43 protein-coding genes and 1 riboswitch (2 of these 44 running past the window's edge) are annotated in these 57,671 nt (G+C 30.2%); of the genes, 42 read left to right on the top strand and 1 reads right to left on the bottom strand.

Annotated features, from left to right (window positions below; translation table 11 throughout):
• From PZA12_RS20700 to PZA12_RS20620, 17 genes are all read left to right on the top strand, one after another.
• Positions 1-420 carry the final stretch of a PLP-dependent aminotransferase family protein gene (locus PZA12_RS20700; protein ID WP_103697528.1) on the top strand. It extends 1,017 nt beyond the left edge of the window, so only the last 420 of its 1,437 coding nucleotides appear in the window; its start codon lies beyond the left edge, outside the window; its stop codon occupies positions 418-420.
• A 394-nt stretch (positions 421-814) separates the two neighbouring features.
• Positions 815-1,462 (top strand): YigZ family protein, encoded by a 648-nt coding sequence (locus tag PZA12_RS20695; protein WP_077841744.1) that lies wholly within the window; start codon positions 815-817, stop codon positions 1,460-1,462.
• 869 nt (positions 1,463-2,331) lie between these two features.
• Positions 2,332-3,069: a YebC/PmpR family DNA-binding transcriptional regulator gene (locus PZA12_RS20690; protein WP_103697527.1), complete on the top strand. Its 738-nt coding sequence runs from the start codon at positions 2,332-2,334 to the stop codon at positions 3,067-3,069.
• A 564-nt stretch (positions 3,070-3,633) separates the two neighbouring features.
• A riboswitch (cyclic di-GMP riboswitch) is annotated at positions 3,634-3,716 on the top strand.
• A gap of 240 nt (positions 3,717-3,956) precedes the next feature.
• The gene (locus PZA12_RS20685) at positions 3,957-4,709 is read left to right on the top strand and encodes a prepilin peptidase (RefSeq protein WP_103697526.1); all 753 of its coding nucleotides are present in this window, start codon (positions 3,957-3,959) and stop codon (positions 4,707-4,709) included.
• 114 nt (positions 4,710-4,823) lie between these two features.
• The gene (locus PZA12_RS20680) at positions 4,824-6,509 is read left to right on the top strand and encodes a GspE/PulE family protein (protein WP_103697525.1); all 1,686 of its coding nucleotides are present in this window, start codon (positions 4,824-4,826) and stop codon (positions 6,507-6,509) included.
• A 40-nt stretch (positions 6,510-6,549) separates the two neighbouring features.
• Positions 6,550-7,752, top strand: coding sequence for a type II secretion system F family protein (locus PZA12_RS20675; RefSeq protein ID WP_103697524.1), 1,203 nt, complete (start codon positions 6,550-6,552; stop codon positions 7,750-7,752).
• Between the two features lie 75 nt (positions 7,753-7,827).
• Positions 7,828-8,244, top strand: a complete 417-nt coding sequence (locus tag PZA12_RS20670) for a prepilin-type N-terminal cleavage/methylation domain-containing protein (RefSeq protein WP_103697523.1) — start codon at positions 7,828-7,830, stop codon at positions 8,242-8,244.
• A gap of 103 nt (positions 8,245-8,347) precedes the next feature.
• A complete protein-coding gene (pilM, locus tag PZA12_RS20665; protein WP_103697522.1) occupies positions 8,348-9,502 on the top strand; it encodes a type IV pilus assembly protein PilM in 1,155 nt (384 codons plus the stop codon).
• Positions 9,503-9,517: 15 nt separating this feature from the next.
• Positions 9,518-10,075, top strand: coding sequence for a PilN domain-containing protein (locus PZA12_RS20660; protein WP_103697521.1), 558 nt, complete (start codon positions 9,518-9,520; stop codon positions 10,073-10,075).
• A gap of 1 nt (position 10,076) precedes the next feature.
• Positions 10,077-11,387 carry a pilus assembly protein PilO gene (locus tag PZA12_RS20655; protein ID WP_103697520.1) on the top strand — a complete coding sequence of 437 codons (1,311 nt, stop codon included), beginning with the start codon at positions 10,077-10,079 and terminating at the stop codon, positions 11,385-11,387.
• Between the two features lie 9 nt (positions 11,388-11,396).
• Positions 11,397-12,350, top strand: coding sequence for a type IV pilus modification PilV family protein (locus PZA12_RS20650; RefSeq protein ID WP_103697519.1), 954 nt, complete (start codon positions 11,397-11,399; stop codon positions 12,348-12,350).
• Positions 12,351-12,363: 13 nt separating this feature from the next.
• Entirely contained in the window at positions 12,364-14,748 is a 2,385-nt protein-coding gene (locus PZA12_RS20645) for a pilus assembly PilX N-terminal domain-containing protein (RefSeq protein WP_103697518.1), read from the top strand.
• 27 nt (positions 14,749-14,775) lie between these two features.
• A complete protein-coding gene (locus PZA12_RS20640; RefSeq protein WP_103697517.1) occupies positions 14,776-15,318 on the top strand; it encodes a type II secretion system protein in 543 nt (180 codons plus the stop codon).
• Between the two features lie 58 nt (positions 15,319-15,376).
• A complete protein-coding gene (locus PZA12_RS20635) occupies positions 15,377-18,631 on the top strand; it encodes a VWA domain-containing protein (RefSeq protein WP_103697516.1) in 3,255 nt (1,084 codons plus the stop codon).
• 173 nt (positions 18,632-18,804) lie between these two features.
• Positions 18,805-20,250: an O-antigen ligase family protein gene (locus PZA12_RS20630; protein ID WP_103697515.1), complete on the top strand. Its 1,446-nt coding sequence runs from the start codon at positions 18,805-18,807 to the stop codon at positions 20,248-20,250.
• An 80-nt stretch (positions 20,251-20,330) separates the two neighbouring features.
• Positions 20,331-20,984, top strand: a complete 654-nt coding sequence (locus PZA12_RS20625) for a DedA family protein (protein ID WP_103697514.1) — start codon at positions 20,331-20,333, stop codon at positions 20,982-20,984.
• 212 nt (positions 20,985-21,196) lie between these two features.
• A complete protein-coding gene (locus tag PZA12_RS20620; RefSeq protein ID WP_103697513.1) occupies positions 21,197-21,853 on the top strand; it encodes a LysM peptidoglycan-binding domain-containing protein in 657 nt (218 codons plus the stop codon).
• Positions 21,854-22,231: 378 nt separating this feature from the next.
• Here PZA12_RS20620 and PZA12_RS20615 read toward each other — a convergent pair whose 3' ends face one another.
• Complete coding sequence (locus tag PZA12_RS20615; protein ID WP_077840154.1) at positions 22,232-23,545, bottom strand: aspartate kinase; 1,314 nt, start codon at positions 23,543-23,545, stop codon at positions 22,232-22,234.
• Between the two features lie 1,256 nt (positions 23,546-24,801).
• Here PZA12_RS20615 and glnA point away from each other — a divergent pair.
• The 25 genes from glnA to PZA12_RS20490 all read left to right on the top strand — a co-directional run.
• Positions 24,802-26,133, top strand: coding sequence for a type I glutamate--ammonia ligase (glnA, locus tag PZA12_RS20610; RefSeq protein WP_077840717.1), 1,332 nt, complete (start codon positions 24,802-24,804; stop codon positions 26,131-26,133).
• A 41-nt stretch (positions 26,134-26,174) separates the two neighbouring features.
• Positions 26,175-26,735 carry an ANTAR domain-containing response regulator gene (locus PZA12_RS20605; protein WP_012060362.1) on the top strand — a complete coding sequence of 187 codons (561 nt, stop codon included), beginning with the start codon at positions 26,175-26,177 and terminating at the stop codon, positions 26,733-26,735.
• Positions 26,736-26,907: 172 nt separating this feature from the next.
• Positions 26,908-31,485 (top strand): glutamate synthase large subunit, encoded by a 4,578-nt coding sequence (gltB, locus tag PZA12_RS20600; RefSeq protein WP_078114595.1) that lies wholly within the window; start codon positions 26,908-26,910, stop codon positions 31,483-31,485.
• Between the two features lie 13 nt (positions 31,486-31,498).
• On the top strand, positions 31,499-32,971 hold the full coding sequence (locus PZA12_RS20595; RefSeq protein ID WP_078114596.1) for a glutamate synthase subunit beta: 1,473 nt from the start codon (positions 31,499-31,501) through the stop codon (positions 32,969-32,971).
• A 505-nt stretch (positions 32,972-33,476) separates the two neighbouring features.
• Complete coding sequence (locus tag PZA12_RS20590) at positions 33,477-34,394, top strand: CPBP family intramembrane glutamic endopeptidase (protein ID WP_078114597.1); 918 nt, start codon at positions 33,477-33,479, stop codon at positions 34,392-34,394.
• Between the two features lie 205 nt (positions 34,395-34,599).
• On the top strand, positions 34,600-34,890 hold the full coding sequence (locus tag PZA12_RS20585; RefSeq protein WP_012060358.1) for a hypothetical protein: 291 nt from the start codon (positions 34,600-34,602) through the stop codon (positions 34,888-34,890).
• A 309-nt stretch (positions 34,891-35,199) separates the two neighbouring features.
• On the top strand, positions 35,200-35,988 hold the full coding sequence (locus PZA12_RS20580; RefSeq protein WP_423221171.1) for a phage replisome organizer N-terminal domain-containing protein: 789 nt from the start codon (positions 35,200-35,202) through the stop codon (positions 35,986-35,988).
• 317 nt (positions 35,989-36,305) lie between these two features.
• Positions 36,306-37,514: an NADP-dependent isocitrate dehydrogenase gene (locus PZA12_RS20575; protein ID WP_078114599.1), complete on the top strand. Its 1,209-nt coding sequence runs from the start codon at positions 36,306-36,308 to the stop codon at positions 37,512-37,514.
• Positions 37,515-38,323: 809 nt separating this feature from the next.
• Positions 38,324-38,533 (top strand): FeoA family protein, encoded by a 210-nt coding sequence (locus PZA12_RS20570; RefSeq protein WP_012060355.1) that lies wholly within the window; start codon positions 38,324-38,326, stop codon positions 38,531-38,533.
• Positions 38,534-38,546: 13 nt separating this feature from the next.
• Positions 38,547-38,768 (top strand): FeoA family protein, encoded by a 222-nt coding sequence (locus PZA12_RS20565; RefSeq protein ID WP_012060354.1) that lies wholly within the window; start codon positions 38,547-38,549, stop codon positions 38,766-38,768.
• A gap of 74 nt (positions 38,769-38,842) precedes the next feature.
• The gene (gene feoB, locus PZA12_RS20560; protein WP_078114600.1) at positions 38,843-40,993 is read left to right on the top strand and encodes a ferrous iron transport protein B; all 2,151 of its coding nucleotides are present in this window, start codon (positions 38,843-38,845) and stop codon (positions 40,991-40,993) included.
• A 63-nt stretch (positions 40,994-41,056) separates the two neighbouring features.
• Positions 41,057-41,221: a FeoB-associated Cys-rich membrane protein gene (locus tag PZA12_RS20555; protein ID WP_077845291.1), complete on the top strand. Its 165-nt coding sequence runs from the start codon at positions 41,057-41,059 to the stop codon at positions 41,219-41,221.
• Between the two features lie 461 nt (positions 41,222-41,682).
• Positions 41,683-42,732, top strand: a complete 1,050-nt coding sequence (locus tag PZA12_RS20550; protein ID WP_078114601.1) for a sulfate ABC transporter substrate-binding protein — start codon at positions 41,683-41,685, stop codon at positions 42,730-42,732.
• Between the two features lie 552 nt (positions 42,733-43,284).
• Entirely contained in the window at positions 43,285-44,328 is a 1,044-nt protein-coding gene (locus tag PZA12_RS20545; RefSeq protein WP_078114602.1) for a sulfate ABC transporter substrate-binding protein, read from the top strand.
• A gap of 197 nt (positions 44,329-44,525) precedes the next feature.
• Positions 44,526-45,350, top strand: coding sequence for a sulfate ABC transporter permease subunit CysT (gene cysT / locus PZA12_RS20540; protein WP_078114603.1), 825 nt, complete (start codon positions 44,526-44,528; stop codon positions 45,348-45,350).
• A 27-nt stretch (positions 45,351-45,377) separates the two neighbouring features.
• On the top strand, positions 45,378-46,193 hold the full coding sequence (gene cysW, locus PZA12_RS20535; RefSeq protein WP_171773054.1) for a sulfate ABC transporter permease subunit CysW: 816 nt from the start codon (positions 45,378-45,380) through the stop codon (positions 46,191-46,193).
• Positions 46,194-46,198: 5 nt separating this feature from the next.
• Positions 46,199-47,263, top strand: coding sequence for a sulfate/molybdate ABC transporter ATP-binding protein (locus PZA12_RS20530; RefSeq protein ID WP_012060347.1), 1,065 nt, complete (start codon positions 46,199-46,201; stop codon positions 47,261-47,263).
• Positions 47,264-47,399: 136 nt separating this feature from the next.
• Positions 47,400-49,106: an adenylyl-sulfate reductase subunit alpha gene (locus PZA12_RS20525; RefSeq protein ID WP_078114605.1), complete on the top strand. Its 1,707-nt coding sequence runs from the start codon at positions 47,400-47,402 to the stop codon at positions 49,104-49,106.
• Entirely contained in the window at positions 49,090-49,407 is a 318-nt protein-coding gene (locus tag PZA12_RS20520) for a 4Fe-4S dicluster domain-containing protein (protein WP_065418791.1), read from the top strand. The genes PZA12_RS20525 and PZA12_RS20520 overlap by 17 nt, the downstream gene beginning before the upstream one ends.
• A 68-nt stretch (positions 49,408-49,475) precedes the next feature.
• Positions 49,476-50,375, top strand: a complete 900-nt coding sequence (cysD, locus tag PZA12_RS20515) for a sulfate adenylyltransferase subunit CysD (protein WP_023973163.1) — start codon at positions 49,476-49,478, stop codon at positions 50,373-50,375.
• Position 50,376: 1 nt separating this feature from the next.
• Positions 50,377-52,065: a sulfate adenylyltransferase subunit 1 gene (locus PZA12_RS20510; RefSeq protein ID WP_078114606.1), complete on the top strand. Its 1,689-nt coding sequence runs from the start codon at positions 50,377-50,379 to the stop codon at positions 52,063-52,065.
• 258 nt (positions 52,066-52,323) lie between these two features.
• Positions 52,324-53,370 (top strand): HD-GYP domain-containing protein, encoded by a 1,047-nt coding sequence (locus PZA12_RS20505; protein ID WP_077840267.1) that lies wholly within the window; start codon positions 52,324-52,326, stop codon positions 53,368-53,370.
• Between the two features lie 821 nt (positions 53,371-54,191).
• Entirely contained in the window at positions 54,192-54,617 is a 426-nt protein-coding gene (locus PZA12_RS20500; RefSeq protein WP_171772488.1) for a chemotaxis protein CheW, read from the top strand.
• A gap of 13 nt (positions 54,618-54,630) precedes the next feature.
• On the top strand, positions 54,631-56,784 hold the full coding sequence (locus PZA12_RS20495; protein ID WP_103699175.1) for a chemotaxis protein CheA: 2,154 nt from the start codon (positions 54,631-54,633) through the stop codon (positions 56,782-56,784).
• Positions 56,785-56,821: 37 nt separating this feature from the next.
• A protein-coding gene (locus PZA12_RS20490) for a methyl-accepting chemotaxis protein (RefSeq protein ID WP_206490909.1) crosses the window boundary here: on the top strand, positions 56,822-57,671 show its 5' portion. Its footprint extends 3,572 nt past the window's final position; 850 of the gene's 4,422 nt are visible here — the first part of the coding sequence; its start codon is at positions 56,822-56,824; the stop codon falls past the right edge of the window.

Raw genomic sequence — 57,671 nt, 5'->3', positions numbered from 1 at the left:
ACAGATATAACTACTTCAAGTTTAATGCAGAGGGCTCTGGAATTATATATTTCGAGTAATAAGTGGAAAAAGAATATTAAAAATCTAAATGATGAATATATAAAAAGGTATACGCATTTAAAAACAATTCTAGATAGTGAATTTAAAGATATGTTAACCTACAATGATCCAAAAGGTGGATTAAATTTTTATATAACTTTAAAAGATGAATTTAAGATTAATACTAAAGAACTTTTTATAAAACTTAAAAAGAAAAATATATATATTACTCCAGGGGCTATGTTCTTTACATCACAAAATGATGGACAAGATTCTTTTAGGATAGCCTTTTATCAAACCGATAAGGAAAAGATTGAGAAAGGTATGAAAATACTTAAGGAAGAATTAATTTTGGCTAAGGAACTTAGAGTTGAGAAGTGAAATTACTTAGGGAGATATTTTTACTAATAATTTTATCTGATGTTTAACCACTGTAACACTCCAATCTTCTATTAAAGTGGTAGATAAAAGTGGCACAATCCGAGATAAGTTTAACTAACCTTTAATGGCAGATTTACCATCAAGGTGCACATAAAAAACTCTCTCTGAAGCTAGGTTTCACTTTATGCTAATATTCTTAAGAATTTTAGAATATATATTTTAAACAATATTAGAATATATATTCTGTACAATATATATTCTTAAGAATATGCAGTAAAAATGCAGCATAGGAAGGTATTATAATATTCTAATTATTTAAGTATGTATAAAATTGTTTTAAATCAATATGCGTACTATATATTCTGATTTGAGATTGAAAAGGAGCTAGATTGATATGTCGTACATTACAGTAAAAGACTTTGGTGAAGATAGATTTGAAGAAAAGAAGTCAGAGTTTATTGGTTATGCAAAAAGGGTGGAAAATGAAGAGGAAGCTAAAGCTTTTATAAATGAGATAAAGAATATGCACAAGCAAGCAAGGCATAATTGCTCAGCATATATAATCGGAAAAGACATGAATATTCAAAGGTACTCAGATGATGGCGAACCACAGGGAACAGCAGGAATACCAATTCTTGAAGTGATGAAAAAAAGTAGAGTGACAGATTGTGCAGTAGTTGTTACGAGATATTTTGGGGGAATACTTTTAGGGGCAGGTGGTTTAACTAGAGCTTATACAAAAGGTGCCAGCATCGCAATAAAATCAGCTGGTGTAGTGGAAAAGGTTGAAGGACTGAAACTAAGTTTTGAAATGGAATATGATCTTTTTGGAAAAGTTCAATATACATGCGGTCAAAATTCTTGGCATATAGAAGATACTGAATACAGCGATAAAGTGATTGTTAATATATTAGCTGAAAAGTTAATGGCTGAAGATATAGAAAACGAGATTGTAGAAGTTACTAACGGAAAAGTAATAGTTAGAAAAAGTGAAGAGGACATATATTTTAAAGAAGGAAATAGATTATACTTGAAAATATAATTAGAGTACTCTAGGATTATGGTTCGTTGCTTATAGATATCCAACTTTAAAACTAGACTTATGTGGTAACTTGCCGAAATCATAAATATTTTGATTCCGAAAAGCTATGAAAATATCGCTGAAGGTTCTAAGCGGCAGGTTGTATCCACTTTAGCATGTTCCAACTTTCAGTTTGACAAGCTAAAATGGAACAACCTACAGCTAAGAACCTTTAACAGCTCATTTTCAAATGTTTTCTCCACAAATATATTTATGATTTCTAGCTAAAGATAATCATTTATATACAGTAAATATGGAAATATGTTCACAGAATAAGTCTAATTAATAATTGGAATGTCTATAGTTACGTATTTAAAGCTCAGCGAAACACTTCGTAAAAGAATGAGAATACAAGCTGATTATAAAATTTATTATTCATAATTAACTACTTCTGGAGATTTTTATTTCAAAGTAAAAATTTAGTTCTAACAATAAATTTTTTATAACATGAAACTTAGATTTAGGCATATTACAATGAACTAAGTCATTAATCAGATAGAGTAAAAGGATGGAGATTCAATTGCAATGTAAATTTTATATTTTAATAAATATTATAGAGAATTATTTGGTAATAGGATAATTGTGAACTTATGTAAAATGTGGTATAATAGCTGTTGGATTTTGTATTTTAAAGAAAAAATCATTAATTAAATGAATAACTTGTAATAAGAATCGTTACAAATAGATATTATATATATTGTTAACATGAAGCTATATTCAAAACTTAGTAAATCAAGTGTTAAAATAAGATCAAGGTATAGGGACTTAATTGCAATATATATTTATAAAAACATAGATAATTATTACGAATAAAGTAAGGAGGAAAACATATGTCAGGACACTCAAAGTGGCATAACATTCAAGCAAAAAAGGGCAAGACAGATGCAAAAAGAGGTAAGATTTTTACTAAGATAGGTAAAGAAATTGTGATGGCTGTTAAAAATGGTGGAGCTAATCAAGATACAAATGCAAAATTAAGAGATGTAGTTGCAAAAGCCAAGGCAGCAAACATGCCTAATGATACTATTTCAAAAGCAATTAAAAAGGCATCTGGTGAATTATCAGCAGTTAATTATGAAAATATAGTTTATGAAGGTTATGGACCTAGTGGAGTAGCTGTAATAGTTGAAACTCTTACTGATAATAAAAATAGATCTGCTGGAAATGTAAGAAGTGCATTTACAAAAGGCGGCGGAAACATGGGTACATCAGGTTGTGTATCATTTATGTTCCAAGAAAAAGGTGAAATTGTCATTGAAAAAGAAGATAAAGATGAAGATGAATTAATGATGATTGCCTTAGATGCTGGTGCAGAAGATTTCGCATCAGAAGAAGAAGTATTTGTAGTAACAACTGCACCTGAAGAGTTCGGAACAGTTAGAGAAGCATTAGAAGCACAAGGTATTGAATTCTTAGAAGCTTCAGTTAAGATGATTCCAGATACATACACAGCAATAGATGAAGCTGATGCTAAGAAATTCCAAAAGATGTTAGACTTACTTGATGACGATGACGACGTTCAAGAGGTGTACCACAACGCTGAATTCCCTGAGGGATGGGATGAATAAGCTGTTTTAGGCGCTTTTAAATTATAAAAAGCTCTGGATGATATACTTATTAAATAATAACACTTTCAATATTGATATACATAGTTAATTGATATTGGAGGTGTTTTTTTTGTTACTTGTAGATTTATTAATTGTAAAAGGAAAGGATAGCTTATTGTACCAGCCAAGCTATCACTAGTTGGTTATTATATTTTTTAAAATAAAATGATAAATAATTAATAAGAAATTATGTTGTAAATTCAATTGCCTAATTCTTTTTTGATTGCAAACTAAGATCTTCTGGTGTAGATATATAAAACATGATTAACAATATTATTCAATAGTTGTAAATTTTTTGTAAACATGGTATTATGGAATGGAAATATAGAGGGCAATTAGCTTAAATCCTTATATGAAGAGTGATAAAAAATCTAGAACTATCCAGTAAATAATTATTACTATTTTTAGAAGAAAAGTTTTAAACAAGATAGACCAAATAATGATCATTATGGTATAATTACTACGGCATATATTAGCTGTATTTAATATGTTATGTAAGAAATAAAAGAAAAAGCAAGTATATTTTGTTATAAGGAAACTTTGAACCATATATTTTAACTGGGCACTTTATATATGGTGAGTTAGTAGTGCAACCGACCTTTATATTTATAAAGGCCGGTTTTTATATTTTTTAAGATTATTTGTAATACATTTACAAATAAGGAGATAATATATTAAAGAGAGACTTTGGTTAATTATGATTAAAATTTAAAGAAAGAAAATTTTATTATTTTAATATAATTTTTATTAAATATTTTTGAAAAAATAAGAATAAGATACAAATTTATACACAACAACGTTTACAAAAAAGTTAAATAATATTAAAATATACAATGAGAGGTGATTTTTTGGATTATACATTAATATGTATTTTAGGACTAGTTATAGGTAGTTTTTTAAATGTTTGTATTTATAGAATTCCTATAGAAAAATCAATTGCTTTTCCGCCGTCTCATTGTACAACCTGTAAACATAACTTAAATCCACTAGATCTAGTACCTGTATTTAGCTATATATTTCTTAGAGGAAAATGTAGGTATTGTGGTGAAAAAATATCTATAAGATATCCTCTTATAGAAATCTTAAATGGATTGCTGTATTTAATTGTATACGCAAAGTTTGGATTAGATCTGATTACCATAAAATATTGTATTTTGGTATCTCTTTTAATCGTAATTAGCGCTATAGATTTTGACACGCAGTTTGTATTTACAAGTACTACGATTTTTGGAGGAATAGTTGGCATTTTATTTATATTATTACAATATGCTTTATATAAGAATAATGTTCTAGATTTAATTCTAGGAGGAATACTAGGAGCAATAATAATAGGATTAATAGTGTTTTTAACAAGGGGAATGGGTGAAGGTGATATTGAAATTGCGACTGTGTGTGGATTATTCCTGGGAGTTAAAGGAATTTTATTAGGCTTATTTCTAGCAATTGTATTAGGTGGAATAATAGGAATAATTGTTTTAATATTAAAATTAAAGAAAGCAAAAGAAAAGATAGCGTTTGGTCCTTTTATAGCAATAGGAAGTTTGATTTCAATGCTCTACGGAGCAGAAATATTAAAAGTTTATTGGAATTTGTTGTTGTAAAGATATACTTTTTTACAATAACTTTACTTGTGAAAATCATATAGCAAACTTATACTAATTATAAGGTGCTATGCCGCATTTTATACATAATTCATAGGAAAGGTGAGACTCAGAATGGCAACTGAAAAAAGAAGACTAGGTAACATTCTTGTAAATGCGGGAAAAATTACAGGATATCAATTGCAAGAAGCATTAAAGTCTCAAAGGACACTAGGGAAGAAGCTAGGGGAAATACTACTTGATAGTAAGATTATAACTGAAGAAGATATAATAGAAGCAATAGAACAGCAGACAGGAATTAAAAAAGTAGATTTAAATACAATAAATTTTGATAAAAAAGCTATAAGTATAATTCCTAAAAATTTATGTGATAAATATAATCTGATACCATTCGGATTTGAAAATAATAAAATTAAGGTTACTTTATCTGATCCATTAAATATATATGCAATAGATGACGTTGCAATATCTACTGGGTTCGAAATAGAATCATACATATCTAAAAAGGATGACATAAAAAAGTTTATAGAAATATATTATAGCAGTCAGCAGGTTAGCTTGGCAGCTCAACAACTTTCAAAAGAAAGTTCTGAAGCAAAGAATTTAAAAGTTAATATAGATGAAATGGATACTGTTAAGAATGCTCCGGTTGTAAAAATGGTAGAGTACTTATTTAAGAATTCAATAGAACTAAATACATCAGATATCCATATAGAACCATTTGAAAATGAAGTGAGAATACGATATAGAATAGATGGCAAATTACAGACTGTAAATGTTATTAACATAGAAAGCTTAGGTCCGCTAGTAACAAGAATAAAAATACTTGCAGGATTAAATATAGCAGAAAAAAGAATACCACAAGATGGAAGAATAATGACGAGTGTAGGAGGAAAAGAAGTAGATCTTAGAGTTTCAATACTTCCAGTAGTTAATGGGGAAAAAATAGTTATAAGAATCCTTAACAAATCTATGGGGAATATAGGCAGAGATAAACTAGGAATGAGTAATGAAAATCTAGAGAAGATGGATAGAATTATTTCAAATCCACATGGAATAGTATTAGTTACAGGACCTACAGGAAGTGGTAAATCTACAACCTTGTATACAATTTTAAGTGAATTAAACAATGATCAAATAAATATAATTACTGTAGAAGATCCAGTTGAATATACGCTAAATGGAGTAAATCAAGTGAGTGTAAATAATAAAGCCGGATTAACTTTTGCAAGTGGACTTAGAAGTATATTAAGGCAAGATCCAGACATAATTATGATTGGTGAAATTAGAGATAACGAAACAGCAGAGATTGCTACTAAAGCGGCTATAACAGGTCACTTAGTTTTAAGCACACTTCATACAAACGATGCTCCGTCATCTATAATAAGGCTTGTTGATATGGGAATAAAACCATATTTAGTTGCTACGTCAGTAGTTGGAATAGTAGCTCAGAGATTAGTTAGAAAAGTATGTATGAATTGTAATGCTCCATATGAAGCTACGGAATATGAAAAAGAAATCCTTGGAATTGATAAGGACAAGCAAATAATTTTAAATAAAGGTAGAGGATGCGGATATTGCAATAACACAGGGTATGTTGGAAGAACTGGTGTGTATGAGGTGATGGAAATTACAAGAGAACATAGAGAAGCTATTAATCTAGGAAAAGATTCAGATATACTTAGGGATATATCAATAAAAAATGGAATGAATACATTAGTTGCTGAATGCAGGAAGTTAGTAATAGACGGTATAACGACAATGGATGAGCTTGCAACAATAACGATGACTAAGGAATAGACAGATATTTATTCATACTAATTTTTTGGGGGGGATAGAAGTGGCCAATTTTAAATACAGAGCAATGAATGCAGATGGAGAAAAAATTGAAGGTATGCGTGAAGCAGATTCTAAGGGAGAAGTAATAGATTTTATATCCTCAAATGGATATTATCCTTTAATGGTAGAAGAAGTAATCGAAAGCAGTAAAATAGAGCTGAACTTCAATGATAAAGTTAAGATTAAAGACATCTCAATTTTTTGTAGGCAATTTTATACTATGCTAGATGCTGGAGTACCTATATTAACTTGTTTAAATATATTATCTAAACAAACCCAGAAGAAAAAATTAAAGGAAGCAATTGTAGAAATTGAACAAGAAGTTCAAAAAGGTGGAGTTTTGTCTGAAGCAATGAAGAAGCAAAAAAAGATATTTCCAGAACTTTTAGTTGGTTTGGTTGAAGCTGGTGAAGCTAGTGGTACACTAACTAGTATAATGCAAAGAATGGCGACGCATTACGAGAAGGAAAATAAAATAAATAATAAAGTTAAGAATGCTATGATTTATCCAATTATATTGAGCTTAGTAGCAGTAGTGGCAGTTGTGTTTATACTAACTTATGTTATGCCAACATTTAAAGGTATATTTGAACAAACGGGAACAGTATTGCCATGGTCGACAAGGCTTATACTTGGCAGCGGAGATTTCCTGAAAGAAAATTTTATATGGATTATAGTTTTTATAATATTAAGTTTTGTTGGTATAAAATATTATTTTAATACAGAAAATGGTTCAATTACTTTAAGTAGAATAAAACTTAAACTTCCAATAATAAAAAAGTTTACTGAGATGGTTATAGTATCTAGGTTTACAAGAACTTTATCTACACTATTAGCTAGCGGATTATCTCTAATAAACGCAATAGATATTGTATCGCAGGTTGTGGAAAATAGAATAGCAGAAAAGGCGTTGAAAAAGGTTAAAGAAAGAGTAGTTAAAGGTGAGGAATTAAATACTTCAATGAGGGAGTCGGGTATATTTCCAGAAATGCTTTATTCAATGATAAAAATTGGAGAAGAAACAGGATCTATTGATGAAATTTTAAATAAAACAGCAGATTTTTATGATGAGGAATTGGAAACTACAATACAGGCAACAGTTGCTTTAATGGAACCAATATTAATAGTAGTAATGGGACTTGTCATTGGATTTATTATAATGTCAGTAATGCTTCCAATGTATGATAGTTATACTAAAATTTAAAAAGTTAAAATGATGCACGTGAAAAACACAGTGCATTATAAAATATAAATTATATAAAAATTAGGAGGAATTAATATGACTAGTTTATCAATCAGAAAAATGAATGAACTATCAAAGAAAAAGAAGAAAGGATTTACATTAGTAGAATTAATTATCGTTATTGCCATTATTGCAATATTAGCAGCAATTGCTATCCCTAAGTTTGGACAAATTACTAGAAATGCAAATATGAAGGCGGATATAGCTACAGCTAAAAATCTTCATGGTATAGCAGCACAATTGATTGCAGAAGGTGGAGATGTAACTGATGCTAATATTGATTCTAGTATTGCTGCTAAACTTGATGGTTCGCCTGCAGCATTGCCTAACACTAAGTTAGATAATAGTGTAGCTTTTCAAGTTAGATATACTCCAGGAACTGGTGATATAGTGGTAACTGCAGGAGGTGGAGATGAAATATATCCAACTCCATCTGGTGATTATGCATCTTAATAAGAATAAAACTATATGAGCTTATTAAAAAAGTGTAAAGCTAAAATAAGCTTTACACTTTACTCTATACACTTAAATATATGAGGGAAATGGGTGGGGGAAAATGGATTTAAGTACGATTAAAGAATTAATGAGTGTTGATATTAAAGATATTAAAACTAAACTATCAAAAAATAGTAGAAGTAATAAAAAGAAATATTTTAAGAAATCAGAAAAAAAGAGAAAAGTGGTGGCTTTTGATATTGGGAATAAAACTACTAAGATAGTTGAAGGAATTTATTATAAGGAGAATTTAACTATTAATAAATTTATAGAGATTGCTACACCTAAGGGAGTAATTTTGGATGGAGCAATAGTTAATCAAGACGCCCTTATTTCTAAGTTGAAGCAAGTTTTATCGGAAAATTCCATAACTGCTAAAGAAGGAATATGTACCAATAATTCTACTTCAATTATAAATAGAGAACTTACAATACCACAGGTAGAGAATGATGAAATTGAAACTGTAGTTAGGTATGAGATTCAACAATACTTACCTATAAATTTAGACGACTATGTTCTTCAAATTAATATTTTAGGTGAAGAAGAATTTCAAGACAATAAAAAGCTAAGTGTTCGTGCTATAGCATATCCTGAAAAAATGGCTAGGGGATATTATGAGCTTTTAGAAGCGTTAAATTTAAAGCCATATGCATTAGATGTTAATTATAATGCATTAAACAAGTTAATTAATTATATAGATGCTATTAATGAATATGAATATAATTCTAAAGAATCAGTTGTTTTTATAGATATGGGAGCAACGAGTCTTGATGTTAACATATATAATGAAGGAATCTTGCAATTTACAAGAATAATAAAGACAGGTGGGACTGATCTTAACGAAATATTAGTTGAAGTGCTGAATCTTTCAGAAGATGAGATTGAACAATACAAAGAGAGAAATATAAATCTAAAAGAAGATAGGCTTGATACCCAAAATAAAGTCATAGTAAACGAAATTGATGACTGGATTGATAAAATAGAAAAAGTAATACAATTTTATAAAAATAAAAATATGGGAATTGGTGTAGATAAGGTATTTATTTATGGAGGTACATCTAAGATTAAAGGATTGTGCAAATATATGACTTCGAAGCTATCAATAAAGGTAGTAAGGATTAAGAGCATACCTAAAATAAACTTTAATACTACTAATGTGGCATATGAATCTATCGACAATTTTATTAATGCAATAGGTTCAATAATAAGATTGTAGAGGAGAGATTAAGAAGTGAGAGATATAAACTTTTTTAGTTATTATCAGGGAAAAAATCAAGAAAAAAAGGATGAAAAAATATACTTTTATATAGCTTACGGAATATTAACTTTAGTAATTTTAGTAACAGTTATCATAAATTCAGTTAAAATTTTTACTCTAAATAGTCAAATAAAAAGTTATACTGAAAAATTAAATAATACAGACATACAAGCACAACTAAAAGAAGCTGATGAAGTAAACGGTAAAATAGAGGTTTTGAGTAAATATGAAAGTAGAGTGTCGGATGTTTCTAATTCCATTGTGAAGAATGATATTGTAACAGATGATTTATTAAATGATATATCTAGTACTATTCCAAGTGATGTTTCATTTAAGAGTTTTAAAATAGAAGGCTATGATTTAACAATAAGTGGAGTTTCACATACTAGGGAAGCTATTAGTGAATTTGAGCATAATTTAAAAGATGTATCTAAAATAAAAAGTGTTCATATAATAAACATAAATTATGGAAGTGCAGTAGGTGAAGATTATTCCTTTGATATTACTTGTGTGTTAAAGGAGGTTAAATAATATGAAAATAAGTAAAAGAGAGAAGCTAATGCTACTTATCTTAGGTTTTTTCGCAATAGGAATTTTATATTACCAATTTGGTTATACAGCACTTAGTAAGGCGGTAGAAGAAAAAACTAAGGCTAAAAATCAAGTTGAAGAAAAGTATAATAAGGCTATGCAAACTATAAATTCTATAGAACTCCAAAAAAGTAAGGTAAAAGTATTAAATGCTAAGATAACAAGTGAAGCTAATCCATTGTATCCTACAATAAGTCAAGAGCATATAATATTAGAACTAGACAAGTTGCTAAAAGATAGCGGATTAGAAGGTGGAATGACATTTGAAACAGTAGAAGTTAAAGAAGTAGAATCAATAAAAGGATCACAAAAAGATAAAGAATTACCAGAAAGCTCTTTGCAAAAAGATGCAGATGAATATAACCATAAATATGGGGAAGAAAAAGACGAAAAGAATAATGTAAACAAAGAAGATAATAATAAAGATTCTGATTCAAATAATGGAACTTTAACAAATTCTGATAATAATGTTTCGAATATAAATAATAATAGTAACTCAAATTCTACAAAAGATAAAAAACAAATCGATTCAAATACCGTAGCTCAACTCAAAATTAATTTGAGTTTTAATGGCAGTTATGATGCGGTAATCAAATTTTTGAATTCTCTTGGGGAATATAATAGAAAAATACCTGTTAGTAATATTAGCATAAATGAAAAAAGTTTAGAAGAAGTAACAGGGTCATTAAGTATGACTATATACTCTATTCCTAAGATAGATGAAGATATAGAGAGCTATTTAAAGTGGAATTTAAATAATACCTATGGAAAGTCACAACCTTTTAATATAGGAAGTGCCGCTGGAACCGGAATAAAATCAAATACTGATAGTAGTGATTTTATGGTTGGAGTAAGGTCATCTACTTCAGAATTACCAACAGTTATGATAGGCAAGGCTAATGATGAATTGAGAACTACGTATGCTTATGGTGATGATAATAGTGAATTAAGTGCGGAAATGGTACTGACCCAAAAAGATGATAAATATTATTATAAATATAAAACAAACATTGATAAAATCCCTGTAAATTATAATGACTTAGGTAATGAATTTGTACCAAATAGCGAAAATATAGTTTTAGGTATATCAAGTGAAAGTAGAGTCACATCAAATGATAAATCTGGACTAAAATTAAAGATAATTAATAATACAGATAAACTTGTACAAGTAGATATAAGCGGAGATGATATAAGTGATCCAAGAGTTTCGATTGATGGAGATGGTAAAAATATAAGTGTCAATCAAAAGTAGGTGAAATTTATGAGAGAGAAACCTAAAAAACATGGCGGATTTACCCTAGTAGAAATGATAATAAGTTTTGCATTACTTGCAATATTAATGACTCCAATTTATTCGATGATAATATCAACGATGAATCATAATAAAAGTGGAGAAATAAAACAAACTGCTTCGCTTCAAGGGCAAGAGATATTTGAAGAAATTAAAAGTCAATCTATATCTCCAGTTATGGATGGTAGCGGGAACACTACAGGAATCAAGATTGGCGGTACAGTAATTCCAACTTCAATAAACCCTGAAAGCGGTAAACGTGAAGCAGTAAAAGATATTGGAAATGGCTATAAGGCTAAAGTTACAATAACAAAGAATAATTCAATAAATCTTGATAAAACAGTAACGTCAATTGCAACAAGTAATTTTAGTGTTAATTTAAGTGGCCCTACTACACTTGGAACTTTAACAGTTGGATTAAATAGTGGAAAAGAAGGAATATTACATTATACTGATTCAGAAGATGTTTTAAATTTAGTAGTAAATACTAAGACTGAAGGAAATAAAAAGTTAATAGTAATTAAAGATAAGGATAATAATGTAATTAAAGATAAAGATGGTAATGAACTTTCTAGCGAATTAGAAGTAAGTGATGAGGAGAAAGATAATCAAATAAAGTTAACTTTAAATTTTGATAATTACAAAGTTTCAAGAGAGACAGACCCGGCAAAGTTAAGAAGTGTTAGAGTAAGTGTATATAATCAAGACGACGTTCCGTTAAATATATGTTTGCAAAAATCAATGGACTTAGATGTAAGTGTAGATACTAAAATGGGGAATGTTAGAACATTTGATAATCGTACAAGTAGTTCTAATAGACTAGGAGAATTGTATGATATAGATGTTGTAATAACTCAAACAACAAATGGTGAAACCAAGGTTATTTTTACTGGTAAGACTAGTCAGAATATAAATATTAATTAGGAGGTGATAAAATATGATGAGAAAAAAAAGAGGATCAAGTTTAGTTTCTGTAGCAATTCTATCATTTCTTTTAATTACAGTAGGAACAGCCATGGTATCTATGACTGTTGGTGATTATAAAATGAGGATGACAGAGAGTACCAGAATAAAAAATTTATATTCATCAGAATCAGGTTTGGATGTAGCTTATGATATACTTGTAAAAACTTTTGACGCAGCAGCCACTTATGGAGTTAACAAAGTAGAAATTTTTAAGTTAAGTGATGATTTTATTATAAATGTTGCAAAAGATTTAAAAGATCAAGTAGCCAGCTTAAAGAATGATATAAAAGATATAAGAAACGGTAATTCGGGTAGTAAAGAAGAGCAAATAAAAGAAAAAAATAAACAAATAGATTCGTTAAATAAACAAATTAAAATAGAAGAAGATGCAGCAATTGATGCTTGTTTTAAAACAAATTTTAATGATTTTGTATATATGAATGAACCGCAAGAAGATATAAGTAAAATAAATACCTTGGCAAATAAAGATGAACTAAGAAAATGTATTATAGATGAAAAATATATTAAAGACGTTAACAAAACTTCCAATAATGAAAGATATTCAAACGTGATATTTAATACAGATAATAGTAATACTATAGTTCTTATTGTTGATGGTGAAAATGAAGGAGATAAAAGTGGAATTACATACGAGAACATAGATGCAGATTCACAAAATGGAAGAGTGTATCCAACTAGAAATTATACGATAAAAATAACTTCTAAATTTAGCACTAGAGATACTAATGGAACTACTGAAAGAAAGCTTCAATCAATATATGAAATGACAGTTCCAGATTACAAAGATGTTGCGTTTGGTGAGAGTAATGTGGAATTACCTAAGTACACATTTTTGAATGATAAGGCACTTCTTATTGGTGGAAATATGAAGATTACTGATGCTAACTTTGTTGTTAATGGAAATATATTTGTTGAGGGAAATGGATATAACGATATAGATGCAGGTGTGCAGACAAGAGCATATGATAAATACAATGGTGGAATAGTTTTAGATGCTGGTTCTAGTAAAAATGTTACATTTACTGGGGATGTTATTACGGGAAAAACTTTTAATGTCAGGAATAATGTAAATACAATCATTAATGGCAATTTATATGCAATGAATGTTTATGCAGGAAGTGAAAGAGCAACTGATACTCCATCAAAGAACTCATCATTACAAGTTAAAATAAATAATAACACTGGAGGAAATGTAACTGTAGATAATGACATTACTTTGAATGCAGATGCTACAAGTATCACAATGGATAAGTTTTATGGAGTTAATGATACAAAGAGTGATACGAGTGGAAGTGTAGGAACGAGTGCTAAGCCTCTAGGAAGAATATCCAGTAGTATTATAGTTAATGAACACACAGGTTCTAGTATTACAATTAATACGGAAGCGTATATTATGGGAGTAGCTCATATAAATACGGCAAATGGGTATAGTACAGGTGAATCTACAGGGGTTAGAGGAAATTATATAGCATATGCAGTTCCAGATCCTTCGAGTCCGAGTGAAGAACCTATATATGATGAACCATTGGAATTGTTTAATATTATTGATAAAAGCAAATATTTCATAAACTATTGGAAAGGTAAAAATATAGATTCTGGAGGCATCCATTTGCCAAGTAACACATATTCTTATGGAGCAATAATTGTAGATGAAGGTGGTAAATCTAAAGCAGATAATGGAAAGCCACCTGATAGTACAGTTGTAAATAACAAGAAGAAAGAATTTGCTTCAAAGGTATATAATGTTAGAGGTGCAATGCTAACGGATGCTCAAAAACAAGAGTTATATGACTCACTAGGAGATGGCAAGGATGAAGTGAGTGATATAATGTATATGGATGGTGCAGATGAGGGTTATACAAAAATAAATCAGATGTTTTTTGAAAAATACGGAAATGTAACAGATGTGCCTGATGAGCAAAATAATAACGAGAAGACTATATTTAGCGATAAGAATATAAAGATTATTGAAGGAGATAAGGATGAAATAGTTAGAGACGGTGATAATGGTATAATCATAAAGGTTTCAGCTGGCAAAACTTTAAATGCTTTTATTGCTACATCCCAAAATATTACTATTGAAGGTAATGTTAATATTCAAGGGAATATTATTGCAGAGGGAGACCTTAATGTAAGCGGAGTTGAAGGAAAAACCATAACATATAATCCGGATTTGTCAAAAAGAATACAAGCTTCAAATGTGGAACTTTTTAATTCTGTATTTGGGCACATTAGAGAAGATAGTGATGGCGCATCAAGTAGTAAGGCTAATATAAATGTTCAATACGATATTAATAAATTTATAAAAAACAGATTATGGAAGATTGTTAAATAGAATTTTAAGCAAGGATGTGAGGCAGATTTGATAAGTTATAGGAAGAAAAGTGGTTTTACGGTAACAGAGCTTGTAATTGTTATGACGTTGACAGTTGTTGTATTGGGAATAATATGGACAATGTTTAGCGTAAGTAATAAAATAATTTCGAATGTAACTATTAAATCTGACTTACAAAGAGAAGGACAAGCAATTCAAGAGCAGTTAAGCAATATTGGAATGCAGGCGACTGGAATTGAACCTATTATGGGTGATGATGGTAATGAAGTTACAGGTGAAGTGAAAAAAATAACAATTAATTCTTATGATAAATATGGGAATAGGAAACAATTTGAAATTGAGAATGCATCTGGAAGAATGTTAATAGATGGGAAAGAAGTATCAAGTTATTTAGGAAATATAACAATAAATAAGGAAATCATTCATAAAGAGAAAGCTGAGCTCATTAATAATACTTATATTGACTTTTCTATTACATTAAGTAGAAATAGGAATTATGATAATAAACCAATACTATATCCAATAAAAGTAAGAACAGTATTTAGGAATAAGAATACTTTGGGTACGTAGAACTTACAGTATTTTTAGATATAAATAAGGTGAATTTAACGTTTTAGGGGGGAGAAGATTGAAATTTAAAATAGCGAATAAAAGGATGGTTTCATTAACTATATTAATTACTTTTATGATATCAATTATTGGTGTAGGAAGCTATGTAAATGCAGTAGATGATTTAGTCAATATAAATAGAACAGTGTCAGTTTCAAATGTAAAAGCTGGAGATACTTTTGATGTTAAGTACACTATAACCCCTAAGCCAATTGCTGCAAGCTCACAGGATAATAATAAACAAAAAGAGATAGTATTCGTTATGGATACATCTGGGAGCATGGATTGGATCGTAGGGGCAGATAGAAAGCCATATTATTATGGGGAAAAATCAAGGTTGCGTATAATGAAAAATGTAGCTGAAAATTTTATTACTAAATTTAATAATAATGACAAGGCAAGAATTTCTTTAATGCAATATAATTATTATGCTACTAATATTACTAATAATTTTACAAATATTAAGTCAAATAATATTAATGATTTTACAGGCAATAACGGTTATATTGAAAGATTAAACGCTAATGGGAGTACTAATATTGGAGATGGATTAAGGAAAGCTTATTATATGCTTTCGGATAATGCTCAAGGACAAGACAAGTATATAGTGTTAATGACTGATGGGGAAGCAGAGGCTTATAGCTATAATAATTCTGGATATTATATGAGTGATGGAACAAATTATAATTATTATTACACTAGCTGGAATAATTCACATACCTATGCTAATCCAGATTGTAGGGAAGATTCAATGAAATATGCTAAAAAAGTAGCAAGTGAAAAGATAGCAACAAATTCTAATATTAACACTTTTGTAATAGGTTTTGGAAGTGGAGCAAATGGAGATAAAAATAAACAAATAGCAGATGCTGCTAAAGGAACTTACTTCCAAGCTCAAAATGAAAGCACAATAACTGAAATATATGATAGAATTCAAAAGATTATAGATACTGATGTTAGTGGAAAGGTACATTTTGAAGAAAATATATCATCTAATTTGGAAGTTGTTAATGTTAAAAATCAGAATTTAACTCAAGAATATGCTTTCAATAATAATAAGTTGTCAATAGATTTTAATAATTACTATACGTTGAATAATGGAAGTTATTATTCTGACCCTATAGAATTTACTGTGACGTATAAAGTTAAAGATGGCAATATATGTAAGTTGGGGGCTGGAGGAAACTCCTCATTTGTTAAGATTGATGTTTTATCAAAAACTGAGACAGAATATTTTCCAGAAAAGATTATAAATAATTCAATACCAACTCAAGTTACAATGGAGGTATCTGATTCTACTGGAGTAATTGATAAATATGATACATTAGCACAAAATCCTCCAAGTAATAGATATGATAAAGTTAATAATCAATACAAATTATTAGGAGATTCTTATGTCAATATATTAGCTCAAGGCAATGAAATAAATTTTATGCAGTATCAATTTGTAAAATCAGATACTAATCCAACTGATCTTCCCAATAATAATTGGAAGGATATAGACATCACAAATACAGAAATAAATGAAGATGTAGATGTAGAGAAAAGTGGTAACTTGACTCAGAGATCTTACAATGTTAGTCATTTGCCACCAGTAAATAGTGGTCTTACGGTTGAACAAGCTAACAGTAAATACTGGTCAAATAAAGAATTGGTATTTAAGTATCCATTTGAAGCTACAACATATAAATCAACACAATATGCAACAAGTAGGGATTCGTTTGGTGCTTTAGAGAATTATGTAAAAGCAGATGGAACAAATGCAAAAAGGTGGGTAACAAAAAATGCTTTCTTGAAGAATGATATGACGATAGGTAATGATTATCAAGAAGCAGCGAAGTTTTGGGGATATTTGAAGGTTGAAAATGATGGATATTATAAATTTGGTGCTTCTTCAGATGACGGATGTAAAGCAGATATAACTATTGATAAAACAACTCATACTTTTGTCAATATGTTTCAATTACAAGGGTCAACATTTGGTAGCGATAATAACGTGTATAATTTAAAAAAAGATAAATATTATCCTATTTATATAGAATATTTCAATTGGGGGGGGAATGCAGATTTTAGATTATTATATTCATATGCTTCAACTAATAATTCAATAACAATAAATAAAGATTCATCAGTAATACCATCATCATGGTTTTATCCATCAAAAAGTACAGCTCCAGGGGAATATGCTACAAATACATTTACAGGAAGAGCGGGAATTAAGATTCCAGATGATATAGGAAAATATTATATAGCATATAGAGCTGGAAAAAGAGATGCTAATAATAACATAACAGAGATACAAAAGTCAGGTTTTTATGGGCCATTTGTAAGAAATGAGAGGTTTACGCTATCAAGAAGTTTAACTAATGATAATCCTCAAGTAGGAGATATAGTTGAAATTAACTATACAATATCACCAAATGCGATACCTATTACGGATATATATAAAAATTATAAATCTGGTGATTCTATACCTAATCAACTAAAAATAAGTGATTTGAAAATCCAACAGGTATTACCAAGTGGATTAACTTATGTAGGATCGTCAGATAATGCTAGTATTGTTAATAACTCGAATGAGATAAGTGGAGTCATAACTCCGAATATAGATCCAAATTTTAAGCAAAATATCGTTTATAATCTAGAAGGGTCAACTTATAAGGCAGATAATGTCACCGTGACAATAAAGGTTAGACCTACAATACAAGGAGAATTTAACTTACTGAAGGAGAATTCGATTTTAACTTATACTGATATTTCTATAGATTCAACAAAACAAGGCGCACAAAGGCAATGTAATTTTCCTGACTTCCAATTCACTGTTAATAGCAATAGTGCTATATCTCAGCATGGTATATATCATAGAAGCGATAATACAATAGATTCAAGTAATTTAAATGTTATTGATAAAGTTCCAACAGAACTAGCTATGATAGTTGATGTAAAATCATCAAATTTAGTAATAGATTGGAATATAGATAAAACTAATATTTCAGATAGTCAAATAATATTCAAGAAATATAAAATTATAAATGGTAGCATTGATATGAATCATCCAGAACAATTAAATTTAGATATTAGTACTAATAATAGTGGAACGATAAGTAATACTACAGGATTTAATATGGAAAGTGGATCTAAATATATAATAATATACACAATTACTCCAGAAAAGAAATCTGGTAATAATATTAATATAGGAGCAAGTATAGAGGGGACAAGTAATTCTAAACCATTAAATTTAACAATAAAAGGGTTGCCAGATTTATTTTAGTTAAAATTATTTATTACTAGGTTTGGGTAAGCAAAATTTTAATTTAGTATATTAGATGCACATAGTATTTTCGGAAAGTAAAATTAGGCGGAGATAATGCTCCGCCTAATTTTATATAATTTATATTGAGATGGTATTTATGGTCTACTAAATAGTTGAAAGGTGGTTTGAATTTGGAATTAACGATTAATATACGTAAAAAAATAAGGAATATTTACAAAGACATACATCAAATGACTAAGGTTAGTGAACTTATCAATTATATCCCAGAACAATTAATTGAAAGGTTAGCTCTCTTGTTACTTATTTTATGGGTATTATCACCATTAATTGTGATACTTTCTAATAATTTTGTAAATGATGTAGAGAAAACATATATACTTATGTTCAAACAACTATATTGGTATGAAATACTCCAAACCATTGGATTTCTAGGTTGTATACTGGGCGTTATCACTTTTTCAAAAAGTATTTTACAAGCAAAAGTAGAGAAGGTATCTTTACAGAACTATATTAAAAGCAACCTATTTTATATATTTTTGTTTATGATGATTATTTGGAGCGTTATATCATGTTTTAATTCAGATAATATTGATATCTCGCTTAATGGTACGCTATATAGAAAAGAAGGTGTCATTACATATTTCACTTACTGCGGAATTTTTTGTTGTGGATATGTAGTAAGAAATAGAAGATTAATAAAGATTATTTTCGAATTCTTTACTTTATGTGCAGTGGTATTATCATTATTAACCCTTGTTGATTCTAAAGAGTTAAATAATGCATTGGGATTAACCTCTGATTCGTCTATCTTTTCTCAGTTTAATCATTATGCATATTATTTGTGTATGTCTATAATGAGTGCATCTTTGCTATTTATTACAGAGAAAAAGTCAACTCAAAAGTTGATTTTTAGAATCATAATATTTTCTGTTATTACAGCTGCTTTAATTAAGAATGGATCCTTCGGACCTTACATTGCTGTTATAGTAGGATTAATTTTTAGTATTATTTTTTCAATTCTGTTAGACAGAAAAATTTTAAAGCGAGTAGTAATAGTAGCAAGCGTTTTTATAGCTATTACGCTAGGTATGAACATTTCAAATAGTCATACTTACAAAGATTTTTGGACATTAGGCGGAGATATATTTAAAATAGCAGAGAAATCTCCAGATGCTGATAAAGCGGGAACGGGTAGATGGATTCTTTGGGTAAATGGAGTTAGATTCATTTCTGAAAGACCTTTATTTGGTTATGGAGCAGACAATCTTGGGGATCAATATGCTAAAGTTAATGTTAATACAGATCGTGCACATAACGAAATTATTCAATTTGCTGCAAGTCTAGGTATTCCAGCTGCAATTTTATATATTGCAGCACTAGCAACTTATTTTATATTTTTTATAAAGAAAAGGAAACAATTTTTGAGGTTAGATATCTATATATTATGTATAGTAATCGCTTATTTAGCCTCATCAATGTTTGGTAATACAATGTACTATACAAGTCCATTTTTCTTTATGATATTAGGAATTTCAAGTGGAAGGCAAAAGTTGCTTCTAAAAAGTTTTTCTAGCTATTCAAGAGAATCTGAGAATTTATTTTTAATAAAATCTTAATTTCCCTTTACTAAATAATAATGTATAATAACCATATGTTATAAATTAATTAATATGTCGAAACATATGGGAGGAAAGATATGAATACAGTTACTTATTTAATTGATATATTTCTACATCTTGATAAATATCTAGGATTCATAATAAACAATTATGGATTTGAAACATACTTACTACTATTTTTCATAATATTTTTGGAAACAGGATTAGTAGTAACTCCATTTTTGCCAGGAGATTCGTTAATATTCGCTGCTGCTGCTTTTGCTGCTATGGGAATGCTTAATATATATGCATTACTAGGACTTTTAATGGTTGCAGCAATCTTAGGAGATACTGTTAATTATGAAATAGGAAGAATTTTTGGTGATAAACTTATTAATATTGCTGGTGGGAAACTTATTAAGAAAGAACACCTAGATAAAACTAATAAGTTTTATGAAAAGCATGGTGGGAAGACAATAATCTTTGCAAGATTTATCCCAATAGTACGTACTCTAGCTCCATTCGTAGCTGGAATAGGAAAGATGCAATATAGACACTTTATTTCATTTAATGCAATAGGCGGAATTCTATGGGTATTAATAGTATCAGCACTAGGATTTTTCTTTGGAAACATTCCAGTAGTTAAAAAGAATTTTGAATTTGTAATTATAGCAATCATATTTATCTCTATTGTACCAGTTATCGTTGAATTCTTAAGAAGCAAGATGAAAAAAGCCAATCAAACAGTGTAAAAAAGGCCTAATTAGGGAGTGAAAAGACTCTTTAATTAGGCTTTTAACTTAAAATCGATTAGACTGTATGATATTTATAAATAGCTGAATTATGTTATAAAGTAATTATAGAAATATGTTATGTTACATAACTTAGTCAAAAGCTGAATATAACGATTCTTATATGACAATACTTCTAAGAATACTAAAAAATTACTGGAGGTAATCATATAATGATTAGAAAGTTAATTCCTTTAATAATAATGCTGTGTGTTTTTACAGTTTTATTATTACCTACCACATTTTATAAAATAGAGAAATCAACAACCTCATCAACTGAAAATGAAAACAAAAATATTAATACTGACATGTCCATAAAACCTGATAATACCACTAATGAACTAAAGTCATTTCCTAAAGCTGAAACTTCTAATAAGAGTGAACCTAATACGTTAGTAAGTGAAACGCAAGTTGTTAAGGAGCAAAAAGCTAACAGTGAAATTAGAAAAACTGATATTGATACATCTAATTATTTGAGTAGCTTACAATGCATTAGTTATAAATTAAAAAAAGGAGAAACTTTAACTGATATCGCTAGAAAATATGAAAGTACTTGCAATCTAAACAGTACAATTAAGATGATAAAATCAATAAATAAAATTGATGATGTAAACAATATGAATTCTCAAACTATTGTAAATATACCAGAGAATGCGATTAGAAGTGGAACAATGTATACTGTAGTGTCAGGTGATACATGGTATAAAGTAGCTAATAAATATTATCCTGAGTATACAGTTGAATCTGTAATGAAGTTTCTGGTATATATAAATAATTTGCCTAATAATGATCTACCTTTAGGAGAAAAGATTTTTTTACCATCTTTATAGATATGTTAGAAATATGAATACTAGAAAGCACATACATTTTTGTGGAGCAGACACTTGAAATTGTGCTGATGAAAGTTCTTAATGAGAGGTTGTTACATTTACTTGCTTGTCACATTAAATAATGGGAGCATGCAGTTATAAATTAATAATCACATATTAAAATCATACATCATCAGAAAGAAGGATATACTTTTGTGGAGTGTTGCATTGAGAATGTGGCTTTAGGAGTTTCTTCATTAGAAGTTGTTCCATTGTTGCTTGTCCTTAGGAACTAAGGATCATGCAGGAATGGGTACAATTTCTAATGTCAGAAATCCAAAGTCATATTCTCTAGCAACCGGAACAAAAGTGTATCCTTCTTTCGGTTATATCTATTTTCTAATTAAATGCGTTATATATTGCAGCAATTCCTTTTTCAAAATCATCATTTTCTATACCAACTAATATGTTCATCTCACTAGAACCTTGGTCTATCATTCTAATGTTGACTTCAGCATTTGAAAGAGCTGTAAATATCTTGGCAGCAGTGCCTCTTTGTTTAGCCATTCCACGTCCAACAGTAGCAATCATAGCTAAATTTGGATGGATTTCTATAGTGTCTGGGTTGCATGCTCTTTTAATTTCTTCTACAACAACATCCTTTTTATTCTTTAATTGAGTGTCTTGAATTACAAAGCATACTGTATCTATTCCAGAAGGCATATTTTCAAATGAAATATTGTGCTGTTCAAGTATTGATAAAATTTTTCTACAGAAACCAAGCTCTGAATTCATTGAAGCTTTAGATATTGAAATAACTGTGAAATCTTTTTTACCAGCTACACCTGTTACAGTTGTTGGTTTCATTGAACCATCTGTATCTTTTACGATAAAAGTACCTTCGTCTTGAGGTTTGTTTGTATTTTTTATATTTATTGGAATTCCAACTTCTCTTACTGGGAATATTGCATCTTCATGTAATACAGAAGCACCCATATAAGATAGTTCTCTAAGTTCTGAATAAGTTATTTTGCTTATTGGTTTTGGATTATTTATTATTCTAGGATCTGCCATTAAAAATCCTGAGACATCTGTCCAGTTCTCATAAAGATCAGCATTGATGCTTGCAGCAACTAAAGCTCCTGTTACGTCAGAACCACCTCTTGAGAATGTGATTATATTTCCATCTTTGTCTGCTCCATAAAATCCAGGAATTACAGCCTTAGAAATTTTAGATAATTTATAATGAAGAGCTGAATCTGTTGCCTTAGAGTCTAAAGAACCATCATTATTAAAAATCATAACGTCTTTAGCATCAACAAATTGAAAGCCAAGATAGTTAGCAAGTATTAACCCGTTTAAGTACTCACCTCTACTTGCGGCATAATCACTTGAAGCCCCTTCTTCAAGATCTTTTTTTATGATGTTTAAATGCTCTGTAATATCAAAATCTAAATTTAAATCCTTAACGATATTACAATATCTATCTGTTATATGATTAAAAACATCATCAAAAGATATTCCAGTAGAAACGTGGGCGTGGCAAAGATATAATAAATCAGTAATCTTTGAATCTTTAGAATTTCTCTTTCCAGGTGCAGATGGCACTACATATCTTCTTTCTGGATTTGAAAAGATTATTTCTTTAACTTTTTTAAATTGAGTTGCATCTGCTAGTGAACTTCCACCAAATTTTGTTACAATTGTGTTCATAATTATAGCCCCCATATATATGTATTTTTACATATAAGATTGTAGCAATTTATCTAAAAATGTTCAAGTTAATTATTAATAATGCCAAATGATTATTTTCTCTTGATCATTTGAGTATTATTTATAGAAAAGAACATATAATAAACTGCAAAGCAGATTAAGGAATGGATATAAAATAGATTTATGGTATAGCAGGTACTGAGTTTTGCAATCATAAATCAAGTTATTTATTTCTTTATCTGTGTAAAAACACATAGAATGCCTTTAAATCATTAATGAAGAAAATTCATTTAATATAATAAATTATATATACTACAAAAATAATTCTTCATTATAATTCTAAAAGTATTGCAATAATTTTAGTCGTAACTGTGAATTGAAGCATATATATAATCTATGAAAAAAATTTATCATATTTAATTATAGATACCACAATCATAAACTATACTTAGACTATGAAGTGTTTTCCAACCAGAAATGAGTAGTATACTTTTGTGGAATGTTCCAATAGATAATTTACATTTAAAGTTCCAGTGAGCTGAGTTATCAGTTAAGACTAAAATTTAGAAATTTAATTGTAATACACATTATTATGTAGATAAAATAGCGAGTATTATTAATAACGTTTGACAGAGTAAATATTGATTTGTATAATAAAAATACCAAGTGAAACTTGATTATTTCTTGTTTTTCATTGAAATTCAACGTTGAATAAATAGATAAAAATAACATAGAAGTAAATTAAGTATTGTTAACATTATGGTACTGATAATTTAATATCAAAATATTTTAAATATCAGGGATTATATAGATAAACAAATTAAGAATTCGATTTATTAGATGGACATATTTACAAGGTTACTAAAACCTTAAGTTACCACATAAATTTAATCTTAAAGTTGGATATCTATATGTATTACAAATTTATATATACTTTGACAACGGAGTCATAGAATTAATAATTCAGATTGATTTCGTTTTTTTGTTATAAGTTATAAAATAATTTTCTGCAGAAGTTATTTTTTATATTTATCAATTTAATAAATATAAGCTTTAATTTTTAAAGAATATGGTATTAATTTCTTTAAAAATTAAAGTTTTTACCACAAAAATACTTACTTTTTTAAAAAATCTATTGATTTGTTAGAAACGGTGGTATATAATTTACTTATTAAATGAATTGAGCAAAGGCGTTCAATAGATGGTATACCGCTTCTATTGTGCGCCTTTTTTTAGAAAAAAAGGGGGTTTGTAAAATGGCAAAGTACACAAAGGAAGATATCATTAACTTAGTAAAGGAAAATGGAGTTAAATTTATAAGACTTCAATTTACAGATATCTTTGGAACATTAAAAAACGTAGCAATTACAGACAGACAGTTAGAAAAAGCATTAAATAATGAATGTATGTTTGATGGATCATCTATTGATGGTTTCGTTAGAATTGAAGAATCTGACATGAATTTAAGGCCGAACTTAGATAGTTTTGTAATTTTCCCATGGAGACCGCAACAAGGTAAGGTTGCAAGATTAATCTGTGACGTTTATAAACCAGATGGAAAGCCATTTGAAGGTGATCCAAGATATATCTTAAAGAAAGCTATAGCAGATGCAGCTGAACTTGGATATACAATGAATGTTGGACCTGAATGTGAATTTTTCTTATTTGAAACTGATGAAAATGGTAATGCAACAACAAACACTCAAGATAAAGGTGGGTACTTTGATTTAGCACCTACAGATTTAGGAGAAAATGCTAGACGTGATATGACTTTAGCATTAGAAGAAATGGGATTTGAGATTGAAGCATCTCACCATGAAGTTGCTGAAGGACAAAATGAAATTGACTTTAAATATGGTGATGCATTAACTACAGCTGATAATATTATGACATTTAAGCTAGTTGTTAAGTCTATTGCACAAAGACACGGATTACATGCATCATTTATGCCAAAGCCAATTTTCGGAATTAATGGTTCAGGAATGCATGTTAACATGTCATTATTCAAGGATGGAAAGAATGTTTTTGTTGATGAAAATGACAAGAATGGCTTAAGTTCAATAGCTTATAACTTTATAGCAGGATTATTAAAGAATATCAAAGGTCTTGCAGCTGTTACTAACCCATTAGTTAATTCATACAAGAGATTAGTACCAGGATATGAAGCACCAGTTTATTTAGCTTGGTCTTGTAAAAACAGAACAGCATTAATAAGAGTACCAGCGGCTAGAGGCGCAGGAACTAGAGTTGAGCTTAGATGTCCAGATCCAAGTTCTAACCCATATTTAGTATTAGCAGCTCTATTACAAGCAGGATTAGATGGTATTAAAAACAATCTACAACCACCAGCAGAAGTTGAAGCAAATATTTTTGCTATGACTGATGAGGAAAGAAAAGCTAACGGAATTGATAACTTACCTAATAACTTATATGAAGCAGTTCAATTCATGAGAGAAAGTGAGTTAGCTAAGTCAGCTTTAGGAGAACATGTATACAATAATTATCTTGAAGGTAAAGCAGCTGAATGGGATGATTATAGAACTAAAGTACATGACTGGGAATTAGAAAACTATCTTAATAGATATTAATTTAGTAATACCAATTATTATTAATTAAGGTGGGGATTGCAATGGCTCAAGATGGAAGAATTATTATAGCTTTAAGCAATATTGAGACAGCAAAAAAATTAAAGAGTTTACTAATGCAGGAAGGCTATGAAATCATAGCATTATGTGCTTCAGGAAATGAATTAATTAGATTAGTTATGCAACATTCCCCAGACCTAGTCTTAGTAGGATATAAATTCAAGGATATGAGTTTACTAGATGTTTATGAAACACTAGTAGATGTAACTAGTTTTTTAGCTATCGTAAATGAGCCTTATAAATCATTTATAGAAGAAGATACTGATATATATTGTATTGGTACTAAAATCTCTAATGTTCTCTTAACTAATGCTATAAATTTAATTTTTCAAAGCAAAAAGAGAATCAAGAAGCTGAGAGATCAAGTTGAAAAGTTAGAACATACTCTGGAAGATAGAAAGCTTATCGAAAAGGCTAAGGGTCAACTCATGAAAACTTCAGGACTTACGGAGAATGAAGCGTTTAGATATATGCAGAAGATAAGTATGGATTCTGGGAAAAGAATGAAAGATATTGCGAGTTTAATATTAAGTGAAAATGAATAACTTATAAAATGTAGCAAATACGCGAGTAATTATATTTCAAAAAAGGATGTATTTACTCGTTGTTTGCTACACATAAATGCAATATGATTGTTTTAAGGATAAATAGGTGCCTGATAGATAAATATTTAAGAAGGTACAAATGAATATATTATTATCTCAAGGGGGAATTTTAATGGAAAGAAATAATCCGAATGCACAGGGGTTATATAATCCATGTTTTGAACATGATGCTTGTGGAATTGGGACTATAGTAAACATTGATGGTGAGAAATCTCATGAAATATTATCAGATTGTTTAACTATCCTAGAAAAGCTAGAGCACAGAGGTGGTACAGGCGCTGATGAACATACAGGAGATGGAGCAGGAATATTATTTAATATACCACATAAGTTCTTTCAGGAAGAATTGAAATCAAAAGGTATGACTCTCGGAAACGAAGGGGATTACGCTGTTGCTATGGTATTTTTACCACAAGAAGAAAAGGCAAGAAAAGAAGCTATGAGCCTTTTTGAAGATATATCAAAGGAAGAAGGACTTGAACTAATTGGGTGGAGAGAAGTTCAAACAAACCCTTCAATACTTGGAAAAGCATCGCTAGAAGCAATGCCTGCAATAATGCAAGCTTTTGTAAGAAGGCCAAATGGAATAAAACCAGGAAAAGATTTCGAAAGAAATTTATATATTGTTAGAAGAAATATAGAAAAAAGAGCAGGATGGATAAGCAAGTTCCTTAATGAAACTTTCTACATAGCGTCTTTTTCATCAAAGACAATAGTATATAAAGGAATGTTACTATCTACACAGCTTAGAGAATTTTATAAAGATTTAGAAGATGAAAGAGTTGAAACATCTTTGGCATTAGTACATTCAAGATACAGTACTAATACATTCCCAAGTTGGGAAAGAGCTCATCCTAATAGATTTATGATTCACAATGGTGAAATTAATACACTTCGTGGAAATGTTAATAAGGTTTATTCTAGAGAAACAAATGTTAAATCTAGAGCACTTGGAAAAGATTTAAACAGAGTGCTACCTATTATAAATAAAGAAGGATCAGACTCTGCAATATTTGATAACAATTTAGAATTCTTATATATGAATGGAATGGATTTAACTAGAGCCATTATGATGGCAATTCCAGAACCATGGTATAAGAGTAAAACTATGAGTAAAGAAATGAAAGCTTTTTATGAATATAATGCTACACTAATGGAACCATGGGATGGTCCAGCAGCTATCGTATTTACAGATGGCGAAAAAGTTGGTGCAGTTTTAGATAGAAATGGTTTAAGACCATCAAGATATTATATAACTAAAGATAGAAGACTTATTCTTTCTTCAGAAGTTGGTGCATTAGATATACCAGCTGAAATTGTTGAAAAGAAAGATAGATTAATGCCAGGTAGAATGCTACTTGTAGATACAGTTAAGAAAGAAGTTATAGATGACGAAGAATTGAAAAATGCTTATGCTAATCAATATCCTTATGAAGAATGGTTAAAAGAAAATCTAATTACATTAGATAAAATGAATGAAAGCAAGAAGTTCAAGATTGAATATGATAAGGAAACTAGAAAGAAATTAGAAAAAGCTTTCGGATACACTTACGAGGAAGTAAAAACAACAATGCTTCCAATGGCTGAAACTGGAGCTGAACCATTAGCAGCTATGGGTGTAGATGTTCCTTTAGCAGTATTATCGAAGAATTCTCAACCGTTATTTAATTACTTCAAGCAGTTATTTGCACAAGTTACTAATCCTCCTATTGATGCTATTAGAGAAGAAATAGTTACAGCTTCTAATGTTTATCTTGGACCAGAGGGTAATATATTAGAAGATAAAGCATCAAATTGTGAGTTAATTAAACTTGATTCACCAATAATCAAGGATGAAGAATTAGCTAAAATAAAAGCTTATAATAAAGGAAACTTAAAATCAAAAGTAATTGATATCGTATTTGATAAAGGTGGCTCTTTAGAGGAAGCATTAAATGAAATGTTTGAAAAAGCACAAGATGCCTATGAAAAGGGATATACTATATTTATATTATCTGATAGAAATATAAGTGATGTAAAAGTTCCAATTCCATCATTGCTTGCAGTATCAGCGCTTCATCAATATCTAGTTAAAAAAGGGACAAGAACTTCAGTTGGGCTAATACTTGAAAGTGGAGAACCTAGAGAAGTTCACCATTTTGCGACATTACTTGGATTTGGTGCTTCTGCTATAAATCCATATATGGCTTATGAAAGCTTAAGAGGATTAATTGAAGAAGGATTACTTGATTTAGATTATGATAAAGCTGTTTATAATTATAATAAAGCAGTGCTTAAAGGTATAATTAAAATACTTTCAAAAATGGGTATTTCAACAATACAATCTTATCAAGGAGCACAAATTTTTGAAGCTATAGGAATTGGAAAAGAAGTTATTGATAAATACTTTACTAATACTATAAGCAGAATTGATGGAATAGGACTTGCTGAAATTCAAAAAGAAGCAGAGATAAACCACAGAAATGGATTTAAAGAAAAAACTTATGCAGCAGACTTTTCACTAGATTCTCCAGGATATGAAAAACTTAGATCAGGAGAAGATAGTGGAGAAGAGCATTTATATAATCCACTAACTATTCACAAACTTCAAGAAGCTACTAAAACATCTAATTATGAATTATTTAAAGAATATACTTCTTTAATTGATGATGAAAAAGCTGAAATCACTTTAAGAGGATTATTAGAATTTAACTATAATTCTAAGGCAATTCCACTTGAAGAAGTTGAGCCAGTTTCAGAAATTGTTAAGAGATTTAAGACAGGAGCAATGTCTTATGGATCAATTTCTAAAGAAGCTCATGAAGCACTTGCTATTGCTATGAACAGAATTGGCGGTAAGTCTAACACTGGTGAAGGTGGAGAAGATAAGGATAGATGGATTAAAGACGCAAATGGGGATTCAAGAAGATCCTCAATAAAGCAAATTGCATCTGGTAGATTTGGAGTAACTTCAGAGTATTTAGTAAATGCAGATGAACTTCAAATAAAACTAGCACAAGGAGCAAAACCTGGTGAAGGTGGTCAATTACCTGGGACTAAGGTTTACCCATGGATTGCTAAAACTAGACATTCAACTACAGGGGTTGGTCTTATATCACCACCACCTCATCATGATATTTACTCAATAGAAGATTTAGCTCAATTAATATATGACTTAAAGAATTCAAACACTGGAGCTAGAGTATCTGTTAAGTTAGTTTCAGAATGTGGAGTTGGAACTGTTGCAGCTGGTGTTGCTAAAGGTGGAGCAGAAGTAATATTAATTTCAGGGTATGATGGAGGAACAGGTGCATCACCTAAAAACTCAATCAAAAATGCCGGACTTCCATGGGAACTTGGACTAGCTGAAGCTCACCAAACATTACTTCTTAACGATTTAAGAGAAAGAGTTAGAGTAGAAGTAGATGGTAAACTTATGAGTGGACGTGATGTTGCTATAGCTGCCCTTCTTGGAGCAGAAGAATTTGGATTTGCAACTGCACCATTAGTAACTTTAGGTTGTGTTATGATGAGAGTTTGTAATCTAGATACTTGTCCAGTTGGAGTTGCAACTCAAAATGAAGAGCTTAGAAAGAGATTTAAAGGAAAACCAGAATATGTAGTTAACTTTATGTACTTTATAGCTCAAGAACTAAGAGAAATTATGGCAAGTCTTGGATTTAGAAATATTGATGAGATGGTTGGTAGAGTAGACAAACTTAAGCAGAGAGAAAATATTCATGGCTGGAAAGCTAAGAATGTTGATTTAAGCTCAATACTTTACACTCCAGATAAGTATAAAGGAAAAGTTGTTAAGTTTGATGAAACTAAGAAATACGACTTTAAATTAGAAAGAGTGCTAGATCAAAAAGTATTCTTAAGCCAATTTAAAGACGCTATAGAAAAGAAAGAAAAAGTAAACTTTGAAATTGATATAACTAATACTGATAGAACACTTGGAACTATTCTTGGATCTGAAATAACAAGAGTAAATGGTTCTGATGGATTGCCAGAAGATACTATTACTATTAAGTGTAATGGAGCTGCAGGTCAAAGTTTTGGTTCATTCATTCCAAGTGGATTAACATTTGAAGTTGAAGGAGATGCTAATGATTACTTAGGTAAGGGATTATCAGGTGGTAAGATTATAGTATATCCTCCAAAGAAATCAACATTTGTAGCAGAAGATAATATCTTGATTGGAAATGTTGCTTTATATGGTGCAACTTCAGGAAAAGTATTTATAAATGGTATTGCAGGTGAAAGATTCTGCGTTAGAAATTCAGGAGCGACTGCTGTTGTTGAAGGAGTTGGAGCTCACGGATTAGAGTACATGACAGGTGGTAAGGTTGTTGTTTTAGGTAAAACAGGAATTAACTTTGCTGCTGGTATGAGTGGCGGAATTGCTTACATTTATGAAGAAGATCCAAACTTTAGAATAAACTTAAATGAAGAAATGATTCTATTAGAAGAGTTAAGCTTAGAAGATGAAGAAGAATTAAAGAACTTAATTGAAGAACATGTAAAAGTTACGGGCTCTCCTAAAGGAAATAAAATATTATACAACTTTGAGACAGAAAAATCTAAATTCCACAAAATAATTCCAAAGGATTATAAGAGAGTATTGGAAACTGTTGAAAAGCATAAGAATCTTGGATGTGATGAGGATGAAGCATTAATTAAAACTTTCCAAGAAATTAAAGGAAATTAGGAGGGTTAGAAAAATGGGTAAACCAACGGGATTTTTAGAGTATGATAGAGAAGTAGGTAAAAATAGAGAACCTAAAGAAAGAATAAAAGACTATAAAGAATTTCATTTAAGTCTTCCAGCAGAAAAGCAAAGCATTCAAGGTGCAAGGTGTATGGACTGTGGTGTTCCATTCTGCCAATCAGGAGTATTATTTTCAGGTATGGTATCTGGTTGTCCGCTTCATAACCTAATTCCTGAATGGAATGATTTAGTGTACAGAGGAAAATGGGATTTAGCTTATGAAAGATTAAATAAAACTAACCCATTCCCAGAATTTACAGGAAGAGTATGTCCAGCTCCATGCGAAGCTGGATGTACAGCAGGGTTAAATGGGCCTTCAGTTACTATAAAGGAAAATGAAAGAGCTATAATTGATACTGCTTTTAAAAATGGAATAGTTAAAGCTAATCCTCCAGTTAAGAGAACTGGAAAGAAAGTTGCTGTAATAGGATCAGGCCCAGCAGGACTTGCAGCAGCAGATACATTAAATAAATGTGGTCATAAAGTTACTGTTTTTGAAAGAAGTGATAGACCAGGTGGATTATTAATGTATGGTATTCCAAATATGAAGCTTGATAAAGAAGTTATATTAAGAAGAATAAATCTTATGGCTGAGGAAGGTATTAGGTTTGTAACTAACGCCAATATTGGTGAAAATTATGATGCAAATGAAATATTAGATGAATATGATGCTGTAGTACTTGCAACTGGTGCATCTGAGCCTAGGGATCTTGTAGCAAAAGGTAGAGATAAAGTTAAAGGCGTACATTTTGCAGTAGATTTCTTAAAAGCTAATACAAAAAGTCTTCTAGACTCAAATCATGATGATAATAATTATATTTCAGCACAAGATAAAAATGTAATTGTAATTGGTGGTGGGGATACAGGTACAGACTGCGTTGGAACTTCACTTAGACATGGATGTAAATCATTAGTTCAATTTGAAATAATGGGTGAACCTCTTAAAGAAAGAGGAGCTAATAATCCATGGCCAGAGTGGCCTAAAGTTCTTAAGGTTGATTATGGACAAGAAGAATTTATAGACCTTTATGGTAAGGATCCAAGAGAATATTTAACTACAGTTACTGGTCTTAATGCAGATAAAGATGGAAATCTTGAAAGTGTTGATACTGTAAAAGTTGAATGGAAGAAAGACGAAAATGGAAGATTTGGTCCAGTGCCAGTTGAAGGATCAGAAAAAACTTATCAAGCCGAACTTGTATTGCTTGCAATGGGCTTCACAGGTTCACAAAATTACATTAAAGAAGCTTTTGGGGTTGAATCAGATGTAAGAAGCAACATAAAAGCAAATGAAAAAGATTTTAAAACTAATGTACACAAAGTATTTTCAACAGGTGATGCTAGACGTGGACAATCATTGGTTGTTACAGCTATAAATGAAGGAATAAGAGCAGGAATATCTGTTAATGAATTCTTAAGAAAATAGCATATTGAAATAGGAGTGATATTCTAAGTATTTAGAAGTATCACTCTTATTTTTTTAGGGAAAATTAGATTTTTAATTTAGAAATAGTAGATAACAATAAGCAAGTACTTGGATTCTATGAAGAATGTTTTTATGACCAACATGTTTATAAATGGTATATATATTGCAAAAATAATATTTCATCATAATTATAAAAATATTGCAAGAGTCTTAGCTGTAATTGTGAATTGCAACACATATATTAGGAAAGTAACGCCACACTTAGTATAGATTCGCATAAAATAGATATTTTAATTAATAATTAAGAATATCTTTATGAATTTATATTAAGTAGATATATATAATATAGAGGTAGCTATTTTTCTACTCTCTAGGAATGTATATTAAAACTAAATCTGCGGACATTATGCTCATTGAGGGATAAATTATGAAAAAGGGTTGATTTAGAAATATATATTTTAAAAGAGAATAAAATTGTAAAAGAGAAATTGATTGGAGGATGTTAATGAAAATCTTTAGTAATGATAGTAAGCAAGTAAGACCTGGTTGGAAGATAATACTTGTTTTCTTATGTTTCTTTGTATCTACTACTATAATATCAGTTGTCTTCGGTAACATATATAGTACATTTGTCTTTATGAGTAATCCAGAATTACTTTCAAAGCGAGACGAGGGAATAAGATATATTACGGAACAACTTTTAAGTATGTCTTCTTTTCCAGGAGCATTTTTAAATTTAATACAATGTATACTAATGATATTCTTTGTAATTTTATTTTGGAAGGTTCTAGATAGAAAAAAAGTTAAAGATATTGGATTAATAAATATAAAAAGAGGCTGGAAAGATTTATTTTATGGCTTATTATTTGGCGCAATATCATTTACTATAGTTGCAATTATATTGTTATGTACTAAATCAGTTGAACTAGTGAATAGTTTAAATAGTCCAAACTTTTCAAGAGCATTGTTTTTGCAGCTTATTGTTTTTATCTTTGTTGGGATTAATGAAGAACTTTTTGCTAGAGGGTATTGTATGACTGTTTTGAAACAAACTAAAATATCATGGATACCTATTTTAGGATCAGCAGTAATATTCTCGCTGATGCATTCTTTAAATCATGGAATCAGCTTACTTGCATATATTAACTTGTTTTTATTTGGGATTTTTATGGGATATTTATTCATAAAGACTAAAAATATATGGATGTGCATAGGTTATCATATAACTTGGAATTATTTTCAGGGTGACATTTTTGGATTCTTGGTAAGTGGAAATGTTACAGATTCTATGTATACCATAAGAACTATTAATTCAAATATAGTTAATGGAGGAAGCTTTGGACCAGAAGGAGGAATAGTTGTTACAGCATTGCTTATAGTAACAATTTTAATGACATATAAATTCATACCGTATAGAGCATAAAATACGTAAAAAATCTACACATATGAAAAGAGTGCGAAGCACAATACGGAACTTAAAATATGAAAAGAGTGCGAAGCACAATACGGAACTTAACCAAAGTCGACTGCGATTTTGTTATGTACGTTGTAAATTTTATATTCATAAGGTATACTTAAGATATGCTTTTAACTAAATGAGAAACTAAGTAATATAGAGGTTGAGTGTAATGAACAGAGAATTTAAAAGATATATGTATATTATAGGAACAATTTGTATAATATTTTTAGTAGGATCATTAATTCTACATATTCTTCCATGGCTTCTGATAGCAGGAGTAATAATATATATTGTTATGAAGATAGTGGGATTTTTTAAAGAAAAAAAGAGAAAGAAGAATTTAAATAACTATTATAATAATGATAGAGATAAGGAAGTCTACAGCACTCCTGTAGATGACTATACAACTGGAGAAATTATTGATGTCGAATATGAAGATGTAGACAAAAAAGAAAAATAATATTTTTATATTAAAGCTCAGTTTTTGGTAACTGAGCTTTTTTGCTGTCTAAATAATTACGCATAACTTAGTTAGAAAATTATAATTTTGATAAAAAAATTTGTTAGAACCCTTTATATATTTCTTTTTTTGCGTATATATTAATTGGAAGGATAAATGTGCACCGATAAAAAGAGCAGCTATGCACTACTGAAAAGAGCAGCTATGCTGCAATACGGAACATTTCTGCAATCAGTAACTTTTTTTTGAGTGTAAGAACCTTTTTTGGATTAACTCGATAAGATGTAAATATGAAAGGGATTGATGAATATGAGAGAGAGAAGATATGTGAGATTCAGAATAGATATGTATGATGACACAAAATTTAAAATAATAGATAGAATGTCTAATAGAGATCTTATTCACTATGTTTGGAACAGGATGGTTGTTTTAGCTGGAAAGGTAAATCAAGAGGGAGAATTATATATGTCAAGAAATATTCCATACACAGTAGAGACCTTATCAATAGAATTTAATAGAGAGATAAGTGAAGTAAAAGCTGCGTTAGACGTTCTAGTGAATTTAGAAATGATCGAAATCGTAGATAATAATATATACAAGGTGAAAAATTTTGCAAAGCATCAAAATATCAAAGTCAAGGAAAAATCTGAAATTGTAAAAAAAGAAAATGAAATAGGAATTTTAGAAAAGACTGATATGGATAAAAATAAGGAGACAGAAGTAAGGTCTAAAGATGAGACTAATATACAAGGAAAAGTAGATGTTAAAGAAAATAAGAATGATGAGATACCACTTTTAAAAGTAGATAATCCAAAACTAAATAGTGAAAATGAATTTGATAACAATAGTAATGTGACGGAAGTAAAGAAGGATGAGATTGATCAACATAATAATTCTCCAGTAATTTTTGAAGTTAAAAAAGATGTAGGTAAGAAGAGAAAAGTAAATAAAAAGAAAAATGAGAGTATTATAGAAGTGTATGATGAGGATGATTCTACAGATAATAGACATAGGGATGATGCTATTTTCTGGCTTAGTGACGGTGATATTACTTTAGGAGAAGGAGAAACTATAATATCTGAGTGGTCTTTTGAGTGATTGTAATATATATGGCAATTCACAATGCACATTTCACAATTACGGTTAAAATTCTTGCAATATTTTTAGAAGTATCATGAAGAATTATTATATATATTAAAATTGAGTTTCGATATTTTGCCTTAATTAAGTGCTTAGCTTATTAGAAATTTAAATGTGAATTTATTATTAAAACATATATAATAATGCTAATTGTTTGAAAATAGGGCGTTAATATTGTATAATTATTTATAGAAATTAAGATATCTAAAAGAAAGAAGAAAGTTAGTGTCTAAAGATTTTTAAAGTAAATATAAGCAATATAGGAGGCAATAAATATGGAAAAAATAAAAATGTCAACTCCGTTAGTTGAAATGGACGGAGATGAAATGACAAGAATTATTTGGGGCGCAATAAAAGAGGAATTATTAAATCCTTTTATCGAATTAAATACAGAATATTATGATCTTGGATTAGAGTATAGAAATGAAACTGACGATCAAGTTACTGTAGATGCTGCAGAAGCTATCAAAAAGTATAAAGTTGGTGTGAAATGTGCAACTATTACACCAAATGCAGCAAGAGTTAAAGAGTATAATTTAAAAGAAATGTGGAAAAGTCCTAATGGAACTATAAGATCAATATTAGATGGAACAGTATTTAGAGCACCAATTATAGTAGAACCAGTGAAGCCATATGTTAGAACATGGAAAAAGCCTATTACGATAGCGAGACATGCTTATGGGGATGTATATAGGGATGTTGAAATGAAAATAGAAGGAAAAGGTAAATGTGAACTTGTATTTACGTCTGAGACTGGCGAAGAAAAAAGAGAGTTAGTACATAACTTTGCAGGTGATGGAGTAGTTCTTGGTATGCATAACCTTAATAAGTCTATTGAAAGTTTTGCAAGAGCTTGCTTTAATTTTGCACTAGATACTAAACAAGATTTATGGTTTGCAACTAAGGACACAATTTCAAAGAAATATGATCATACATTTAAGGATATTTTCCAAGATATCTTTGATGAAGAATATAAAGCTAAGTTTGATGAGGCGGGCATTGAATATTTCTATACGTTAATTGATGATGTTGTTGCTAGAGTTGTTAAATCAGAAGGTGGAATTATCTGGGCGTGTAAAAACTATGATGGAGACGTGATGAGTGATATGGTTGCTACGGCATTTGGTTCACTTGCAATGATGACATCTGTACTTGTTTCTCCAGAAGGAAACTATGAATATGAAGCGGCGCATGGAACTGTTCAAAGGCATTATTACAAACACTTACAAGGTGAAGAAACGTCAACAAATTCTATCGCAACAATATTTGCGTGGTCTGGAGCCTTAAGGAAAAGAGGAGAATTAGACAATAATGAGGCTTTAGTCAATTTTGCAGACAAATTGGAAAAGGCTTCGATTAAAACAATTGAAGATGGAATAATGACTAAAGATTTAGCGTTACTTGCTGAGCATAATAATATTCAAACACTAAATACATTTGACTTTATTAAGGCTATAAGAAAAACTTTGGAGGAAATACTTTAATTTTCCCTCACGTGATTTAATATTTAGGAATAAGTAAAAATAGTGTTATATATATTGTAATAATAAATTTACATTTAAAACTATAGCAAACCAATTGTTTAGTTATGTTCGGAATGTAGAAACTTAACTGCAATATAGATTTTGTATATAAAAATAGGCTGTACGAAATAGAATGTTTTTCTATTTTATATAGCCTATTTTTTATATAAATTTTGAATAAGTGCATATAAAATCATATAGAAAACTTAGTTAATAACATTATGCATATATATGTTGCAATTCACAATGCACATTTCACAATTCAGAATTACGGCTAAAATTCATGCAATATTCTTAGAATCATTATGAAAAATTATTTTTGCAATATTATTGAAATACAGGATATGTGTTTAAGAATTCTACTTAATAAAGTTTTCAAGTAAGACTAGATTCTATATATTTAGCTAGTAAAAATATAGATATCTGCAATAAAAATTCTCATTTTTTATGGAAAAATCATTCAAGCTATATTAAGTTCATAGAATCAAATAATATATGAATAATTATAAAATTGTTAAAATAGTCAAGAAAAATTAACAAAAAAAGCAAAACGTCAATGATAAAACGTTACCAATTGATGAAAGTATAATTTTTGAAAAAAGTTATTGAAAATCATTTTCAATACGAGTAAAAAGTGATATTATTATTTATAGAGAAGTTAATTAAAATCATTATCAATTGATTGTGACTTTAATTGACGATAAAATGTAAGGAATTATACATAAATAATTTATGAAAAAATTAGTGAATCTAATTAAGGGGGAAATGTTATGCCATTAATATTAGCTAATAAGGGAAATGAAATGAATATTAAAAAGATTACAGGAAATGATGAAACAAAAAGATTTTTAAACAGTTTAGGGTTTGTTACAGGTGAAACGGTTAAAATTATTTCTGAACTTGGAGGAAATCTAATAATAAATGTTAAGGATAGCAGAGTTGCATTAGATAAAAGAATGGCAAGCAGAATTATAGTTTAGGAGGATTTTTATAATGAACACATTAAAGGAGATTAAATGTGGACAAACTGTTAAGGTTAAGAAGGTCGATGGTTTAGGACCTGTTCGTAGACGTATTATGGATATGGGAATAACAAGAGGATGCGAAGTGTATGTTCGTAAAGTGGCACCACTTGGAGATCCAATAGAGGTAACAGTTCGTGGATATGAATTATCACTTCGTAAAGCTGATGCAGAAATGATACTTGTAGAGTAATTTAATACAAAAAAATATATACCATAGTTCAAATTAATAAAGAAAGGTATATATAGTGATGAGGAGGAATAGAAATGTCAATTAAAATAGGGCTTGCAGGTAACCCTAATTGTGGAAAGACAACTATGTTTAATGAACTTACAGGTTCATCACAATACGTTGGTAACTGGCCGGGGGTAACTGTTGAAAAAAAAGGTGGTAAGTTAAAAGGACATAAGGAAGTTGAAATTGTCGATTTACCAGGAGTTTATTCTCTATCACCATATACCCTTGAAGAAGTTGTAACACGTAATTTTATGATAAATGATAGACCAGATGCGGTAATTAATATTGTGGATGCATCTAATATTGAAAGAAATTTATATTTAACAACTCAGATTTTGGAATTGGGAATTCCTACTGTTATAGCACTTAACATGATGGATATTGTAGAGAAAAATGGAGATAAAATAGATATTAATAAATTATCAAAAACTCTAGGGTGTCCAGTAGTTGAAACCTCTGCACTTAAAGGAAATGGTGTTAAAGCAGCAGCAGAAAAGGCTATAGAAATAGCTAATTCAAAGAAAAAGCCAAATTTTCAAGTGCCATTTTCAAAAGAAGCTAGGGATGCTTTTGATGAGATAGAAAAAATTGTCCAAGGTAATATACAAGGTAAAGATGTAAATATTAATTGGCTTTCTATAAAATTATTTGAGCGTGATAAAAACATAATAGATAATTTGAAACTTCCAGAAAACATATTAAGTGATATAGAAGCAGTAATACAGAAATATGAAAATGAACTTGATGATGATAGTGAAAGTATTGTTACTGCGGATAGATATGCATTTATAGGGGATGTAGTTTCAAGTGCTATTAAAAAGAGTAGCAATGGAAAAGAAACAACGTCAGACAAAATTGATAAAATTGTTACAAATCGTTTCTTAGCATTGCCAATTTTTGTGGTTGTTATGTATGCAGTATATTATATTGCAATAACAATAGGAACAATAGGAACTGATTGGATTAATGACACATTATTTGGAGAGATAATTCAAGGAAGTGCTTCAGACTGGATGGCAAGTGCAAATGTAGCCGATTGGTTACAAGGGTTAATTATTAACGGAATAATTAGTGGAGTAGGTTCAGTAATTGGTTTTGTACCACAGATTATACTATTATTCTTATTCTTATCTGTACTTGAAGACTGTGGATATATGGCTCGTGTAGCATTTATTATGGATAGAATTTTCCGTAAGTTTGGTCTTTCAGGTAAGTCATTTATACCAATGCTTATTAGCTCTGGTTGTGGTGTGCCTGGTATTATGGCAACACGTACAATGGAAAATGAGAGAGATAGAAAAATGACAATTATGTTAACTACATTTATTCCTTGTAGTGCAAAGTTACCAATTATAGCTTTAATTGCATCAGCATTCTTTAATGATTCAGCTTGGGTAGCTCCATCAGCATATTTCTTGGGAATAATAATGATTGTTGTTTGTGGAATTATATTAAAGAAAACAAAATTATTTTCTGGGGATCCTTCACCATTCGTTATGGAATTACCACAATATCATATACCAAGCGCAAAAAGTGTAGTTATTCATATGTGGGACAGGGTAAAAGCATTTATAGCAAAAGCTGGAACAATAATTTTAGTTTCTTGTGCAGCAGTATGGTTCTTACAATCATTTAATTGGTCATTCGAGATGGTAGACGCAGATAATAGTATATTAGCAAGTCTAGGAAATATTATTGCACCTATATTTGCACCACTTGGCTTTGGAAATTGGCAATCAGCAGTTTCAACAGTTACAGGACTTGTTGCAAAGGAAAATCTTGTTGGAACATTTGGAGTTTTATATGGAATAACAGATGCATCTGAAACTGATCCAACATTAATCAGCAACGTTGGTGCAATGTTTACAGCAGCAAGCGGATTTGCATTTATGGCATTCAATTTACTTTGTGCTCCTTGTTTCGCGGCAATTGGTACAATAAGACGTGAAATGGGAAATTGGAAGTGGACATTCATTACTATAGGATTCCAGACAGCAACTGCATATATCGTTGCACTTGTTATTAACCAAGTTGGTAATTATATATTAGGAGTCGGAAGTTTATTGGGAGCTGTGGTTTCAATTATAATTGCAGTAGCTGTAGTATTTATAGTTATAGCAACAGGAAGAAAAGAATCAAAAGAAAAAGTAATTAATGCTAATTTAAGTTATACAAAATAATGTTTATGAAATTAGATTTGAGCATAATAGTTTACTTAGATTAAGATTTGAGGAGTGATAATTATGGTGGCAACAATTATATTAGCTGGTATAATATTTGGATTTATGGCATTTGTGATAGGAAAGCAAATAAAAAAGGCTAAAAATGGAGAAAGTGGTTGCGGATGTGGATGCTCCGGTTGTTCATCAGCTAATGCATGCCACGGAATAAAGGTAAAGCAAAAATAAAATGTTAATAATTAAATATGTTGTGCTTAGAATCTTATATTTTAATATTAAATAAGCAAATATATTACTAGCATACTGGATTTTAATGTCATAACATATATATCAAGTAGTTGTTTAAGGCAACTACTTTTTTTTATTTTCCAGATTCCAAAGTCGCCTATGATTTTGTTCTTTTCTTGAAGTTTATATTTGTGGAGGGGAAACTGGAGTGACTGTGTATTTTGGTAATGGAATTTTCTTGAATAAATGTATTGACAAAGTGGATAATATAAACTATAGTATAAATCATATAAATCCTATTGAAATAATAGGGATTAAAAACAAATATCAGTATAACCAATAAAATAATACGAATTATTGATGTTGTTATAAATTCTTTAATTGAGATTTAGATAGGTGATTACAATTAAAAACCTACTAAACATATATGACAAATAATAAAATTGAAAGGGGCAAATATTATGAAAAAGAGGAGAATATTAAGTGTTACGCTTTCTATAGCTTTAATAATGGGGGCTTTTATAGGTTGTGGAAAGCAAGAAACTAATAATAGTGAAAATTCGGACAGTAAAAAACCTGTAGAGCTTTTGAATGTATCATATGATCCAACAAGAGAATTATATACAAAATTTAATGATAGTTTTATAAAATATTGGAAGGATAAAACTGGACAAGATGTAACAATAAATCAATCTCATGGAGGCTCTGGTGCACAGGCACAATCAGTAATTGGTGGATTGGAAGCTGATATTGTAACCTTAGCATTGGGTTATGATATAGATGCTATAAGCCAAGCTGGGCTTGTAAATAGTGATTGGCAAAGTAAATTTAAAGAAAATAGTTCGCCATATACATCGACTATAGTTTTTCTTGTTAGGAAAGGAAATCCTAAGAATATAAAAGACTGGGATGATTTAACGAGGGATGGAGTTTCGATAGTAACACCAAATCCAAAAACATCAGGGGGAGCTAGATGGAATTACTTGGCAGCTTGGGCCTATGCATCGAAAAAGTATAATGGTGATGAAAAGGCTATAAAAGATTTTATGTCAAAGTTATATTCAAATGTAGAAGTATTGGATTCAGGAGCTAGGGGAGCAACAACAAGTTTTGTTGAGAGAGGATTAGGTGATGTACTTATAGCATGGGAAAATGAAGCACTTTTATCACTTAATCAACTTGGAAAAGATCAGTATGAAATAGTGGTGCCATCATTAAGTATCCTGGCAGAACCTCCTGTTGCTGTAGTTGATAAAGTTGTTGATAAAAAAGGAACGAGAGAAGTTGCGGAGGGGTATTTGGATTATTTATATACTAAAGAAGGACAAGAAATAGCAGCAGAAAATTATTATAGACCTAGAGATAAAGAAGTTGCTGAAAAGTATAAAAGCACATTTCCAGAAGTTAATTTAGTTACAATAGATAGCGAGTTTGGAGGATGGGCAAAAGCTCAGGAAACTCATTTCGCAGATGGAGGAACATTTGATCAAATTTATATTCCTAAAAAATAGGATTCCATTAGTAGGTCAATCCAATACTATTTCCAAATCATAAGTATTGATTATAATGATTTTCGAATATAAGCAAGATTTAATAAAATAATAATTTCAAAAACTTACTAAATAAAAATTAACATATTTATTTAGTAAGTTTGGTTTTTGTTAAAAATTAATATTTTTGAGCTGATTTTATTGACAAAAGCATAAAATTCCCTTATAGTATATTTCATATAAAGTTTATAAAATTAGTAGGAAATAAAAAGATATTATGCATAATTAGTTAAGTAGTCAATTATCACATAAAACATTATTTTATATAGTAATTGATATAAAGTTTTTATGACATAGTTTGCAAAAATAATTATTCATCATAATTCTAAAAATACTGCAAGAATTTTAGCCGTAATTGTGAATTGTGAAATGTGCATTGTGGTTTGCAACGTATGCTAAAACTTGGTATTTGCTAGGGTGTTATTTAATCAAAACCCTACTAAACATATATGAATATTGATTTTTTTACATATGAGCAATAAATATTTATGAAAAAAGATTGGGGAGAATATTGTGAAAAAAACTGGGATTTTATGTTTGATGCTTTCTATTACGTTAATTACTGGGGCTTTTGTTGGATGTGGAAAGCAAGGAACTAGTGGCGATAATAGCAAGAAACCAGTGGAGCTCTTGAATGTATCATATGATCCTACAAGAGAATTATACACTAAGTTTAATGAAAGTTTCACAAAGTACTGGAAAGAAAAAACTGGACAAGATGTAACAATAGATCAATCTCATGGAGGATCTGGTTCACAAGCACAGGCAGTTATGGGAGGATTAGATGCTGATATTGTGACTTTAGCATTGGGATATGATATTGATGCTATAAGCAAAACTGGCCTTTTGGATAGTGATTGGCAAAGCAGATTTAAAGAAAATAGTGCACCATATACGTCAACTATTGTTTTTCTTGTTAGAAAAGGAAATCCAAAGAATATAAAAGATTGGGATGACTTAACAAAAGACGGTGTTTCGATTGTGACACCAAACCCAAAAACTTCAGGTGGAGCTAGATGGAATTACTTAGCGGCCTGGGCGTATGCATCAAAAAAATATAATGGTGACGAAAATTCTATAAAAGAGTTTATGTCCAAGTTATATTCGAATGTAGTTGTATTAGATTCAGGATCAAGAGGAGCAACTACTAGTTTTGTTAGAAGAGGATTAGGTGATGTTCTTATAGCTTGGGAAAATGAAGCTATGTTATCACTACAACAGCTTGGAAAGGATAATTATGAAATAGTTACTCCATCTTTAAGTATTTTAACAGAGCCATCAGTTGCAGTAGTAGATGAAGTTGCTGATAAAAGAGGTACTAAAGAGGTCGCTGAAGGATACTTGAACTACTTATATACTAAAGAAGGACAAGAACTAGTAGCTCAAAACTATTACAGACCGAGGGATAAAGACGTTGCTGAGGAATATAAAGATACATTTCCTAAATTGGATCTTGTAACAATAGATGATTCCTTATTTGGAGGATGGAAAAAAGCTCAAGAGACTCATTTCTCAGATGGGGGAACATTTGACCAAATCTATATTCCTAAAAACTAAGAATATTAGATTATAAAATGAAAATTAATTCAAGTGGGGATATCAAAAGAAATTTTAGTTGGACTTATACAATCAAGGAGAATCAAATCTGGGAGATTGCCAGTTTTATATCAAACTTAAATAAGAGGAGATAAAAGTGGCTAGGTATCAGAGAAGTTTTTAAATATGTAATTATTTTGTTAGAGTGGGGGATGAATATGAGCAAGACAAAAAGAGTTATTCCTGGATTTAGATTGACAATGGGTTTTTCTCTTGTTTACCTAAGCCTTATAGTTTTAATTCCTTTATCAGCTTTAGTCATAAAGTCAGGGGGAATGGGATTAGATAAATTTCTTAGTACAGTATTAAATGCTAGAACATTGCACGGATATTTGGTAAGTTTTGGTGCTGCATTCGTAGCAGCGATAATAAATAGCATATTTGGAGTTATCTTAGCGTGGGTTTTAGTTAGATACGATTTTCCATTTAAAAGATTTATAGACGGAATAATTGATTTACCATTTGCACTGCCAACAGCTGTTGCAGGTATCTCACTTACTACTTTATATTCTGAGAATGGTTGGATAGGAAAAATACTTTATTCATTTGGAATAAAATCATCATTTTCTATTTTAGGAATTGTTATAGCCTTAACATTTATAGGAATTCCATTTGTTGTAAGAACAATTCAGCCGGTTCTTGAAGATTTAGATGGTCAATATGAAGAAGCTGCTGCAATGCTTGGAGCTAGTAGAATAAGAACTTTTTGCAAAGTAATATTTCCAGAAATATCAGCGCCACTATTAACTGGATTTGGTTTGGCCTTTGCAAGAGGGGTTGGTGAGTATGGAAGCGTAGTTTTTATTGCAGGAAATCTTCCAATGAAAACAGAAATTGCACCTCTTTTGATTATGTCAAGATTGGAACAATACGATTATAGTGGCGCTACTGCTATAGCTTTGGTTATGTTAGGCGCTTCATTCTTAATACTATTCGTTATAAACGGTATTCAACTATACAATAGTAAATTAAAGCAGATATGAGGTGAGTAGTGAGTGAAAAAAACATCTATGAATAGAAGCGAAAATAAATTCTTGAAATACGGTTTGATAGGTATAAGTATATTTTTTCTTATACTAATGCTTATTATTCCATTGATATCTATAATTTCCGAAGCATTGGCTAAAGGATTTGGTGCATATATTAAAGCAATTTCAGATGGATATACTCTTAAAGCTATGAATCTTACATTAATTGCTACGTTAATAGCAACAATCATGAATACCATCTTTGGTATATGTGTTGCTTGGGCTATAACAAAATTTAAATTTAGAGGGAAGAACTTGCTAGGAACTTTAATTGATCTGCCATTTGCAATTTCGCCTGTTATTGCAGGACTAATATTTGTATTATCTTTTGGAAAAGGGAGCTTTCTAGAGAATATTTTAATTCAAAATAATATAAAAATAGTCTTTGCTGTGCCAGGAATAATATTAGCAACAATATTTGTAACGTTTCCGTTTGTAGCAAGAGAAATAATACCTTTAATGAATGCTCAGGGAACTGATGAAGAAGAAGCAGCAGCAATGATGGGAGCTAACGGATTTAATATATTTAGAAAAATAACTCTTCCAAATATTAAATGGGGTCTTATATATGGAGTAATACTTTGTGCAGCAAGAGCAATGGGAGAATTTGGGGCAGTATCAGTAGTATCTGGTCATATTAGAGGAAAGACCAATACTTTACCATTACACATTGAAATCTTATATAACGAATATCAATTTTCAGCAGCTTTTGCAGTCGCTTCTATATTGGTAATTATTGCGATTATGGTCTTAATATTACGTAATATTGTGGAATGGAAAACTAAGAAGGGGGTCTAGTATGTATGTATGTGGAACTAAAGAATATTAATAAAAGATTCGGAGATTATAAGGCATCTGACAATGTTAGTTTTAGGATAGAGCAGGGAAAATTAATTGGTCTCTTAGGTCCAAGTGGAAGTGGCAAGACTACTATACTTAGAATGATAGCAGGTCTTGAAACTCCAGATGAAGGAGATATCATTATTAATGGAGTAAAAGTCAATGACATAGAACCAGGAAAAAGAGGAATTGGCTTTGTATTTCAAAGTTATGCTCTATTTCGTCATATGACAGTTTATGATAATGTAGCGTTTGGTCTTGTGGTACAAAAAGCTAAAAAAGATTATATACATGAGAGGGTTATGGAACTTATAGAACTTATTGGCCTTAAGGGCCTTGAAAAAAGGTATCCAGGTCAATTGTCTGGTGGACAAAGACAACGTGTAGCTTTTGCTAGAGCACTTGCACCTAACCCACAGCTGTTACTACTAGATGAGCCTTTTGCAGCAATTGATGCTAAGGTAAGAAAAGAACTTAGAAGATGGCTTAGAGAAACGATATCTAAATTAGGAATAACAAGCATCTTTGTAACCCATGACCAAGATGAAGCGGTAGAAGTAGCAGATGAAATAATAATAACAAATAGAGGGAAAATTGAGCAGAAAGGTAGTCCGGTTGAGATATATAAGAATCCAAAGACTCATTTCGTAGCACAATTTATTGGTGAATCGAATCTAATAGATGATTATACTAAGCTAAAAGGATTTGAAGTTGTAAACCCTAAAGAAACAAAGGCGATAGTACGTCCTGAGTTTATACAAATTGCTAAAAATGATAAGGAGATTTTGACTCCTCTTGCAGCAGAAAAAGGAATTGTAAAAGGTATTGCATTTAGAGGAAATAATCTTGAAATAGATGTACAGGTAGGGAACCAAATATTTTATGGATACCGTAGCTTGGAAGATGAAGAATTAAAAATTGGTGAAGAAGTTTTCGTTTTAATCCATAGAGTTTATGCATTTGATGAAAAAAGTGCAAATGTTGTGGAAAATAAGATTAAAACAGAAGAAATGTCTGTATTTATTTAAATATCATCCATGAATAAAGACAAAGATTAAATATATTTGAGCTTTGTATAAATAAAAATCAGTGTTTAAAAATGCAGGGAATAATAATCTCTGTGTTTATTTAGTAAATATTGACCTTAAAAAAAGGAGATATGCTATGAGTAAGAACGTTCAAGTAAAACAATTAGAAACTGATATATTAATTATTGGAGGAGGTACTGCTGGGTGCTATGCGGCCTTAACCATACGTGAAAATTCTAATGCATCCGTACTTATCCTTGAAAAAGCTAATATTAAGAGAAGCGGATGCTTAGCAGCCGGAGTAAATGCAATCAATGCATATATAGTAAAAGGAAGAACTCCTGAAGACTATGTTGATTATGCAAAAAAGGATGCAGATAATATTGTGCGTGAAGATCTACTTCTTACAATGTCACAAGGTTTAAATAAGGTAACAAAAAAGTTAGAGGATTTAGGGCTTGTTATTTTAAAAGATGAAAATGGCGAATATGTGGCTAGAGGAAATAGAAATATAAAAATTAATGGTGAAAATATTAAACCTATTTTAGCAGATGCAGTGCAGGAACTAAATGATGTTACTGTTATGAATCAAGTTAATGTTATTGATTATATTGTAAAAGATAATCAGATACTTGGTGCTTTTGCAGTTGGTGTAGAAGAAGAAATTCTATATGAAATTAGAGCAAAAAAAGTAATATGCGCAACTGGTGGAGCAGCAGGTCTTTACAAACCTAACAATCCAGGTTTTTCAAGACATAAAATGTGGTATCCTCCTTTCAACACTGGTGCAGGGTATTCAATGGGAATAAAAGCAGGGGCTGAAATGACTACTTTTGAAATGAGATTTATTGCTTTGAGATGTAAGGACACAATTGCTCCAACAGGTACAATTGCTCAAGGTGTAGGAGCAAAGCAGGTAAATTCAAAAGGAGAAGTTTATGAAACAAAATATGGTCTAACTACATCAGAAAGAGTTTATGGAACAGTAAAGGAAAATCAAGAGGGAAGAGGGCCTTGTTATTTAAGAACAGAAGGAATTACCTCTGCTCAAGATGAAGAATTAAAGAAAGCATATTTAAACATGGCTCCTAGCCAAACTTTAAAATGGATAGAGTCAGGTAAAAACCCAAGTGAGCAGAATGTAGAAATTGAAGGAACAGAACCATACATAGTAGGTGGGCATACTGCTAGTGGATATTGGGTTGATACTAAAAGAGAAACTACAATAAAAGGTCTTTATGCAGCAGGTGATGTAGCTGGTGGATGTCCACAAAAGTATGTTACAGGAGCACTAGTAGAAGGCGAAATTGCAGCAAAGGCAGCAGTTGAAGCAATAAATAATAGTGATAAAGATGTTGTTACTTTATCAACAGCTGAAGAAGATTTACTTATAAAGAAAAAGAAAGAAGAAGTTGAAAAAGTATTAAACTCTGAAAATCAGATATTCAATTTTGAACAACTTGAAGAAGCGATGCAGAAAGTAATGGATACTTATGCAGGTGGAATTGGAAGTAGTTATCAGTTCAATGAAAAGCAACTTGAACTTGCAATGGAGAAAATTGAGCAAATTGAGAAATTGAGTGAAAGTCTTTATGCAGAAGATATGCATGAATTGATGTTTGTATATGAGTTAAAAGAGAGACTTACTCTTTGTAAATCTGTAATTGCCCATTTAAAAGCGAGAAAAGAAACTAGATGGCACAGCTTTGCAGAAAATCTTGATTATCCAGAGAAAAGCGATGAATGGTTAAAATATGTTAATTCGAAGCTTGTAGATGGCAAACTTACAATGTTATATAGAGATTTAGTGGGAAGAGGTGAAACATATGAGCATAGCAATTAATAAAAATAAATGCATAGGATGCAAAAGATGTTTAGCTGTGTGTCCAGGAAGTCTTATAAAATCAACTGAAGATGGCAAGAAAGTATATATAAAATATCCTAAAGATTGCTGGGGATGCTCTTCTTGCATAAAAGAATGCCCTACAGGCTCGATTTCATTATATCTAGGAGCAGATATGGGTGGAAGAGGAAGCAAACTTACAGTTAAATTTAAAGATGATATTGCAGATTGGAAGATTGAAGAAACTGATGGAACAGAGCATTCAATTAAGATAAACCGTAAGGATTCAAATCAATATTAATAAATGCAATACACAATTCACAATAAATATATTTAAAAATTTAGATTAGCAAATAGGGGGACTAATATATGAGCGAATTATCACATCTTGATAAATTAGAAGCAGAAGCAATTTATATTATTAGAGAAGTAGCAGCAGAATGTGAAAAGCCAGTAATGCTATATTCAATTGGTAAAGACAGTTCTGTTATGTTACATCTTGCAATGAAAGCATTTTATCCTGAAAAGCCACCATTTCCTTTCATGCATATAGATACAACATGGAAGTTTAAAGAAATGATCGAATTTCGTGATAAGACGGCAGAAAAATTAGGAATTGAGATGATTGTCCATTCAAATGAAGAAGGCATAAAGCAAGGGATTAATCCTTTTGATCACGGTTCAGCATATACTGATATCATGAAGACACAAGCTTTAAAACAAGGTTTGAGTAAATATGGATTTACAGCAGCATTCGGCGGAGGACGTCGTGATGAAGAAAAATCTCGTGCAAAGGAAAGAATTTTCTCTTTCAGAAATGAAGCACAAGCATGGGATCCTAAAAATCAAAGACCAGAAATGTGGAAGCTTTATAACACTAAAATAAATAAAGGTGAAAGTATGAGAGTTTTCCCAATTTCAAATTGGACTGAAAATGATATCTGGCAGTATATAAAGCGTGAAAATATTGATATAGTTCCTTTATATTTTGCAAAAGAAAGACCATGCATTGAGCGTGATGGCAATATTATTATGGTAGATGATGATAGATTGAAGTTATTACCAGGTGAAAAAGTTGAGCATAAAAAAATAAGATTTAGAACCCTTGGATGTTATCCATTAACAGGTGGTTTTGAATCAGATGCAGTTACTTTGGATGCGATTATTGAGGAAACCCTTAGTGCCGTATCATCTGAAAGAACAACTAGAGTTATTGATAGTGAAGCAGCAGGTAGTATGGAAAGAAGAAAGAGAGAGGGGTATTTCTAAGATGAAGAGCTTATTAAAGTTTATAACATGTGGTAGTGTAGATGACGGAAAATCTACTCTTATTGGGCATATTTTATATGATTCAAAGCTTTTATATGCAGACCAAGAAAAAGCTTTAGAATTAGATAGCAAAGTTGGAAGCAGAGGTGGAGCAATAGACTATTCTCTATTATTAGATGGCTTAATGGCGGAACGTGAGCAAGGAATTACAATAGACGTCGCATATCGTTATTTTACAACTGATAATAGAAGTTTTATAGTAGCAGATACTCCAGGGCATGAAGAATATACTAGAAACATGGCTGTAGGTGCATCCTTTGCAGAGCTTGCTATTATATTGATAGATGCAAAGCAAGGGGTATTAGTTCAAACAAGAAGACATGCAAGAATTTGTTCCTTAATGGGTGTAAAGAATTTTGTATTTGCAGTTAATAAGATTGATTTAGTAGGCTACAGTCAAGAAAGATTTCTAGAAATTGAAGAGCAAATTAAGGGGCTAGTAAATGAACTTTCATTAGAAAATGTTAATATAATTCCTGTGTCAGCTACAGAAGGAGACAACGTTACTAAGAAATCAGAAAATACTCCATGGTATGCAGGGGAAGCACTTTTACCATATCTAGAAAATGTAGAGATTGATAGTAAGTCTGAAGAAGGTTTCTATATGCCTGTTCAAAGAGTATGTAGACCAAATCATACTTTCAGAGGATTCCAAGGTGAAATTGAAGCTGGAAGCATTTCTGTAGGAGATGAAATTACGACACTTCCTAGCAATGAAAAAGCATTAGTAAAAAGTATTCATATTACTGATAGGGAATCACAAAATGCAGGAAAAGGTCAAGCTGTTACAATACAACTTAATAAAGAAGTTGATGTATCAAGAGGCTGTGTACTTACAAAAGGAACTGATATTACTACAAGTAAGCTAATTAGTGCAAAGATTCTTTGGATGGATGACTCAGAATTAACAGCTGGTAAAGAATACTTTGTAAAAGTAGGTACTAAGATGTTGACTGGTGTTGTTACAGATGTAAAATATAAAATTGATGTTAACACTGGAGAGCATTTACCAACTGGTTATTTAACAAAAAATGAAATAGCAGCATGTGATATTTTATTATCTGAAAAGATAGTTGTTGATAAGTTTGATGCACATAAAACATTAGGAGAACTTATTTTAATAGACCGTATCACTAATATGACATCAGCTTGTGGTGTTATAGAAGATGTTCATAATAATGATACTAAAAATGCAAAATTTGCTTTTGAACATAATGAATTAAAAGCAAGAGGAGATATTTTTGAAGAATTCTATTATGATACAGAAACTTTATCTATCTTCAAATATAAGCCAGAAGAAAAGACTTATACTATAGGTAATGAACTTCCAATAAAAGGCGATAGTTATGAATATCCAGAGACTTTTGATTTATTAGTTCTTCGCGATGGAGTAGCAATCGAAGTACGTGATAAGAAGATTACTAATATTAAATCTATTGACGATTATAAATATCAAGAAGTTCCAGTTATTAATGGTAGAGGATTTGAAGTTGGGGTAAATTCTAATGAGGAAATTGCAAAATTCTTAAATGAATACAAAGAAACTAACGAGAAAACTCTAGGAGAGTTCTTGAATAAATGGGTTAAATTTGAGACTTATAGAAAAGTAGTTTTTCATAGTACTAAATAGAAAATGCATAAACGGGTTCTCTTGAATATAGAATATATAAAATAAATTAAAGAAGCCTCGAAAATGATTGGAAAATTGTTTTTGAGGCTTTTTTAGTCACCTTTACTAATAATAAATACAATTACTAGATTTCAAATTATATAATGTATTATTATGTTATAATATAAGGAAAAATATACTATATTTATATTTGTTTTATTGAAAAAGAAATTATTTGATGATAAAGTTTAATGTAGATGGATAGAGGTGATTAATTTTATGAAACATAAAATATTATTGTTTGATTGTAAACCTGGTATGATTTTGGCTGAGGATATAATATGTAATGGTTTAAAATTAGCGTCTAAAAATACAATACTTAATTCATATATAATAGATAAATTGATTAGTCTTGGTGAATATAGTATTTATATCTATGTTTCTGAAGGAAACAATAGCTTGGGCAAGAGCAATATTGATAAAATTAAAGAATTTAAAGAGGACTATGATGTAAGTATATACAATATTAAAGAGGTAATAAATGAATTAATTACAACGGATAACATGAATACTGAGAGTATTTCTAAAATATCTAAATCAATAATAAAGTATTTAGATGAACCTAACATTATAATTAAGTGTTTAGCTGCGTTAAAGGAAGCAGATGAATATACTTATACGCATTGTATAAATGTAGCAATATATTCAATGCTTATAGCAAAGTGGATGAATTTATCTTCAGACACAGTTAAGGAAATTATTGAATCGGGACTTCTTCATGATATCGGCAAGATTAAAATAGACAATGAAATATTGAACAAGCCAAGTAGGCTAACAAGAGAAGAATTTGATGAAATTAAGAAACATACTATTTTGGGATATGATATAATAAATGATTATAATTATTTTAGTAGAAGTATAAAAGATGCAATACTCATGCACCATGAAAGAATCGATGGATCTGGCTATCCGTTTGGAAAACTAGGAAGAGATATTACATTAAATGCAAAGATTGTTGCAGCAGCAGATACATTTGATGCGATGACATCAAATAGAGTATATAAGAAAGGAGTAACACCATTTAAAACATTTCAAATGTTTTTGACTGAAGGGATGAAATTATATGATACATCAGTTATTTTTACACTTTTAGAAAATATAAGCCCATATTATATAGGGATGAAGGTAAAGCTTGAGGATGGCAGGATGGGTGAAATTATGTATATACCGCCCAATGATATATTAAGTCCCATTGTAAAAATTAATAATGAACTTATTGATTTTTCAAGAAGAACAGATTTGGATATAAGTGATATATTTGTATAATATTTAGTAATATAGAAATGTGGAAATTTAAAACTTAAAAAATACTGTTTCATATATATTGCAAAAATAATTCTTCATCATAATTCTAAAAATATCACAAGAATTATAGCTGTAATTGTGAATTGTGAAATGTGCATTGTGAATTGCAACATATATAATAAGAAATATACTAGTTAAAAATTCTATTAATTTTAGGATGAGCATAATATAAATTTAAAAAAATTATAAAAAAATCTCTATATAGATGTCGAATCATAATTCCATTTTTGGAAATAATATAGCTAAATAAAATTGGAATTTTAGTGTGTATAGATAGAAACTTTTATTAATGAAAAAAAGTAAATAGAATATAAATTACGAATTAGATGTGGTGTTTTACAGCAAATATAGGCTCGAAGTAGATTTTAAGCTACTTGAGTCTATTTTTTTTTGTAGAAATTTATAGAAAAGGTAAAATGAAATTTCAATATGAAAACATCATTTAATTATATAAATTAATAAAAACTATTAGATGATAATACCAATTAGTACAATATATTGCCACTTTGAACAATATAATATCATTATTGACAAATAAGACTAAAAATTATACTATAAAATTAGTAGGAATCAATATTTTTTTGTGGTGCAGATAATTAAATATTAGTTTTTGAAACGTATATAAAATTAAATTATAAAAAATAAAAAAATATTAATGAACTTGTATTTGTAGGAGGGGATGTGAGAAGGCTTGATTATAAAACCATATAAAGAAGATTATTTAGTGGACACTTTAAAAAGATTATAGTGAATTTTACTAAATATTTGTGGAGGAATATTATATGAATGATTTATTGGATATTCAACATATTGCTTTTGAATTAGCAAGTGAGAAGTATGCTCTTAAAATTAGTGATGTTTATGAAATTATTAGGATGCAGCAAATATCTCCAACACATAATAGTAAGTTCTTTTTGGAAGGCGTTATTAATTTAAGAGGAAAGGTAATTCCGGTAGTCAATTTACATAAAAGGTTTAAACTAATAGAATGCGCTAGAACTAAAGAAACTAGAATAATAGTGGTAAAAAGTAGAGAAGAGATGATTGGTATAATTGTGGACAAGGTTGACTCAGTTATACAATTCAATGATATCCAACCAACGCCAAAAGTTGTTGCAGGTATTGATGGGGAGTACTTTGAAGGAATAGGAATTACGGGGAATGGAGTAATAAGTTTATTGAAGATAGATGTAGTTCTTCATGATTAGGGGGAGGTGTGAAATGTCTAATATATATGAAATGCCTGAAATGGTAAGTGCATTTTTGGATGAAGTGGAAGAGCAGATACAACTTTTAGAACAAGGAATTTTAGAATTAGAAAAGAAAGATGAAGTTAGTAAAGTTATACAAGATATTTTTAGGGTAGCACATACATTAAAAGGATCCTCTTCAGCTATGGGGTATGAAAAGATGAAAACTCTTACTCATGAAATGGAAAATGTGCTTGATAAAATTAGGAATAATTTTATGGAAGTAACGGAGCCAATAATTAACGTTTTGTTTGAATGTACTGACTGCTTAACTTTATTAAAAAGAGATTTTATAGAATATAAGAATGATACGGAAGTAAACATTGATGATATCATAGGAAAACTTAGATGTATGCAAAGTATTGACGTGGACAAAACTGAAGGCAATCAATTTATTGGAGTAAAAAGTGAAATTAGTCATGAAGGTGACAATGAGAGGATAGTATTTGAGTTAGATGATGAGAAAAGACATACAATAGAAAATGAAAAGCTAAATGGGCGCTCTTGTGTTGTTTGTGAGATTAAGATCTCAGAGGATAGTCTTATGAAAGCAACGAGAGCTTTTCTTATACTTAATTCGCTAAATGATATGGGAGAGGTTATAGGATCTAGTCCCAATGTATTAGAACTATTGGATGAAGATGAAAATATTAATACTATAAATTATTTATTAATTTGTGAATTAGGAGCAAAAGAACTTGAGTTGAGAATTAAGCATGAATTAATGGATATTGATAATGTTAGTGTGTTTGATTATGAATTTACGAAATTAGATAAAGAAAAGGTAGTTACTCAGGATAAAAAAAATATAACTAATGTAAATAGAGAAATGGCAACGGAAAAAATTGATGAGATAAGCAGTGAAAAAAAAGTTTCACAAGACATAAGAAATGAAAAAAAATTATCACAAACCATTAGAGTCGATATAGAACGTCTTGAACATATGATGAATTTAGTTGGAGAGATGGTTATTGAACAAACTAGAATTGCTCAAGTAAGTAACAATTTACATAATAAATATATAGCTGATGATTCAGTAGAAGATTTAATTGGAATATCAAGTCGTGTATCAAGAGTAGTTAGCGAACTTCAAGAAAGCATAATGAAAGCTCGTATGGTGCCAGTGCAACAGCTATTTAGTAGATTCCCGAGGTTGGTAAGAGATCTTGCTAATTCATTAGAAAAAGAGGTGGACTTGGTTCTTGAGGGTGGAGAGACAGAAATGGACAGAACTATAATTGAAGATATTACTGATCCTTTGATTCATCTTGTAAGAAATTCCCTAGACCATGGAATAGAAAAACCCAGTACTCGTATAGGCAAAGATAAGCCTTCAAAAGGAACTTTGAAAATAAAGGCATTTCATCAAGAAAACCATGTAATTGTGACAATTGAAGATGATGGTGCTGGCTTAAATTTAGAAAAGATAAAGCAATCAGCAATTAAGAAAGAAGTAATTTCAGTTCAGGAGGCAGAAGCATTATCAGAACATGAGATAATAAATCTTATTTTTCAAACGGGGCTGTCAACAGCTAATAATGTAAGTGACGTTTCAGGAAGAGGCGTAGGAATGGACATTGTTAGAAATCATATAGATAAATTAAATGGAATTATTGATGTAGAAACAAAAGAAGGAGAAGGTAGTAAATTTACGATTAAATTACCACTAACTCTTGCAATACTCGCAGGATTACTGGTGAAGATTCATAATGAAACTTATGCGTTACCGATGAGCAATATAATTGAGATTGTGAGAAAGCCTAAAGATGAGATTGAATATGTGAAAAATCAATCTGTTGTTGTTATTAGAGATAAAGTTCATCCTCTAGTATGGCTCCATGATTATTTTGAATTGCCTAGGGAAAATAAAAAGAAAAATGTGTTCATTGTAGTTTTAGGTATCGCAGAAAAAAGATTCGGTATTGTAGTTGATGAATTAGTTGGAAATCAAGAAATAGTAGTTAAACCTTTAGGCTCTTACATAGGAAAAATTGAGGGGATATCGGGTGCAACAATACTTGGTGATGGAAGTGTTGCGCATATATTTGACGTTGTAGGAATATCGAGAATGATTAGTAGCAAAAACATAAAAGACAATAATAATTTCAGTAATAATGAAATTTAATAAGCAAAAGATCAAAAAGTGTGGAGGCGTATAATAAATGGGTAGTTTTAAAAGAAATATTGGAATTAAGCTTATAGGAGGTTTAAGAAGTGTAGATAATGCAGTTTTTGCATCTAAAAAGCTTGATGAGAAATTAAAAGAATTATCAAATATAAATGAACAAGTTACAAAAGGAACAATTGATCAATCAGAAGCTGTGAAGTCAGTAAATTCTCTCACAAGTGAAATGTCTAAATCTATAAATGGAGTTGTGATAAATGCAGAGCAATTAGCGAATGTCGCTCAAAAGTCGCAAAGCTCACTTGAGGAAATAGCTGTATCATCAAAACAGGTTGCAGGTAATAGCGAAAGTGTATCAGGCTCAATTGAAGAAATATCAAATTCAATAGAGGAAATGGGCAGATCAATTAAAGTTGTAGCAGGTAATGCGGAAGAAATGACTGGATCAGCGAAGGAAGTTTCAGAATCAATTCAGGAAATGGTGGCATCAATCCAGCAAGTAGCAGGTAATGGGGAGAGCGCATCAAAATCAGTGGAAGAAATATCTTCCTCAGTAGAGCAAATGGGGAAATCAGTTAAAGGAGTAGCGGGAAATGCAGAAAGTTTAACTTCTTCAGCAAAAGAGGTGACTGCATCAATTCAAGAAGTAGTAGCATCAATTCAGCAAGTGGCAGGAAATAGTGAAAGCACAGCAAGTTCAGTAGAACAAATATCAGCATCTATAGAGGAAATGGGAAAATCAATACAAGGTGTTGCAAAAAATGCAGAGGGGTTGAAGGATACTGCTGAAAATACAGAAGTATCTGTGCAATCAATTGTAGCATCAATTGAACAAGTTGCAAAAAATAGTGAAAGTACAGCAAGCTCAGTGGAGCAGATATCAGCAT

Source organism: Clostridium beijerinckii, from assembly GCF_036699995.1.
Lineage (GTDB): Bacteria > Bacillota > Clostridia > Clostridiales > Clostridiaceae > Clostridium > Clostridium helianthi.
The sequence above is the reverse complement of the archived record's forward strand: the minus strand, read 5'-3'. Positions and strand labels throughout refer to the sequence as shown.

Excerpts from the sequence above, each read along its gene's own strand:
- PZA12_RS20695 (WP_077841744.1), top strand. The coding sequence starts at position 815 with ATGTCGTACATTACAGTAAAAGACTTTGGTGAAGATAGATTTGAAGAA.
- PZA12_RS20690 (WP_103697527.1), top strand. The coding sequence starts at position 2,332 with ATGTCAGGACACTCAAAGTGGCATAACATTCAAGCAAAAAAGGGCAAG.
- PZA12_RS20680 (WP_103697525.1), top strand. The coding sequence starts at position 4,824 with ATGGCAACTGAAAAAAGAAGACTAGGTAACATTCTTGTAAATGCGGGA.
- PZA12_RS20670 (WP_103697523.1), top strand. The coding sequence starts at position 7,828 with ATGACTAGTTTATCAATCAGAAAAATGAATGAACTATCAAAGAAAAAG.
- pilM (WP_103697522.1), top strand. The coding sequence starts at position 8,348 with ATGGATTTAAGTACGATTAAAGAATTAATGAGTGTTGATATTAAAGAT.
- PZA12_RS20655 (WP_103697520.1), top strand. The coding sequence starts at position 10,077 with ATGAAAATAAGTAAAAGAGAGAAGCTAATGCTACTTATCTTAGGTTTT.
- PZA12_RS20650 (WP_103697519.1), top strand. The coding sequence starts at position 11,397 with ATGAGAGAGAAACCTAAAAAACATGGCGGATTTACCCTAGTAGAAATG.
- PZA12_RS20645 (WP_103697518.1), top strand. The coding sequence starts at position 12,364 with ATGATGAGAAAAAAAAGAGGATCAAGTTTAGTTTCTGTAGCAATTCTA.
- PZA12_RS20625 (WP_103697514.1), top strand. The coding sequence starts at position 20,331 with ATGAATACAGTTACTTATTTAATTGATATATTTCTACATCTTGATAAA.
- PZA12_RS20620 (WP_103697513.1), top strand. The coding sequence starts at position 21,197 with ATGATTAGAAAGTTAATTCCTTTAATAATAATGCTGTGTGTTTTTACA.
- PZA12_RS20615 (WP_077840154.1), bottom strand. The coding sequence starts at position 23,545 with ATGAACACAATTGTAACAAAATTTGGTGGAAGTTCACTAGCAGATGCA.
- glnA (WP_077840717.1), top strand. The coding sequence starts at position 24,802 with ATGGCAAAGTACACAAAGGAAGATATCATTAACTTAGTAAAGGAAAAT.
- PZA12_RS20605 (WP_012060362.1), top strand. The coding sequence starts at position 26,175 with ATGGCTCAAGATGGAAGAATTATTATAGCTTTAAGCAATATTGAGACA.
- gltB (WP_078114595.1), top strand. The coding sequence starts at position 26,908 with ATGGAAAGAAATAATCCGAATGCACAGGGGTTATATAATCCATGTTTT.
- PZA12_RS20595 (WP_078114596.1), top strand. The coding sequence starts at position 31,499 with ATGGGTAAACCAACGGGATTTTTAGAGTATGATAGAGAAGTAGGTAAA.
- PZA12_RS20590 (WP_078114597.1), top strand. The coding sequence starts at position 33,477 with ATGAAAATCTTTAGTAATGATAGTAAGCAAGTAAGACCTGGTTGGAAG.
- PZA12_RS20585 (WP_012060358.1), top strand. The coding sequence starts at position 34,600 with ATGAACAGAGAATTTAAAAGATATATGTATATTATAGGAACAATTTGT.
- PZA12_RS20580 (WP_423221171.1), top strand. The coding sequence starts at position 35,200 with ATGAGAGAGAGAAGATATGTGAGATTCAGAATAGATATGTATGATGAC.
- PZA12_RS20575 (WP_078114599.1), top strand. The coding sequence starts at position 36,306 with ATGGAAAAAATAAAAATGTCAACTCCGTTAGTTGAAATGGACGGAGAT.
- PZA12_RS20570 (WP_012060355.1), top strand. The coding sequence starts at position 38,324 with ATGCCATTAATATTAGCTAATAAGGGAAATGAAATGAATATTAAAAAG.
- PZA12_RS20565 (WP_012060354.1), top strand. The coding sequence starts at position 38,547 with ATGAACACATTAAAGGAGATTAAATGTGGACAAACTGTTAAGGTTAAG.
- feoB (WP_078114600.1), top strand. The coding sequence starts at position 38,843 with ATGTCAATTAAAATAGGGCTTGCAGGTAACCCTAATTGTGGAAAGACA.
- PZA12_RS20555 (WP_077845291.1), top strand. The coding sequence starts at position 41,057 with ATGGTGGCAACAATTATATTAGCTGGTATAATATTTGGATTTATGGCA.
- PZA12_RS20550 (WP_078114601.1), top strand. The coding sequence starts at position 41,683 with ATGAAAAAGAGGAGAATATTAAGTGTTACGCTTTCTATAGCTTTAATA.
- cysT (WP_078114603.1), top strand. The coding sequence starts at position 44,526 with ATGAGCAAGACAAAAAGAGTTATTCCTGGATTTAGATTGACAATGGGT.
- cysW (WP_171773054.1), top strand. The coding sequence starts at position 45,378 with ATGAATAGAAGCGAAAATAAATTCTTGAAATACGGTTTGATAGGTATA.
- PZA12_RS20530 (WP_012060347.1), top strand. The coding sequence starts at position 46,199 with ATGTATGTGGAACTAAAGAATATTAATAAAAGATTCGGAGATTATAAG.
- PZA12_RS20525 (WP_078114605.1), top strand. The coding sequence starts at position 47,400 with ATGAGTAAGAACGTTCAAGTAAAACAATTAGAAACTGATATATTAATT.
- PZA12_RS20520 (WP_065418791.1), top strand. The coding sequence starts at position 49,090 with ATGAGCATAGCAATTAATAAAAATAAATGCATAGGATGCAAAAGATGT.
- cysD (WP_023973163.1), top strand. The coding sequence starts at position 49,476 with ATGAGCGAATTATCACATCTTGATAAATTAGAAGCAGAAGCAATTTAT.
- PZA12_RS20510 (WP_078114606.1), top strand. The coding sequence starts at position 50,377 with ATGAAGAGCTTATTAAAGTTTATAACATGTGGTAGTGTAGATGACGGA.
- PZA12_RS20505 (WP_077840267.1), top strand. The coding sequence starts at position 52,324 with ATGAAACATAAAATATTATTGTTTGATTGTAAACCTGGTATGATTTTG.
- PZA12_RS20500 (WP_171772488.1), top strand. The coding sequence starts at position 54,192 with ATGAATGATTTATTGGATATTCAACATATTGCTTTTGAATTAGCAAGT.
- PZA12_RS20495 (WP_103699175.1), top strand. The coding sequence starts at position 54,631 with ATGTCTAATATATATGAAATGCCTGAAATGGTAAGTGCATTTTTGGAT.